This window comes from Nocardioides sp. YR527 (assembly GCF_900101045.1).
In the GTDB taxonomy this organism is placed as follows: Bacteria; Actinomycetota; Actinomycetes; order Propionibacteriales; family Nocardioidaceae; genus Nocardioides.
Genome location: NZ_FNFN01000006.1, coordinates 162,527 through 220,197, shown reverse-complemented (window position 1 = coordinate 220,197; position 57,671 = coordinate 162,527). Strand labels below are relative to the sequence as shown.

The window sequence follows — 57,671 nt, the reverse complement described above, 5'->3', positions numbered from 1 at the left end:
GGCCCAGTCGCTGTCCGGGTCGTCCTCTCCGCCGATCTCGTACGCCACCGGGCCGGCCCCGTCACGCAGCCGGCGAGCGACGTCGGCCCGGGCCTCGTACTCTTCCTTGGTCTCCATCCCGGCGTCGATCTCGCGCCGCCGGGCGGCAGCGGGGCGCTCCTCGTAGAAGCGCTGGTCCTCGCCGCGGCGGCCGAGCATCTCGGCACCCGTCTCGATCGAGGGGCGGAAGTCGAAGACGACCGCGTTGGCCGGGTCGCCGATGATGACGGTGTCGCCCTCCTGGGCCCCGAGCTCGACCAGGCGCATCTCGACGCCGAGCCGGTTGAGGCGGTCGGCGAGGTAGCCCACGGCCTCCTCGTTCTCGAAGTCGGTCTGGCGCACCCAGCGCTCGGGCTGCGGGCCGCGGACGAGGTATTCGCCGTTCCTCGACACCTTGACCGTGAAGCCGTTCTTGCCCTCCGCACCCTCGGGGCGCAGCACGATCCGGGTCGGCGGGGCCACCGGTACGTCCTTGCGGGAGGCCGCCACCAGCTCGGCCATCGCGTAGATCAGCTGCTGGGTGCCCTCACCGGAGGCCGCGGAGATCTCGAAGACCTTCATCCCGCGCTTCTCGAACTCGCCGATCGTCATCTCGGCGATCTCGCGGCCGTCGGGGACGTCGACCTTGTTCAACGCGACCAGCCGGGGCCGGTCCTCGAGACCGCCGTGGCGGGAGAGCTCGTTCTCGATGACGTCGAGGTCGTCGATCGGGTTGCGGCCCGGCTCGATGCTCGCGGTGTCGATGACGTGGACGAGGGCGGCGCAGCGCTCGATGTGGCGCAGGAACTCGTGGCCGAGGCCGCGGCCGTCGGCGGCACCCTCGATCAGGCCCGGTACGTCGGCGACGGTGAAGGTGATCTCGCCGCCCTTCACGACACCGAGGTTGGGCACCAGGGTCGTGAACGGGTAGTCGGCGATCTTCGGCCGCGCGCGCGAGATCGCCGCGATCAGGGACGACTTGCCGGCGCTCGGGAACCCGACCAGCCCGATGTCGGCCACGACCTTGAGCTCGAGCCCGATCTCGCGCGCCTCGCCCGGCTCGCCGAGGAGCGCGAAGCCGGGGGCCTTGCGCTTGGAGGAGGCCAGCGCCGCGTTGCCGAGCCCGCCACGGCCGCCCTCGGCGATCACCAGCTCGGAGCCCGGGCCGACCAGGTCGGCGAGTACGTTGCCGCTCATGTCGGTCACCACGGTGCCGTCGGGGACGGAGAGCACCATGTCCTCGCCGTGGGCGCCGTTCTTGTGGTCACCGGCGCCCTGGCCGCCGTTGGAGGCCTTGCGCTTGGGACTGTGGTGGTAGTCGATCAGCGTAGTCACGTCGGGGTCGACGCGCAGGATGATGCTGCCTCCGGGCCCGCCGTTGCCGCCGTCGGGGCCGCCCAGCGGCTTGAACTTCTCGCGGTGCACCGACGCCACCCCATGTCCGCCGCGACCGGCCTCGACGTGGAGGGTGACGCGGTCGACGAAAGTGGGTACAGCCATGCCCTCAGCCTACCGACGGCGCGCCCCACACCTGTTATCCGCGCGACTCGGCGGGGCACCGGGTGCAGACTGTGCGCATGCGTGTGGGAACTGTGATGTGGCCGATCGAGGACTGGCCGGCGATGGGCGAGCGTTGGGCACAGGCCGAGCAGCTCGGGTTCGAGACGGCGTGGGTCTACGACCACCTGGCCTGGCGCGGGCACAGCCCGTGGGAGGAGGCGTTCACGTCGATGGCGGCCGCGGCCGCCCTGACCTCCACGATCCGGCTCGGAACGCTGGTGACCACCCCCAACTTCCGTACGCCGATCCCGACCGCCGCCGCGATCCGCAGCCTCGACCGGATCTCCGGCGGGCGGATCACGATCGGCATCGGCGCCGGCGGCGACGACCACACCTCCGACGGCGACGTGCTCGGGCGCGAGTTCACGCCTCGCGAGCGCGCCGACCGGTTCGCGGAGTGGACCCGCACCGTCGACATGCTGCTGCGCGACTCACCGGTGACGATCGACGGCGAGCACTGGCAGACCCACGAGGTCACCGTCTCCCCCGGCCAGGTGCAGCAGCCGCGCGTCCCGCTGTGGCTGGCCGGCAACGGCCCGCGCGGGATCCGGCTCGCCGCCGAGGTCGGCGACGGGTGGATCGCCAACCCGAAGGTCGAGAACCCGAAGGCGTACGTCGCCGAGCGGCTCGAGATGCTGCGGGAGGCGTGCGAGAAGCGCGGGCGTGACTACGACGCGATGCCGAAGCTGTTCATGTCCGGCTTCACCGAGGAGCCGTGGACCGAGTCTGCCGACGCCTTCGAGGACCTGGCCGGCGCCTACGCCGAGATCGGGATCACCGACATCGCGATCCACTGGCCGCGGCCGGGAACGCGCTGGGAGGTCTCGCAGCAGGTCTTCGAGGCGATCGCGGCACGCGCGGCATCTATCTGAGCCTTCGTCAAGGTATGCAGGTCAAGGCGCACATCCCCAGCGGAGCTCCGCAGGGGATGTGTTCCTTCGGCTGCATCCCTTGACGAAGGAGCACCCGAAAACGCCGAAAGGCCCTCTCCTGGTGGAGAGGGCCTTTCGAAAGCTTGCTCAGGCGTCGCCCGGAACGATGTTGATCACCCGGCGGCCACGGCGCTTGCCGAACTCGACCGCGCCCGCCTGCAGGGCGAACAGGGTGTCGTCGCCGCCACGGCCGACGTTGGTGCCGGGGTGGAAGTGCGTGCCACGCTGGCGGACGATGATCTCGCCGGCGCCGACGAGCTGGCCGCCGAAGCGCTTCACACCGAGGCGCTGGGCGTTGGAGTCGCGACCGTTCTTGGTGCTTGCCGCACCCTTCTTGTGTGCCATCTTCTCAGTCCTTTAAGTGTCTCTAGAACGCCGGAATCAGGCGTTGATCGCGGTGACCTTGACCTGGGTGTACTTCTGACGGTGACCCTGGCGCTTCTTGTAGCCGGTCTTGTTCTTGTACTTCTGGATGATGATCTTCGGGCCCTTGGAGGCACCGACGATCTCGGCCGCAACCGAAGCCTTGTCGAGGCCGGTCGAGGTCACGTTCTCGCCGTCGACCAGGAGGACCACGGGGAGCGAGACGGACGAGCCGTTCTCACCGTCGAGGCGGTCGATCTCGATGACGTCGCCGACAACGACCTTCTGCTGCTTGCTGCCAGCCTTCACGATCGCGTACACCGCGGTCTCCTTCATTGCTCCGAACTCAAAGTCTTGTGTCGACCCGCGGCAAGGCAGACCGGACCCCGAAGCGATAGGTGCCAGCAGATGCCTGCAGGAACGGCGCACTGCGCACGCCGAGATTCAATCTTACGTACGCGGCGAGGTAGCCGCAAAACGCCGCGACACCGTCCACCCGCACACTGCCCGCGACATGGTGCCCCAGAAGGCCCCGATCACGCCAACCGGGCGCCCGGTTCGCCCACAACCCCTACGAACCGGGCACGATTCCGGGCATGATGGCGCCCGTGACGTCGACCGAACCGCCGCTCGCGCAGAGCACGGAGACCCGGCAGGAGGAGATCCTGGCGCGCGCACGCACGACCGGCCGGGTCTCGGTGACCGACCTCGCGCCCGACCTCGGGGTGAGCGTCGAGACGATCCGGCGCGACCTCAAGGTGCTCGCCGACCGCGGCGTCGTGGAGCGGGTCTACGGGGGCGCGGTCGCCCTGGAGAGCGGCAGCTTCGAGACCTCCCTCGAGTTCCGCGCGGGCCGCGACGTCGACGAGAAGCACCGGATAGCCCGGGCCGCCCTCCAGCACCGGCAGGGCGCGGAGACGATCTACATCGACGAGGGCACGATGCCGCAGTTCCTGGCCGAGGAGCTCTTCGGCCACGGGCCGGCGACGATCATCACTCCCTCCCTTCCGGTGGCCACCCGTCTCTCCGCGGACCCGGAGCTCACCGTGATCATCCTGGGCGGGCGGGTCCGCACCATCACCCGGGGCGTCGTGGACCAGTGGGCGACCCGGATGCTCGCCGACCTGGTGATCGACCTGGCCTACATCGGCGCCAACGGGATCTCCCGCGAGCAGGGCCTGACCACCCAGGACCCCTCGGTGGCTGCCGTGAAGCGCACCGCGATCGAGCGCTCCAGGCGGCGGATCTTCTTCGGCGCCCACACCAAGTTCGGGGCCTCCAGCCTGTGCCGCTTCGCGGGCGTACGCGACTTCGAGCTGCTCATCACCGGCACCGAGCTCCCGGCCAGCGAGGCCCGCCGGTTCTCGGCGCTGGGCCCCCGGGTCATCCGGGCCTGAGAACGGGCCTGAGGACGCGCCGGAGAACGGGCAGCAACCGGGCGCCTCGCGCGCACCGACCGGGCTAGGGGGTCTAGCCCGAATTACGCCATCGTGGTCCGTGACGACAGTCACACTGCGAGGAGGCAGATCGATGCGGGTACGGAGACGAACCTCCGCAGCGCTGACAGCGCTCTCATTGGCCACCGTGTTGTTGACCGCATGCGGGACCGGCGGGCTGGGCGCCGGCGGGACGAGCGCGGGTGAGCACAGCATCACGGTGCTGATGGTCAACAACCCCCAGATGCTCGAGCTCCAGGAGCTCACCGCGGAGCACTTCACCGAGGAGACCGGGATCGAGGTGAACTTCGTGGTCAAGGTCGAGCAGGACATGCGCGACACCGCCAGCACCGAGTTCGCCAACCAGTCCGGGATCTACGACGTGGCGACGCTGTCCAACTTCGAGATCCCCTACTACGCCGAGGCCGGCTGGATCTCGGACATGGAGAGCATCGCGAACGACCCGGAGTTCGACCAGGACGACATCCTGCCGCCGATGACCGAGGCACTCTCCGCCAACGGCAAGGTCTATGGCCAGCCGTTCTACGGCGAGTCCTCGTTCCTGATGTACCGCAAGGATCTCTTCGAGAAGCACGGCCTCGAGATGCCGGCGAACCCGACCTGGGAACAGGTCGCCGGGTTCGCCGCCCAGATCGACGAGGCCGAGGCCGACATGCGCGGCATCTGCCTGCGTGGCCTGGCCGGCTGGGGCGACAACCTCGCCTCGATCACGACCGTGGTCAACACCATGGGCGGCACCTGGTTCGACGAGGACTGGAACGCCCAGGTCGACAAGGGCGGCTTCAAGAAGGCGGCCAACTTCTACGTCGACCTGGTCCGCGAGCACGGCGAGGCCGGCGCCGCGACCTTCAGCTTCCCGCAGTGCCTCAACGCCATGCAGCAGGGCAAGGTCGCGATGTGGTACGACGCCACCTCCGGTGCCGGGTCGCTGGAAGCCGAGGAGTCGCCGGTCAAGGGCAAGGTCGGCTACGTCGCCGCGCCGCACGACCAGACCGAGAACGCCGGCTGGCTCTACACCTGGGCCTGGGCGATCCAGAAGGCCTCCCGGCACCAGGAGGACGCCAAGAAGTTCGTCGCCTGGGCCTCCAGCAAGGAGTACGAGCAGCTGGTGATGGCCGACACCGAGAACGACACCGGCGGGCCGACCAACGTTCCAGCGGGCAAGCGCGCCTCGACCTATGCGGACCCCGAGTACCTCGAGGTGGCCGGCTCCTTCGCGACCCCGACCATGAACGCGATCAAGAACGCCCAGGCGGACAACCCCGGGGTCCAGAAGCGGCCCTACAACGGCATCCAGTTCGTCGGCGTTCCCAGCTTCACCGACTTCGGCACCGAGTGCGCCAAACAGCTCAGCAGCGCCATCTCGGGCTCGAAGACCACCGACGCGGCACTCGACCGCTGTCAGTCGCTCGCCCAGGCGTACGGCGACGTCCAGAAGGAGAAGCAGTGATGGCCACCGTGACCGCACCACTCCGCGAAACGACCGAGCCGGCGGCGAGCCGGCCGCCCGAGGCGTACAAGAAATGGGGCCGGGAGTCGTGGAAGCTGCGCGCGCCGCTGCTGCCCGCGCTGGTCTTCCTGATCGTGGTGACGCAGCTGCCGTTCGTGGCGACGCTGGTGATGTCGTTCATGAACTGGAGCGCCCAGCCCGACGCCCCGGAGCGCAGCTTCGCCGGCTTGGACAACTTCAAGACCGTGTTCACGACGCCGGCCTACCGTACGGCCGTCCTGAACACGATCGAGATGACCGTGGTCGTCGTCGGGGTCAGCGCCCTGCTCGCCCTCGGGATCGCGCTGCTGCTCAACCATGCGTTCATCGGCCGCGGTGTGGTGCGCACGATGATGATCGCGCCGTTCCTGATCGTCCCGATCGCGGCCGCGGTCTTCTGGGGCAACGGCATCCTGATGACCGGGTTCGGTCTGGTCGACGGCGTGCTCGGTCAGCTCGGCGTGCCGGGCGCCCAGGACATCGCCTTCCTCACCGACCATCCCAAGCTCGCCATCGAGATCCAGCTGATCTGGCAGTGGACGCCGTTCATGATGCTGATCCTGCTCGCCGGCCTGCAGTCGCAGGATCCTGAGGTCCTGGAGGCGGCGAGCATCGACGGCTGCAACGGGTGGCAGACGTTCGTGCACATGACGCTCCCCCACGTACGCCGCTATCTCGAGCTCTCGATCGTCCTCGGCACGATCTTCATCGTCCAGAACTTCGACTCGGTCCTGGGCATGACCGGTGGGCTGAACTCCACCAACATCCCCTACGCCGTCTACGAGACGTTCTACTCGGCCAAGGACTACGGGGTCGCCTCCGCACTGGGCGTCGTCGTGGTCATCGGCTCACTGATCATCGCGACCTTCGCGCTCCGCGTCGTGTCGTCCCTGCTCGAGGAGGAGAGCCGATGAACACATGGAACCGGCAGCGGGTGGCGAAGATCGTCATCCCGATCGCAGCGTGGCTGGTCGGCATCATCTTCGTGATCCCGATCCTCTACATGGTCCTGACCTCGCTGCACGCCCCGCAGGACGCCCAGACCTACCCGCCCAGCTGGGGTGCCCCGCTGACGCTGGAGAACTACAGCGGCCTGTTCACCTCCGCGAACCCGATCACCCCGGCACTGATCAACTCGGTGATCACCAGCGTGATCTCGACGCTGCTCGTGCTCGCCCTGGCCATCCCCGCGGCGTACGCCCTGGCGATCAAGCCGGTGAAGAAGTGGTCGGACGCGATGTTCTTCTTCCTGTCGACGAAGATGCTGCCGATGGTCGCGGGCATCCTGCCGATCTACCTGTTCACGACCCAGGTCATCAAGATGCCCGACAACGTGATCATCCTGATCCTGCTCTACACCGCGATGAACCTGCCGATCGCGGTCTGGATGATGCGCTCGTTCCTGGCCGAGGTGCCGCCCGCGATCATCGAGGCGGCATCGATCGACGGCGCCAGCACGCTCCGGATCCTGACCCGCATCGTGGCACCGATCTCGATGCCCGGGGTCGCGGCCACGTCGCTGATCTGCTTCATCTTCGCGTGGAACGAGCAGCTCTACGCCAAGGTGCTCACCAGCGTCGCCGCGCAGACCGGACCGGTCTTCGTGAACACCCTGATCCAGACCGAGCACGCCTACCTCGCCGAGCTGGCCGCCGGGGCGACGCTGATCTCGTTGCCCGTGCTCATCGCCGGCTTCGCCGCTCAGGACAAGCTGGTGCAGGGACTCTCCCTCGGGGCCGTCAAATGACCCAGGCTCGACTCACGACGGCTCGGCTCGGCGAGCTGTCCGCGGCTGTCGCCGTCCCCACCTACGACCGCTCTGCCGTCACCCCCGGGATCGTGCATCTCGGGGTCGGTGGCTTCCACCGCGCCCACCAGGCGCGCTACGTCGACGACCTGCTGGCCGCGGGCGTGACCGACTGGGGCATCGTCGGGGTGGGGCTGATGCCCCAGGACGTACGCATGCGGGATGCTCTCGCCGCGCAGGACCATCTCTACACGCTCGTCGAGCGGGCGCCGGACGGGGGCGTGCGAGGACGGGTGATCGGGTCGATCATCGACTACCTCTTCGCCCCCGACTCCCCCGCGGACGTGCTGAGGCTGCTCACCGACCCGCGGATCCGGATCGTGTCGCTGACCATCACCGAGGGCGGCTATCACGTCAACCAGGCGACCGGTGGCTTCGACGCGTCCGACCCCGCCATCCAGGAGGACCTGCGGCCGGGTGCGGCGCCCTCGACGGCGTTCGGCTACGTCGTGGAGGCGCTGGCTCGCCGTCGTGCCGCCGGGGTGGCGCCGTTCACGGTCATGTCGTGCGACAACATCGCCGGCAACGGCGAGGTCGCCCGGGCGATGCTGTCGGCGTTCGCGTCGCTGCGCGACCCGGACCTGGGTGACTGGATCGCCTCCGAGGTCGCCTTCCCGAGCTCGATGGTGGACCGGATCACCCCGGCCACCACCGACGCCGACGTCGAGGAGGTCGGCTGGCGGTTCGGGATCGGCGACGCCTGGCCGGTGGTCAGCGAGCCGTTCTCCCAGTGGGTGCTCGAGGACCGCTTCCCCCAGGGTCGGCCACCGTTCGAGCAGGCCGGGGTCGAGATGGTGCCCGACGTCGAGCCGTACGAGCTGATGAAGCTGCGGCTCCTCAATGCCAGCCACCAGGCGCTGTGCTATCTCGGCTACCTCTCCGGCTACCGCTACGCCCACGAAGTCTGCACGGACCCGCTGTTCGTCGACTTCCTGCTCGGCTACATGTCCCAGGAGGGCGCCCCGACCCTGCCGCGGGTGCCAGGGGTGGATCTGCCGGGCTACCAGCGGGAGCTGATCGCCCGCTTCGCCAACCCCTACATCCGCGACACCCTGGCGCGGCTGTGCGCGGAGAGTTCCGACCGGATCCCGAAATGGCTTGTCCCGGTCATCACCGCTCAGCTGGGTCGTGGGGGCTCGGTGCGCCGGTCGGCGCTCGTCGTCGCCTCCTGGGCCCGCTATGCCGAGGGGGTCGACGAGCAGGGTTCACCGATCGACATCGTCGACCGGCGCCGCGCCGACGTGACGGCCCGCGCGATCGCGCAGCGCGAGGACCCGCTCGCCTTCCTCCGCGACCCCGACCTCTTCGGCGACCTCGTCGACTCTCCCCAGTTCACCGAGCCGTACGCCGAGGCGCTGGCGTCTCTGCACTCCGTCGGGGCACGCAAGACTCTCGAGACCTGGGAGGACTGAGCGCTCGGAGACAGCACGACGCCCCGGTGACCGCGAGGGGGGGTCACCGGGGCGTCGTGGTTTCCAGCTGTCGTCCGTCGTTCGGGCGGTTACTCCGACGGCGTGGTGTCGCGGCTCACGCCACCACGGGTGCGGGTCACGACCTTGGGCGCCGGGGTCGAGGCGGTGCCGTTGCTGACGGTCGGCGCCTCGGACTTGGTCGCGGTCATCACCGCGCCCTCGCCCGTGCTCACCACCTCGCGGCGGGCACCGCGGCGCTGCCGGGTGACCACCTTGGGCTTGGAGTCGACCGGCTCGGCCGCAACCGGCTCGGCAACGATCGGCTCGGTTGCCTCGGACTCGGTCACCTCGGGCTCAGTCACCTCGGGCTCGACGGCCGGGGCCACGGGAGCAGGCTCCTCCTCGGCGACCGGCTCGGCTGCAACCGGCTCGGTCGCGGCCGGTGCCGGCTTCGACTCGGTCGAGCTGCCGACGACGGCGGCCAGGACCGGACGACCAGTCGTGGCGGCACGGCGGGTGCGCGTACGCGTGGTGACCTTCGGAGCCTCGGGCTCGGCCGGGGCCTTCGGCTCGGCCGGAGTCTCGGCGGCCGGGGCCTCGGCGGGCGTCTCGACCGGCGTGGTAGCCGGGGTCGACGCCTTGGACCGGCGCGAACGCGTACGGGTCGTGACCTTGGGAGCCTCGACCGTCGTCGGCTCGGCCGCCGCTTCGACGGGCTCGGCCACCGGGGATTCGGCGGGGATCTCGACCGGCTCGGCCACCGGGGCCGACGCCTTGGAGCGACGCGAACGCGTACGGGTCGTGACCTTGGGGGCCTCGGCGGGCTCGGCGGGGGTCTCGACGGGCTCGACGACCTGGGCAGCCGGCTCGTCGGTCTTCTCCGCGCCGTCGCTCTGTCCGGCCATGGCGGCGAACTCGGCGGGCGAGGGCGTCTTCGCGGACTCCTCGGCGGGCTCGGCGCGGTGCTCGGTGCCGACCTCGTCCTTGCCCTTGCCACGGCCGCCGCGGCCACCACGACGGCGCGAACGCGGCTCGTCGGGGGCGACACCGGAGGACTTGCCGGCCTCGACCGGGTGCTCGTGGATCACCAGGCCACGACCGCCACAGGCGTCGCAGTTCTCGGAGAAGGCCTCGAGCAGACCGGTGCCGATCCGCTTACGGGTCATCTGCACCAGGCCCAGCGAGGTAACCTCGGCGACCTGGTGACGGGTCCGGTCGCGGCCCAGGCACTCGACCAGGCGACGAAGCACCAGGTCACGGTTGGACTCGAGAACCATGTCGATGAAGTCGACGACGATGATGCCGCCGATGTCGCGCAGCCGGAGCTGGCGCACGATCTCCTCGGCCGCCTCGAGGTTGTTCTTGGTGACCGTCTCCTCCAGGTTGCCCCCGGAGCCGGTGAACTTGCCGGTGTTGACGTCGACGACGGTCATCGCCTCGGTGCGGTCGATGATCAGCGAGCCACCCGAGGGCAGCCAGACCTTGCGGTCCAGGCCCTTCGCGATCTGCTCGTCGATGCGGTACGCGGCGAAGGCGTCGGCCTCACCGTCGTACTTCTCCACCCGCTCCTCGAGGTCGGGAGCCACCGACTGGACGTAGTCCTTGACGGTCTCCCACGACGAGTCGCCGGAGATGACCAGCTTGGCGAAGTCCTCGGTGAACAGGTCGCGGACGACCTTGAGGGTCAGGTCGGGCTCGCCGTAGAGCAGCTGCGGGGCGTTGCCGCCGGCCTTCTTCTCGATGTCCTCCCAGCGTGCCTTGAGCCGCTCGACGTCGCGGGTGAGCTCCTCCTCGGCGGCGCCCTCCGCGGCGGTGCGTACGATCACGCCGGCCGTGTCGGGGACGATCTCCTTCAGGAGGGTCTTGAGCCGGTTGCGCTCGGTGTCGGGCAGCTTGCGGGAGATGCCGGAGGTGGTGCCGTCGGGCACGTAGACCAGGAAGCGGCCGGCCAGCGAGATCTGCGAGGTCAGGCGGGCGCCCTTGTGGCCGATCGGGTCCTTCGTCACCTGGACGAGCACCTTCTGGCCGGAGGTCAGCACCGACTCGATCTTGCGGGGCTGGCCCTCCTTCCAGCCGAGCGAAGCCCAGTTGACCTCACCGGCGTAGAGCACCGCGTTGCGGCCCTTGCCGATGTCGATGAACGCGGCCTCCATGCTCGGCAGCACGTTCTGGACACGGCCCAGGTAGACGTTGCCGATCAGGCTGGTCTGGCTCTCGCGGGCGACGTAGTGCTCGACGAGCACCTTGTCCTCGAGCACTGCGATCTGGGTGAGATCCTCGCGCTCACGGATCACCATGACCCGCTCGACCGACTCGCGGCGGGCCAGGAACTCGGCCTCGCTCACGATCGGGGCGCGACGGCGACCGGCCTCGCGGCCCTCGCGACGGCGCTGCTTCTTGGCCTCCAGGCGGGTCGAGCCCGACAGCGCGGTGATCTGGTCCTCGCCGGTGCGGCTCTGGCGGACCTTGGTGACGGTGTTCTCCGGGTCGTCCCCGGCGTCGCCGGAGGCCTCGCCGGCCCGGCGGCGACGACGGCGACGGCGCGAGGACGTGCCGCCCTCGCCCTGGTCGGCGTCGGCGTCCTTGCCTGCCTCGTCGCTCTCGGACTCCTCGGACCTGTCCTCGGCGTCGGCCGCGTCGGAGCCGTCGGCGTCGCCGTTGGCACCCTTGCGACGGCGGCGGCCGCCACGGCGGCGACGACGACGGCCGTTGCCACCGCCCTCACCGTCGTCGGCCGAGCTCTCGTCGGACTCGTTGCCGGACTCGGCCTCGGTGTCAGTCTCGGACTCGGTGGCCTCGGGCTGCTCCTCGTCGGCGGCCTTCTCCTCGACCGGGGCGGCGCTGCGTACGTTCCGCTTGCGCGTCCGGGTCGGGGCCTCCTCCTTCGCTTCGGCGGCGGGCTCGGCGACCGGCTCGGTGGCCTGCGGCTCGTCCTCGGCGGGAGCCTCGACGACGGCCTCGACCGGCTCGGCGACGGGCTTCGGCTCGGCCGTCTTGCGCGTACGCCGGCGGGTGGTCGTCTTGGTCGGCGCCTGGAACAGCACCGCGGGGGCCGGCGGACCGGCCTGCTCGGCCTCGGTCTCCTCGAGGGTCTCCTCGGCGACCTCCTCAGCGGGGGTCTCGACGGCCTCGACGACGGGCTCGAGGACAGGCACGGCGGCCTTCTTGGCGGCCGTCTTCTTCGTGGTGGTCCGCTTGGCGGTGGTCTTCTTCGCCGCCGTCTTCTTGGCCGGAGCCTCGACGGTCTCGGCGGGAGCCTCGGAGGTATCGTCCTCCGGCGCGGTGGTGGCCTCGGGGGTCTCGACCTCAGCCGGCGCAGGGGCGGCGACCTTCTTGGTCGTACGCTTCCGGGTCGTCTTCTTCGCCGCCGTCTTCTTGGCGGGGGCCTCGGCGCTCTCGGCAGCCTCGGCGGTCACTTCGGCGGGGGCCTCCACAGCCTCGGCCGGGGCCGCGGCAGCGGCCTTCTTCGTGGTGCGCTTGCGCGTGGTCTTCTTCGCCGCGGTCTTCTTCGCGGGAGTGGTCTCGCCGGTCGCTTCCGCGTCGGTCGTGGGGGTGTCGGTCACCGGAGCCTGCGCTGTTTCAGCGCCGTTCTCGGTGTTCTCGACAGTGGTCTCGTCGGCCATGCCGTTCTCCTCATCCAGGACCTTCACAGGTGCCGGATAGTCAGGTGCCGGGAAACGGGCGCTGCGCAGTATCTAACTTTTCCACGTAGCAGCCGCGTCGCGGCGCAAAGCTTGTCAGGGCGGCGGCATCCTCCGCAGCGGTGCGTCACAGGCAGCGGTTCGTCACCTGCCGCGGTCGCTCGGCCGTCCGGGACCTTCCCGGGCGAGTCGCTCTCACTGACCTGCTAGGCCTGCGTCGCGGTCTGGTGACGCCCTACCCCTGTGTGCCGGAGTGCGGCCCCGGAGGGCTCACGCCGGCGAGGCGTCGTCGGACTGTCCATTCCTCGGGGCGGGCCCGATTGTTTGAGCAGTCGTCTCGGAGTATCGCATACACCCTGTCAACAGACCGATATCTGGACGCCAACGAAACTCAGGGGAGCGTGGCTTCTTTCATCTGGCGCGACTTGTAGACGTTCACGATCACGACGCCATCGAGCCATTCGGTGAGCCGCTCGGCCTCGGCCGCCAAGGCCTTGCGCCCGTCCTCGCCGATGTCGTGGCGCACGATCGGCTGCACCCGGCCGTCCTCGTCCTGCGCCCAGGCCCCCACGATCCGGCCGTCCCACCAGGCGGTGTTGCCGGCGTTGCCGTTGGAGTCGAAGAGGTACGCCACATCCTCGGCGTCCAGATAGAACCCGCGTTCCTTCCAGCCCATGACGGTGGGGTCGAGAGTGGGCAGCAGCGCGGCCCAGGGCTCGATCTCGGGCTCCGGCGAGGTGGCGATCGGGTCGTCCGGAAGCACCCATCCGGTGCCACCGCCCTCGAGCCCGACCTCCACGGCACCGACCGCGGCGAGCGCGGCCCGCACGGCCGTCTTCGTGGACCCGAGCCACCAGACCAGGTCGGCCTCGGTGCCCGGACCGAAAGTCCCCAGCCAGCGGCGGACGAGCTCGGCGTAGCCGTCGGCGGGCGCGAGCGGGGACGGCACCTCACCGAGCCAGGACTCGGTGAGCGTCCAGGCCGGCTTGTTGAGCCGCCAGTGGCCGACGTTGGTCGCCCGCACGAGCCGACCCTGCGCGGCGAGGGTGCCGATCACCCAGCGGCCGATCGGGAACTCACCACCCCACTTCTTGCCGGGCGTGCCCATCCGGAAGCGGGCGTCGAGCTCCGGCACCAGCTCACGCAGCTGTGTCGTGGTGCGGGGCTCGCCGGCGGCCAGTGCCGCCAGCGTCGCCGCGTACGCCTTCTCGATCCAGCCGTCCTGGTCCTCCTCGATGCCACCCGCGGTCAGCCACTTGTGGAGGTTCTTCTCCTCCTGCGCCGCCACCCGGGACGAGGCGCTCCCCAGCGCAGCCGGCAGCAGATCACGTGGGAAGGCGAAGAGCGTGCGCCGCATCGCCAGCTGCTTGACCAGGCTTCTGTCCTCGTAGAGCGCGCGCTCGACGTCCTCGACCAGGAGATCCCGCACCCGCGCGTGCAGGGCGAGGTGGACGGTCGCGGCCTCGGTCGCATGCCAGGCGGTCATCGCCTGCGTCGCGGCCGCCACGTCGGCGTATCTGTGGGCTGGGGCGAGCCCGTGCCTGCGGGCCAGTCTCGCCCGGCGTTCACGGTCGGTGACCATTCTCATCGGCAGAGCCTCATCGAAGACAGGCTAGTGGAGCGGGTCGCCGATCGTGCCGGAGTCCTCGTCGAAGACTCCCTGGCTGAGCCGGGTCAGGAGCGGCAGTCCGCCGTGCTCGGGGCCCACCTTCAGGCCACCGATGCGCTCCAGGCCGGTGACGACGTCGTCGGGACGTACGGTCGGGGTGCCGTGCCTGAGCAGGAGCTCCAGCCGGGAGCCGCCCTCGCGGGGCGCCGATGCGAGGCGTACGACAGCTCCTCGGGCATCGAACTCGCGCAGACCCTTCTTGGTCATCCGGGACACGATGACCTCCTCGGCGCCGAGGAACGCCTCGACCGCCGCCGCGGCCTCCTCCGGTGCCGTCGGGAGGTCGATGATCCACTCGCTGCCGGTGAGCAGGTCGGCCAGCGCACCCTTGGGCGAGGTGGCGGTGTCCACGACATCGAGCAGGTCGAGACCGTCGGGCATGACCTCGTCCAGGGCAGCCTTGGTCGCGGCCGGGTCGACCGTCTCGCGCAGTCCCAGCTCGACGTACTCGGCCTCGCTGGCCGCTCCCGTCGGGGCCGCGCCGGCGTAGGAGATCCGCGGGTGCGGGTTGAAGCCCGAGGAGTAGGCCACCGGGATCCGGGCCCGCGCGACCGCGCGCTCGAAGGCGCGGCTGAAGTCGCGGTGGCTGGTGAACCGGAGCCGGCCGCGCTTCGCGTAGCGGATGCGGAGACGCTGGACCGGCGGGGCCTGCTGTTCGGGCTGTTGACGCACGAGGTCGATTATGGCGGTCCCCGGGCACGATGACCCATCCGGCGAATGCAAAGCCAACGGAATGTAACGACTTGCATACGAAAAATGGGAGACTCGCGCGGTGAGCCACCACAGAAGCAGGAAGTTCTCGGTACGCCTCAAGGAGCTGTTGCCGATCCTCGCGGTGGTCCTCACGGTCGGCGCCATCGCCGCGCTGACCGTCCTCGCGCCCCGGCTGAGCGACTCCAGGCAGGCCTCGGCCGAGGCCTCCTCCACGCCGACGGCCGAGCCTCTCGAGGCCAGCCCGTCGGCATCGGAGTCGGCGAAGGAGACGTTGCCGAAGTTCAAGACGCTCGACGCGCCGCCGGCGATCGACAAGGTACCGAAGAAGCCGAAGATCGACCCGTGCGCGGTCCCGCGCGAACTGACCGTGATGACCTTCAACATCAAGGGTGGCCGGGTCTCCCCCGGCGAGCTCGGCGGGATCGCCAGCGTGATCCGGGCCTCCGGCGCCGACGTCGTACTCCTCCAGGAGGTCGACCAGAACCGCCGCCGCTCCGGCAACGTCGACCAGCCGGCGATCATCGCCTCGCAGCTGGGGATGCAGTCGGTCTTCGGCGCCAACGACTACATCACCGACCGCGGTGGCTACGGCACCGCGATCCTGTCGCGCTTCCCCATCGCGGAGTCCGGCAACACCCACCTGCCCAACCGCGACGGCAAGGAGCAGCGCGGCGTGCTGCGGGCGAACATCATCGTCGAGGGCCAGCGCCTGGTCGTCTTCAACACCCACCTCGATCACACCTCCGACTCGCTGCGGCAGGCCCAGATCGGCGCGGTCATGTCCAAGGTCAACGCCTACGACGGCGCCAAGCTCCTCGGCGGCGACCTCAACGCCGGCGACGGCTCCGGCGTCCTGGGCACCGCCCTGGCCACGCTGTCCGACGCCGGCGCCTCTCTCGGCGCCAGCCACGACGGCGGGGGCCGGGTCGACTACCTGCTCCCCAACTCCTGGCTCTCGGCCGGCGACGGCAACGTCACCCCCACCGGCCTCTCCGACCACCACGCCGTCAGCATCGACTTCTCCATGCGCGGCGCCGCGGACTGCTGAGTCAGTAGCGCTCGACCGGCACAGCGCGCTCCGGCGGTTCGCACGCCTCCGGCCAGAAGTCGGTCACCCGGGTGATCCGCCCGTCCGTGATCTCGAGGAACGTCTGCGACTCCCCCGACTCCTCGCCCATGCGCCAGTCGAACCAGACCACGGCGCGCGCATCGTCGGCGATCACCACCTTCGCGGTGAGGTGCCACTCCCCGGGGTAGGTCTGGTTGAACTCGAGGAACGAGGTACGCCCGATGACCAGCTCACGCGTCTGCGGCATGTCGTAGACGACATCCTCGTCCAGCAGCCTCACCCAGGCGTCCCAGTCCCTGGCCTCGAGGAGCTCGAGATACCTGCGACCCAGCGCACTGTTGTCCGTCATGGCCGCAACCTATCGGGGGCCGGGCGCCCGCGTGGGACACTTCCCGCCGTGATCGAGTTGCGACCTGCCGTTCTTGCTGACGTCCCTGCGCTGATGGAGCTGTGGGAGGTGGCCGCGGAGAACGACTCGCGGCCGACCGACTCGGCGGCGAAGGTCGAGGCAGTGATCTTGCGTGACCCCGAGGCCTGCACCGTCGCGGTCACCGCCGAGGGCCGGGTCGTCGGCTCCCTGATCTCCGGCTGGGACGGCTGGCGCGCCCACCTCTACCGGCTGGCGGTCCACCCGGACGTACGCCGCCAGGGGCTCGCCCGCCGCCTGCTGTCCCACGCCGAGGACCGCCTCGTGTGCCTCGGCGCGAGCCGGATCGATGCGATGGTGCTCGAGGGCAACGACCTGGGCCAGTCGCTGTGGAAGAGCTCGGGCTACGAGTCTCAGGCCGATTGGCGGCGCTGGGTCCGTCCAGTCGGCTGAGCAGTCGGTAACTGGTCGCCAAAGAGACCGAGTCGGGTCTACCTTCGGCGGATGGATTTCCTGACCCCCGAAGACCTTCCCGCACCCGCCGGCTACAGCCACGTCGTGATCACCGATCCCGGCGCCCGGCTGATCGTGACCTCGGGCCAGATCGGCATCACCGCCGACGGCACCGTCGAGGCGGGTTGGGAGGCGCAGACCCGGCAGACCTTCATCAACCTCGGCGTAGCCCTGGCCGCAGCCGGCGCGACCTGGTCGGACGTCGTGAAGCTGACCTACTTCGTCGTCTCCACCACCGAGCTGCCGCTGATCCGGTCGGTGCGCGACGAGTTCGTCGACGTCGCCCACCCGCCCGCCAGCTCGTTGGTGCAGGTCGCCGGCCTCTTCCGCCCCGACGTACTCATCGAGGTGGAGGCGACCGCCGCCATCTACTGACGGCCGGCGAGGACGTCTGATCGTCCCGTCACAAGTCCGCATGTGAGGGGTTGTGACACCTGAAGCCGCGCTGACGGCCGGCACTTCCACACACGTGCGGGAAAGTGACAGCTACCCGGCGAGGGATGGTAGGTCACGGCACTCCGAACATGCCCTGACCGGTATGCCATCATCCGCCCATGTCGAACGACGCGCACCCCACGGCGCCTGGCCAGGACCCAGCACTTTCACCATCGTCGAACCTCGGGCGCCCTTCTCAGGCGATGGCGATCGCCGCCCTCATCTTGTGCTGCTTCATCTTCTTCCCGCTCGCACCGATCGTCGGTATCGGGCTTGCGATCGCGGTGCTCGTCAGGTCCCGCCGGGGCCGCAACCACGGCACCAAGAAGGCGATCACCGGAATCGCGATCGGAACCTCCGGCCTTGCCCTCGTCGTCGGGCTCGTGACCAGCGCCTGGTGGTTCACGACCGGCGCCAACATCGAACGCGACAGCATCGGAGCGGTGACGTCGAACGGGACGGGTTTGGTAGCGGATCTACAGGTCGGGGACTGCTACAACGACCCCAAGCCAGGCAGCGTCAAGCACACGATCGGCATCGTCGACGTCGTCCCGTGCGCCCAGGAACACCGTTGGGAGATCTACCAGCTCGCCCCGATACCGGGCACGAGCTGGCCCGGGTACGGCGAGGTCGAAGACCGCACCTATGAGTCATGTCGCGCGGCTTTCATCCGGCTCACTGCCGACAGCAACGATGGACTCTCGCTGTCCACCTACAGCTTCGCGCCCACGGAGTACGAGTGGAACGCCGGCGACCACTACGCGACCTGCATAGCGGGCAACGTCTTTCCCTCCACCGGTTCGATCAGCGACTGATCCGACAGGAACCCGCTACACGACCGACAGCGGCAGCAGCTTCTGACCCGTGGGGCCGATCTGGATCTCGGTGTTCATCTCCGGGCAGACACCGCAGTCGTAGCACGGGGTCCAGCGGCAGTCCTCGACCTCGATGTCCTCGCCGTCGGCGACGGCGAGGGCGTCCTCCCAGTCGGCCCAGAGCCAGTCCTTGTCGAGGCCGGAGTCGAGGTGGTCCCAGGGGAGGATCTCGTCGTACTCACGCTCGCGGGTGGTGAACCAGTCGAGGTCGACGCCGGTGCCGGCGAGGCCGATCTCGGCGGCGGTCATCCAGCGGTCGTAGGAGAAGTGCTCCGACCAGCCGTCGAAACGGCCGCCGTCGCGCCAGACCTGCTCGATGATCGCGCCGACGCGACGGTCGCCGCGAGAGAGCAGGCCCTCGACGATGCCGGGCTTGCCGTCGTGGTAGCGGAAGCCGATCGCGCGGCCGAACTTCTTGTCTGAGCGGACCACGTCACGCAGCTTCTGCAGCCGCTCGTCGGTGGTCTCGTGGTCGAGCTGGGAGGCCCACTGGAAGGGGGTGTGGGGCTTGGGCACGAAGCCACCGATGGAGACGGTGCAGCGGATGTCGTTGCGGCCCGACACCTCGCGGCCCTTGGCGATGACCTTCTTGGCGAGCTCGGCGATCTGGAGCACGTCCTCGTCGGTCTCGGTCGGCAGGCCGCACATGAAGTAGAGCTTCACCTGGCGCCAGCCGTGGGAGTAGGCGGCGCCGACGGTGCGGATCAGGTCCTCTTCGGTGACCATCTTGTTGATCACCTTGCGCATCCGCTCCGAGCCTCCCTCGGGGGCGAAGGTCAGACCGGAGCGCCGCCCGTTGCGGGAGAACTCGTTGGCCAGGGTGATGTTGAAGGCGTCGACGCGGGTCGAGGGCAGCGACAGGGACACGTTGGTGCCCTCGTAGCGGTCGGCCAGGCCGGTCGCGACGTCACCGATCTCGGTGTGGTCGGCGGAGGACAGGGACAGGAGCCCGACCTCCTCGAAACCGGACTTCCGGATCCCGTTCTCGACCATGTCCCCGATGGTGGTGATCGAGCGCTCGCGCACCGGACGGGTGATCATCCCGGCCTGGCAGAAGCGGCAGCCGCGGGTGCAGCCGCGGAAGATCTCCACCGAGAACCGCTCGTGGACGGTCTCGGCCAGCGGCACCAGCGGGTTGCGCGGGTAGGGCCAGGCGTCGAGGTCCATCAGGGTGTGCTTGCGCACCCGCCACGGGATACCGGGCACGTTGGGTACGACGGCCTCGATCGCCCCGTCGGCGGCGTAGGTCACGTCGTAGAACTTCGGGACGTAGACGGCGCCGGAGACGGCCAGCCGCCGCAGCAGCTCGTCGCGGCCGCCGGGGCGACCGTCCTGCTTCCACTCGCGCACGACCTCGGAGATCTTGAGCACGACCTCCTCGCCGTCACCGAGCACGGCGGCGTCGAGGAAGTCGGCGATCGGCTCGGGGTTGAACGCCGCGTGGCCGCCGGCGAGCACGACCGGGTCGTCGTCGCCACGGTCCACCGCGTGCAGCGGGATCTGGGCGAGCGAGAGCGCGTTGAGCATGTTGGTGTAGCCGAGCTCGGTCGAGAACGAGAGCCCGAACACGTCGAACGCCTTCACCGGACGGTGAGCGTCGACGGTGAACTGCGGGATCGGCCCCTGCTCGTCGCCCTCGCGCATGATCTTCTCGAGGTCGGGCCACACGGCGTAGGTGCGCTCGGCCGCGATCCAGTCACGCTCGTTGAGCACCTCGTAGAGAATCTGGACGCCCTGGTTGGGCAGGCCGACCTCGTAGGCGTCGGGGTACATCAGCGCCCACCGCACCTCGACCTCGTCCCACTCCTTGACGGTCGAGTTGAGCTCCCCACCGACGTACTGGATCGGCTTGGACACCAGCGCCAGGCGCGGCTCCAGCCGAGGGAAGACAGAATCAGGAACGAGGTCGCTCTGGGCGACGGTCACGATGGGCACCTCAAAGCTCGGGAACGATCAACCCCAAGCGTACGCCGCTCCGCCCCTCCCCCGCGAAACCCGTGGCCTCAGGCTTCCCGGAGGACCCAACGGTTGGCTCCAGACACTGGCCCACGTGGTCGTCGGCATGCGGGTGAGGATCAGCACTCGACCCGCAGTACATGGCGCCAGCGCATCCCATCCACCTCGACCGGGATCACCCAGACCGTCGTCCGGATGCGGTCACCAGGCTTGAGGCAAGCCGGGCGGCCCTCCCCATCGACTCCCGAGGATCCGTTCCGAAGCACGTCAGGAGAAAGCCCCACCGTCCAACCGTCGTCAAGTTGGCACGAGATGATCGGGTCCCCGGCGACACAGACTGCTGGCTCCGGCTTGGCCTGGGCGTTCCGCTGCCCGACCTGGTAGGTGACGAGCGGAGCGACGACGGCCGCGAAGACCGCCAGCCACACGAACCACAAGCGACGGGACCGCAGCCCGCTCATCGATTCAGACACGACGTGGGAGTCTCGCACAGCATCTAGACGAGCAGGACGGAAAGCCGTTGGGGCCGCCCCTCCCGGACGGCCCCAACGGATTCAGCTCGGGTTCAACTCAGAACCGCACCTCAGAACAGCGTGGTGAGCAGCAGGTTCGGGGAACCGGTGCCCGGGTTGGTAACCACGTCGGGGGTGGCGGCACCGGTCAGGCCCTCGGCGACGTCGGCCGGGGTGGCCGAGGGGTTCGCCTCGAGGAAGAGCGCGGCGGCGCCGGCGACATGGGGGGTCGCCATCGACGTACCGGAGATGGTGTTGGTCGAGCCGTCGTTCCAGGCCGAGGTGATGTCGACGCCGGGGGCGAAGATGTCGAGGCACTCACCGGTGTTGGAGAAGTCCGCGGCGGCGTCGGTGTCGTCGGTGGCACCGACGGTGATCGCCTCCGGAACGGCCGCCGGCGACGAGCCGCAGGCGTCCGAGCTCTCGTTGCCGGCCGCGACGGCGTAGGTCACGCCGTCGGCGATCGAGGCCTGGACGGCCGCGTCGAGAGCGGCGTCGTTGCCGCCACCGAGCGACATGTTGGCGACGGCCGGGCCGTCGGTGTGGTTCTCGGTGACCCACTCGATGCCCGCGACGACACCCTCGGTGGTGCCGGAGCCGTTGTCGTCGAGGACGCGGACCGGGACGATCGTGGCCTCCTTGGCCAGACCGTAGGTGGTGCCGGCGACGGTGCCCGCGACGTGGGTGCCGTGGCCGTTGCCGTCGGTCGGGTCGGTGTCGCCGTCGACGGCGTCGAAGCCCTCACCGATACGACCGCTGAACTCGGAGTGGTCGGTCGCGACGCCGGTGTCGATGATGTAGGCGGTCACACCCGCACCGGTCTGCTCGTAGTGGTAGTTCGAGTCGAGCGGCAGCGCGGCCTGGTCGACCCGGTCCAGACCCCAGGTCGGGTCAGCCTGGTCGCCCTGGGTGGTGTAGCGGTGGTTGGCCTGCACGTAGGCGACATCAGGGTTGGAGCGGACCTCGGCGAGCGCGTCCTTGTCGAGCGAGGCCGAGAAGCCGTTGAACGCCGTGTTGAAGACCTCCCGTACGTCTCCACCCGCGTCGCGGGCGTCGCTGCGCACCGACTTGGCCTCGGACTTGGCCACGTCGCTGCGGCCCTGCTTCTCCATCACGACGATGTACTGGCCCTCGATCGCGGTCGAGGCGTCCGCGCCGCGCAGCGGCGCCGGACTGTCGGCGGCACCGGCCGGGACGGCGAAGGCGATCGCCGAGGCTGCTGCTCCGACGGCTACGGCGGAGATGACCGCCGGCGCCTTGATGGCACGGTTCTTCATGGTTCGGTTCACGAACTGACTCCCGTCATCATGCGGCCCTGTGGGGCCACGGTGAACGCCCTGCGCCCTCCCTGCGGCCGCAGCCCGAAGCGTTCGGCCAACCACGTAATCACGTTACGTGGTGCTCGTAACGACCCAACTCTTCGCATTGCAGCAACGTGCAGATACCGATGATGAACACCTGTAAACAGCCCATAAACAGGGCATGAAAAAAGTCCTGACAACGGCAGACCGGGCCGCCCGCGTTACACGGGCGACCCGGCTGAGGTGTTGCCGGTGGTGAGATCAGGCGATGGAGGTGTCGTCGATCAGGAAGCTGGTCCCGAGGGAGGAGTCCTCGGTGCCGGTGAACGTCAGCGTGACGGTGCTGCCCGCGAAGGACCCGAGCGAGAACGACTTCAACGCGTAGGACGAGCTCGCGTTCAGGTTCGAGTACGTCGCCAGCGTCGTCGACCCGACCTTGACGGTGAGCTTGTCATAGGCCGTCGAGGTGGTCGTCTCGTTGGTGATCACCCGCAGGTAGAACGACAGGGTCTTGCCCGTCGTGGGCAGGGTGACCGACTGCGACAGCGTGTCGGTGTGAGCGGAGCCGTAGCCGTTCAGCCACGCCTTGTAGGAGCCCGTACGGGCCGGGGCGCTGCTCGAGCTGTCGATCACGCCCGAGGAGGCGCTCCAGCCGGTCGCGCCCGACTCGAAGCCCGGGTTGGTCAGCAGGTTGCCGGTGGTCGGCGGGTCCGTCGGGTCGGTGCCACCGCTCCACAGCGAGTAGAGGAGGCGGTTGGGTGAACCGGTCCCGGGCGAGGTGACCACGCCGGTGGTGGCGTTGGCGTTGATCGCCGAGGCGACGGCGGAGGCCGATGCCGTCGGGTTCGCCTGCAGGTAGAGCGCGGCCACTCCGGCGACGTGCGGGGTCGCCATCGACGTACCGGAGATCGTGTTGGTCGCCGTGTTCGAGGTGTGCCAGGCCGAGGTGATCGAGGAGCCCGGGGCGAACAGGTCGACGCACGAGCCGATGTTGGAGAAGCTCGACCGGGCGTCGGTGTTGGTCGTCGAGCCGACGGTCAGGGCCCCGGCCACCCGGGCGGGCGAGCCGTTGCACGCGTTCGCACCGGAGTCGTTGCCCGCGGCCACGGCGTAGGTGACGCCGTCCGCCATCGAGCTGGTGACCGCGGAGTCGAGGGTCGAGGAGACCCCGCCACCGAGCGACATGTTGGCGACCGCCGGGCCGGAGGTGTGGTTGGAGGTCACCCAGTTCACACCCGCGATCACACCGGCGGTCGTGCCGGACCCGGAGGCGTCGAGCACGCGGACGGGCACCAGGGTGACGTTCTTGGCGACGCCGTAGGTCGTCCCGCCGACGGTGCCGGCGACGTGGGTGCCGTGGCCGTTCTCGTCCTCGGTGCTGGACCCGATCGCGGTGTAGCCGGAGGTCACCCTGCCACCGAAGTCCGCGTGCGTGGAGCGGATCCCGGTGTCGATGATGTACGCCTTCACACCCGAGCCGGTGTAGTCGTAGTGGTAGTTCGAGTTCAGCGGCAGGTTGCGCTGGTCGATCCGGTTGAGCCCCCAGGTGGGGTTGGCCTGGTCGCCGCTGGCCTTCACGACCTGGTTGGCCTCGACGTAGTCCACGTCGGGGTTGCTGCGGAGCGCGTCGAGCGCGTCGGCGTCGAGCGTGGCTGAGAACCCGGTGATCGCCTTGTCGTAGGCGTACTTCACCGAGCCACCCTTCTCCTTGGCGAGCGCCCGGGCGTCGGCGGCGTTGGCCTTGGCGGCCGCACCGTTGCCCTTCATCACCACGATGTAGGAGTTGTCGATGGCCGTCGACTTCTCGGCACCGATCAGCGGTGCCGGACTGTCGGCTGCGCCGGCGGGACCGGACATGGCCAGGATGGTGGTGGCGACGCCGACGGCGGTGACCGTCGCTGCTGCCAGTGCGCCGAGGCGCTGGGTTCTGTGGGGTCGGTTCACGATTACTGCTCCCGTCGTCAAGCAGCCTCGGGTTGAGGGCTGCAAGGGGTAACAGATGCCCTGTAGGGCAACCGGGACGGAACGTAATCGAGTTTACTGACGATGAAACGCGACATCTTTTCGCACTGCAGCAACCTGCAGGCGATCGCGCGAACGGAGGTCTTGAAGTGGTCCGGACCGGTCCAGACCGGTGCGCCGCGAACGGGCCGAGATGCCGAGCAGCAGACCGACCGCCAGCAGCGCCGCGATCATCGAGGATCCGCCGTAGGAGATCAGCGGTAGCGGCACCCCGGTCACCGGCATGATGCCCAGGCACATCCCGATGTTCTGGAAGCTCTGGATGCCGAGCCAGCACACGATCCCGGCTGCCGCCACCCGCCCGAAGAGGTCGTCGGTGCGCGCCGCGATCCGCAGGCCGCGCCACAGCACGACACCGATCAGCCCGATCACCAGCAGCGAGCCGACCAGCCCGAGCTCCTCCCCCACGACCGTGAAGATGAAGTCGGTGTGCTGCTCGGGGACGAAGCCCGCGCGGGCCTGCGATCCCTGGAACAGGCCCTGCCCGAAGATGCCGCCGTCGCCGATCGCGATCCGCGCCTGCTGGACGTTGTAACCGGCCCCGCGAGGATCCAGCGACGGATCGGTGAACGCCATGAACCGGTTGATCTGGTACTGCTTCAGCACCCCGGTCGCGACCACCGTCGTGGCACCCGCCACACCGGTCAAGGCCAGCAGCGCCAGCCACCGCCGCGGTGTCCCCGCGGCCGCCAGCACGCAGAAGACCGTCACCCCGAGCACCAGCGTGGTGCCGAGGTCGGGTTGGAGAAGGACCAGGACGATCGGCACCGCCGCGACCAGGATCATCGCGACCACGTCGCCCAGCGACACCCGTGCCCGCCAGCGGCCCTCGCTGCGCTCGGCCAGGACCAGCGCCATCGCGATGACCACGGCCAGCTTGGCCAGCTCCGAGGGCTGGACCTGCACCGGCCCGAGATTCACCCACGACTTCGACCCGTTGACCGTCGAGCCCATCACGAGCACCAGCACCAGCCCGACCACCGCGGCCAGGTAGACCACGGGCGTCAGGAGCCGGACCCAGCGGTGGTTGGTCGCGACCACGCCCACCATCAGCACCAGCCCGGCGGCCACGTTGATCGCCTGTTTGCGCAGGTAGGCGGTGGTGTCGCCGCCGGTGATCGCGTCCCGGTGGATGGTCGCGGACCAGACCAGCAGCACCGAGAGCGACACCAGGACCAGCACCGCGCCCAGGAGGACCAGGTCGATGCGGCGTACGAAGGCCATCACGTCGTTCTTCATCAGCGCCTTCCTCAGTCCTTGGGTGCGACGATCGAGCCGTCCGCGCCGAAGGCCGGCAGGTTCCTCGGCGGGTCGACGCCCCTGATCGCGGCCTTGTCGGGCCGGACCTCGGCGCCGCCCTCCTCGATCCCGTAGAGCGACTCCCACAGCTTGCGTACGGCATCGCCCACCGAGCCCGAGCCGGTGCCACCCTGGGAGATGGTCATGATGACCACGTACTTCTTGTTGTACGTCGCGACCCAGCCGGTCGTCTGCTTGCCGGTGACCTCGGCGGTGCCGGTCTTGCCGCGCACCTTCACCTCGTCGAGCGGGAACCCGCCGAACTTCCAGGCCAGGGAGCCCGACTGAGGAGTGCCGAGCAGCGCCTCGTTGACGTAGTCGATGCTCTTGGCCGACATCTTCACCTTGCCGGCGACCTTGGGATCGATCTTCTCGACCACCGTCCCGTCGCCGCTGACGACCGCCTTCCCGATCCTGGGCTCGTAGAGGGTGCCGCCGTTGGCCAGGGACGCGTAGGCCCGAGCGAGCTGGATCGGGGTGACCATGGTGTCGCCCTGGCCGATGGAGAAGTTCACCGCGTCGCCGGTGCGGTAGTAGTTGCCCTCGATGCAGAACTCGTGGGCGAAGAGCTGCAGGAAGTCGGTGGGGGCGTTCTTCTTCTCGTCCATCCGGCAGTAGTAGCCCTTCATGGCCTCGTAGTACTCGGCCTTCCACTTCCGGTCCGCGATCCGGCCCGCCGACTCCCCCGGCAGGTCGATGCCGGTGCGCTTGCCGAAGCCAAAGGCCTTGGCGGTCTCCACGAGCGGGTCCTTGGCGTTGACGTCGGCGGGGTTGGCGCCGTACTTCTGCCAGTAGTGGACCCCGACCTGGTAGAAGAACGTGTTGCAGGAGACCTGGAGCGCCTTGGCGAAGTCGATGAACCCGTAGGCGCCCGACTCGTAGTTCTTGAACACCCGGTTGCCCACCTGGAGCCCGCTGGAACAGTTGAGCAGGGTGTCGCGGCTGTAGCCGTTGTTGAGCGCGCCGACCGTCATGAACGGCTTCCACGTCGAACCGGGCGCGAACTGGCCCTGCGTCGCCCGTGGCAACAGCGGGTAGCCCGCCTTCTCTGAGTAGAGCCTGTCGAGCTGCTTCTGGGTGATCCCGCCGACCCATTCCTCGGGGTCGTACGTCGGCTGGTTGGCCATCGCGACCAGTCGGCCGGTCTGCGCCTCCATGACCACGACCGAGCCGGAGTCGGCCTCGAAGTTGCGGCCGGAGATCTTGTCGAAGGTGTTGCGCGCGGTCTCGATCGACTCGGCGAGCAGCTTCTCGGCACGGCCCTGCACCTTGGCGTCGATGCTGGTCACCAGCGTGTCGCCCGGCTGGGAGGCGACCGAGTCGCCGCGCCCGATCTCACGGCCGACCGAGTCGACGGTGACGGTGTCGTAGCCGGGCATCCCGCGCAGCCACTGGTCGTACTCCTTCTCGACGCCGGAGCGACCCACCATCGAGGTGATGTTGAGCGACTCGTCGCCGCGCTCCTTGGCGTTGTCGTTCTCGTCCTCGGTGATCGGGGAGAGATAGCCCAGCACACCGGCGGCGTTGATACCGAAGGGGCTGGGGTAGGAGCGCAGCGTCTGCTTCTCCGCGACCACCCCGGGGAAGTCCTCCGGCTGCTCGAGGATGCGCAGCGCGGTCGACTCGGAGACGTCGGTGGCGATCGGGACCGGCTGGTAGCGGGTGCCGGACCAGTTGGCGATCGCCTCGTCCTGCTTCTTCGGGGACACGTCGACGGCCTTGGCGACGCGAGCCATCAGCGTCTTCCTGTCATCGTCGTCGAGGCCGTCGAGCACACCCTGATCGAGGCTGACCACCCAGGCGGAACGGTTGGTCACGATCGGCCGGCCCTGGGCGTCGACGATGATGCCGCGCACCGGCTGGCGCACGATCTCGCGCTTGGACTGCGAGGCCGCCGCTGCTTGGTAGGCGTCGCCGTGGCGTACCTGCAGGTAGAAGAGCCTGACCCCGAGCGTGGCCAGCAGCGAGAAGACGAGCGCCTGGATCACGATCAGCCGCAGCCGGCTGACCTGCGCGGTGGAGAGTCTGCTCGCCGGCATCTCAGGAGTCCCCCTTGCCGATCAGCCACAGCAGCGCCGGGATCAGCAACGGCGCCAGCAGCAGGTCGTAGCCCACGCTGATCGCCACGGTCGGCAGCAGCGTCAATGGTGCCTCGCCGAGGATCAGGCCGCTGACCGCGAAGATACTGACCCCGATGAACGCGCAGGTTGACACCGTCGCCATCACGGTCGTCGCGTTGGGACGGCCCTGGCCACCGTGGCTGCGGCTCTCGCCGACGCTGCCTTCGCGGACGCGCCCGGCGACGTAGCCGACGATCAGCAGCGCGAGGGCCCACCGGCCCGCGGTGTGGTCGGCGGGCGGTGCCAGATCGAGCAGTACGCCGGCGGCGAACCCGGTCACCAGACCGGCCTGCCCGCCGCGGGAGAGCGCGACCGCGAGGACGACCAGGAGCGCGAGGTCGGGGGTGATCCCGCGGATGGCGAAGGCGGGCGCCACGCTCAACTGGAGGACGACGGCGATGACGACCAGCATGCCGACCAGGACGTTGCGCAGCACCGGTGCGGCGCTCGAGGCGCGGCCTTCCATCTGGCTCATCGCAGCTCTCCTTCCGGCGTGATCACGGCGCGGTCGCTCATGGTGCCGCCCGGCACCACCACGCCGACGACGTCGAGCGAGCCGAAGTCGACGTACGGCTTGATCCGGGCCGTCTGCGAGGAGTCGCGCACGCTCTCGAAGCTGTCGGTCACCTCGCCGATCGGCAGCCCGGAGACGTACGGAGCGGCCCGGCCGTCACCCCAGGTGATGACCGTGTCGCCCTTGAGCGGGGCGGTGGACCGGTCGACGAGGTCGAGGGTCAGCAGACCGGAGCCGGCGACCACGCCGGAGCCCCGGACCATGCCGACCTGGCCCGACTTCTTGCCGCTGCGGTCCTCACCGCCGACACGACCGCCGACGACCGAGGCGGCGTCGACGATCAGCAGGACCGTCGCCGAGGTCTTGGTGACCCGCAGCACCCGGCCGACCAGGCCGTCGCCGGTCACCACCGACATGTCGGACCTGATCCCGGCGGCGCTGCCGGCATCGATGGTGACGGTGCGGCGGAAGGTCTGGGCTGGGCCGTAGGCGGTGACGCGCGCCGGCACCATGGAGTAGCCGAGGTCCTCGGCGGCGCGGGTGATCGACTCGTACTCGGCGAGCTTGGCCCGGCCGTAGTCGGTGACCTCGACCTGGCGGCGCAGGGTGGAGTTCTCGGCCTCGAGCTTCGCGACCCGGTCGCGCAGGTCGTCGCGGGTGTCGAACCACTCCGGGATGTCGGTGAACGGACGGGCGACCAGGGCAGCGCCGGTCTCGAGCGGGGAGATCACCTCGCCGACCGCGGCCCGGGCCGGCTCCAGGACGGGGGTCTGGTCGAGCGTGGCCAGCGTCGCGCAGCACAGGATGAGCGCGATCAGCCAGGTGCGCTTCGGCCCCCCGCCGCCGGGCTTGGTCTCGAGGCTGCCGCGGCGGTTGAGCCTCTCCCGCGGCGTACGGACCTTGGGTTTGGGGCCTTTGCGTTGTTCCAGCCCTTTGCGCAGACGTTCGCTGGGGCGGGGGCTCAGCAACGACACGTCACCATCTCCTGTTCTCGTTCACCAGGACGGGGCGGAGCACGTCGTAGTCCTCCACGCAGCGGCCGGCGCCCATCGCGACCGAGGTCAGTGGGGACTCGGCGACGTGGACGGGCATGCCGGTCTCGTGGCGCAGGCGCTCGTCGAGCCCGCGCAGGAGGGCACCGCCGCCGGTCAGCACGATGCCGCGGTCCATGATGTCGCCGGCCAGCTCGGGTGGCGTCTGGTCGAGGGTGGACCGGACCGCGTCGAAGATGTCGTGCAGCGGCTCCTCGATCGCCTTGCGCACCTCGGCGCTCGAGACGGTCACGGTGCGCGGCAGGCCGCTGACCAGATCGCGCCCCCTGATCTCGGCCTCAGGCTCGTTGGGCAGCGGCCAGACCGAGCCGAGCGTCATCTTGACCTCCTCGGCGGTGCGCTCGCCCAGGAGCAGCGCGTGCTCCTTCTTCAGCCAGGTCATGATCGCGTTGTCGAGCTGGTGGCCGGCGGTCCTGATCGACTGCGAGGTGACGATGCCGCCGAGGCTGATCACCGCGACCTCGGTGGTGCCGCCGCCGATGTCGACGACCATGTTGCCGGTCGGCATGTGCACCGGGAGCCCGGCGCCGATCGCGGCCGCCATCGGCTCCTCGATGATGTTCACCATCCGAGCGCCGGACTGGTAGCCAGCCTCCTTCACCGCGCGGATCTCGACCGCGGTGATCCCGGACGGGACGCAGATGACCATCCGCGGCTTGGCGAAGTAGCGGCGCCGGTGAACCTGCTGGATGAAGTAGCGAAGCATCTGCTCGGTCGCCTCGAAGTCGGCGATCACGCCGTCCTTCAGCGGCCGCAGCGCGACGATGTCGTCAGGCGTACGTCCCAGCATCTTCTTGGCCTCATGGCCGACGGCGACCATCTCGCCGGTGTTCTTGTTGAGCGCGACCACACTCGGCTCATCGACAAGGACACCCTTGCCGCGAACGTAGACGAGTGTGTTTGCGGTGCCGAGGTCCACCGCCATGTCACGTCCAATGATGCTCGCCATACGTCCTCGCGTTCCCGGGGCGCCGCGTCGGGGATCTGTGCTGCAGGATACGGGCCTCCCGACGAGGCTACGAAGGTCCGAGCCTCAATCCGGAGAGGCTCGCCGAAACCGCAACGATACGGGGTACGTCCGCGGCGTCGAAGCCGGGGATACCTGGTTTCGGACACCGTCGAAAGACCGTGAAAACGAGAGATCGCGCCGGTGGATCACCGGCGCGATCGGTCAGCGGATCCGCGCTTCGTGCGGTCGCTTCCTGCGGCGTCTCAGGCGCCGAACCAGAGCTTGATCTCGCGATCGGCCGACTCAGGCGAGTCGGAGCCGTGCACGAGGTTCTCGCGGTTGGAGAGGGACAGGTCACCGCGGATGGTGCCCGGGGCGGCCTTGCGGCCGTCGGTGGCTCCGTTGAGCGCACGGACGACCTCGATCGCCTCGTCGCCCTCGAGGACGGCGGCGACGAGCGGGCCGGAGGTGACGAAGTCACGCAGCGGCGGGTACCACGGCTGCTCGACGTGCTCGGCGTAGTGCTCGTCGGCCGTGCCCGCGTCGATCGTGCGGTGCTCCAGCTTCACGATCGAGAGGCCCTTGGCCTCGTAGCGGGACAGGATCTCCCCCACCAGGCCCCGGCGGACGGCGTCGGGCTTCAGGATCACGAACGTGCGCTGCGTCATGGGCTGAGCGTATCGGGGCGGGCCGGCCCGGGCACGTTCGGGCCGGTCGCGGCCGTGCCTCGTCAGCCTTGTTGAAACCATGTCGGTGGGATGCGGCAGGATGGCGTTCCGTGACGACAACCCCATCAGCTCCGACGCTCGCAGACTCGATGGCCGCCATCCCGGCCCGCATCGCCGAAGATCTCGGGGTGCGCCCGGCGCAGGTGACCGCCGCTGTCGCCCTGCTCGACGAGGGCTCGACGGTGCCGTTCATCGCGCGCTACCGCAAGGAGGTGACCGGCGGCCTCGACGACGCCCAGCTGCGTACGTTGGAGGAGCGTCTCGGCTACCTGCGCGACCTGGAGGAGCGGCGTGCGGCCGTACTCGCCGAGATCGCGAAGCAGGACAAGCTCACCCCCGAACTGCAGGCCTCGATCCTCGCCGCCGACACCAAGGCGCGGCTGGAGGACATCTACCTGCCGTTCAAGCCGAAGCGGCGCACCAAGGCGATGATCGCCCGCGAGAACGGGCTCGAGCCGCTGGCCGACGGGCTGATGGCCGACCCGTCCCAGGACCCGGTCGCTCTCGCCGAGGGTTTCCTCGGGGAGAACGTGGCCGACACGAAGGCCGCGCTCGACGGCGCCCGGGCGATCCTGGTCGAGCGGTTCGGCGAGGACGCCGACCTGATCGGCACGCTGCGCGAGCGGATGTGGAAGCAGGGTCGCCTGGTGACCCGCGTCCGCGAGGGCCGCGAGAACGACCCGGCGGCGGCGAAGTTCTCCGACTACTTCGAGTTCTCCGAGGCGTACGCATCGCTGCCGTCGCACCGCACCCTGGCCGTCCTGCGCGCGGAGAAGGAGGAGGTGCTCGACCTCACCCTGTCCCCCTACGCCGAGGAGCCGGAGCCCGGGGTCGCCACCGACTACGAGCGCTCGATCGCTGCCCGTTTCGAGATCACGGACTCCGGCCGTCCGGCGGACAAGTGGCTGGCCGAGACGGTGCGGTGGGCGTGGCGTACGCGGATCCTCTTCCGCCTCGAGCTCGACATGCGCACCCGGATCCGCACCGCTGCCGAGGAGGCCGCGATCGCGGTCTTCGCCGACAACCTGCGCGACCTGCTGCTGGCCGCGCCGGCCGGTACGCGGGCGACGATGGGCCTGGACCCCGGCATCCGCACGGGCGTGAAGGTGGCCGTCGTGGACGCGACCGGGAAGGTGGTCGACACCTCGACGGTCTACCCGCACGAGCCGCGGCGTGACTGGGACGGATCGCTGGCGACCCTGGCGAAGCTGGCCAAGAAGCACTCCGTCGACCTGATCGCGATCGGCAACGGCACCGCCTCGCGCGAGACCGACAAGCTCGCCGCCGACCTGCTGAAGCTGCTGCCGGACCTGAAGATGACCAAGGTGATGGTCTCCGAGGCGGGCGCCTCGGTCTACTCCGCCTCGGCGTACGCCTCCTCCGAGCTTCCCGAGCTCGACGTGTCGCTGCGTGGGGCGGTGTCGATCGCGCGCCGCCTTCAGGACCCGCTGGCCGAGCTGGTCAAGATCGAGCCGAAGTCGATCGGCGTCGGGCAGTATCAGCACGACCTGCCCGAGTACGGCCTCTCCAAGTCCTTGGACGCGGTCGTCGAGGACTGCGTGAACGGCGTCGGCGTCGACCTCAACACCGCCTCGGCTCCGCTGCTGCGTCGGGTCTCGGGGATCACCGAGTCGCTCGCCTCGGCGATCGTCGCGCACCGGGACGCCAACGGCCCGTTCCGGACCCGACGCGAGCTCACCAAGGTGGCGCGGCTCGGCCCGAAGGCGTTCGAGCAGGCGGCCGGGTTCCTCCGGATCCGTGGCGGCGACGACCCGCTCGACATGTCCGGCGTCCACCCGGAGGCCTATCCGGTGGTCAACCGCATCCTGGACAAGGCCTCCGCGGACATCGGGTCACTGATCGGCAACACCTCGACGCTGAAGTCGCTGAAACCGTCGGAGTTCGTCGACGAGCAGTTCGGTCTGCCGACGGTCACCGACATCCTCTCCGAGCTCGAGAAGCCCGGCCGCGACCCGCGCCCGGAGTTCCGCACGGCCACCTTCTCCGAGTCGGTGCACGTGATCGCCGACCTGCGTCCCGGCATGGTCCTGGAGGGCACCGTCACCAACGTGGCCGCCTTCGGCGCCTTCATCGACATCGGGGTCCACCAGGACGGCCTGGTCCACATCTCCGCGATGTCGGACAAGTTCGTCGAGGACCCACGCGACGTGGTCCGCTCCGGTGACGTGGTGCGCGTCAAGGTCCAGGAGGTCGACGAGGCCCGCAAGCGGATCTCGCTCACGCTTCGGCTCAACGACGACGCTCCCGCGGGTGCGGGCGCCAAGAGCGAGTCCGGCGGTCGCCCCAGCGGTGGCCAGCGCGGCAGCCAGCGTGGTGGCCAGCGTGGCGGCCAGGGCAAGGGCGGGCCCAAGGGTGGCGCCAAGAGCGGCGGCAACCGTGGCGGGCAGAGCAACCGCCCCGCCCCCGCCAACAGCGCCATGGCCGACGCGCTGCGGCGCGCCGGGCTCAGCTGAGCGCTGGATGTTCACCGAGGTAACTCGGTGAGCGGTCGGGGGGCACGCCGAGTTATCTCGGTGACGTTTCACTTCCTTCGCGGAGTTCCACGAAGGAAGTGTGCGCTCACCGAGTTACCTCGGTGAGCATCCCTCCGCCCCGAGCCCGGCGGCGCGGCGTACGACATCCTCCGGGGCCGGCCCGGAGGCGTCCTCGGCGGTGACCGGGGCGCCGGCGACGCGGTGGATCGGGATCACTCCGGCCCAGGTCCCGGAGTCGATGTCGTCGGGGTCGTCGACCGGGCCCTCGGCGCGCGCCTTCATCGACGCCTCGGCGAGCGGGAGGGCGAGTACGGCGGTCGCGGCGAGCTCCTTGCGGGTCGCCGGACGCAGGGTCTCCCAGCGGCCGGGGATCATCTGGTCGACGACCAGCGCGAGGGCGCGCTCGCGCTCCTCCGGGCCCTCGACCAGGCGGGCGCGGCCGATGACCACCGCCGAGCGGTAGTTCATCGAGTGATGGAACCCGCTGCGCGCCGCGACCAGGCCGTCGAGCTCGGTGATCGTGACGCACACGTCGCGCTCCAGCGCCCGGGCGAGCCAGCCGGCGGCCACCGAGCCGTGCAGGTAGAGCGACCCGCCCGCGTCCGGGCCGTCGAGATCGAAGCCGTACGCGGTGGGAAGGACGACCGGGTGGGCGTCCTCGCCCGATCCGACGGTGACGCCCAGATGGGCGATGAGCGCCTCACCGAGGAAGGTGTGGAGGCGCTCGCGGTCGGGGACGGCGCGGTTCTTCCCGCGGCTGACCCGGGTGCGTGGGGTGGGTGACAACGTCGTGCTCATGGCACCATCCTGGTAGCGAAGTGGCCTGCACGCACGGGCCAATTCGGACCTACTCCGACAGGCCATTCGACCGATGCTCCCCGTGACCCTCGACCGCACCTGCGGCGAGCCGCTCCCCGCCCAGCTCGCCGGCCAGGTCCGCACCCTGGTCCTCTCCGGCACCCTCGGGACCGGCGACCGGCTGCCGTCCAGCCGCGCGCTCGCCGCCGATCTGGGCGTCTCGCGCGCGGTGACCGAGCAGGCCTACGACCAGCTCACCGCCGAAGGGTGGCTGGAGGCGCGCCGCGGATCCGGGACGTACGTCGCCACGACCCACCCGAGAGGAGTGACGTCTCGGCTGACGCGCGTGACCTCTGGGCCGACCGGGGTGACGTCTCGGCCGACGGGAGCGACGCCTCGGCCGACGGGAGCGACGTCTCGGCTGGATACCGGCACCCCGTTCTTCGATCCGCGGCTGGAGTCGGGGTGGCGGCGGGCGTGGCGGGAGGTCTCGGTGGCCGCTCCCCCGCGGGGGTACGACGATCCGCGGGGGCTGCGAGAGCTGCGCGAGGCGCTGGCGGCGAGGCTCGGGCGCACCCGCGGCCTCGACCTCCACCCGGACGAGATCATCGTGACCGCGGGCACCACCGACGGGCTCCGTGCGCTCCTCCCCGAGCTGCGCCACGGGCCGGTGGCGGTGGAGGACCCGGGATACCGGGCGGCGGCCGAGACGGTGCTCACCTACAGTCGCGAGGTCATCGATCTACCGGCCGTGGAGAGGGTCACCGACCTGGGGCCTGCCGTCGCGGCGTACGTCACTCCGGCGCATCAGCACCCCCTCGGGCGCGTGATGCCGGCGGCCGACCGGCTGGCGCTGCTCGAGGCGGCCAGACGGGCGGACGCGGTCGTGATCGAGGACGACTACGACTCGGAGTTCCGCTACGACGTCGCGCCGGTGCCGGCGATGGCCAGGCTGGATCGCGGCCGGGTGGTCTATCTCGGCACCGCGGCGAAGTCGGTGGTCCCGACGCTGCGCCTGGGCTGGTTGGTCGCACCGCCCGACCTGCACGAGCTGATCCTGCGCCGCCGCACGATCACCCACGCCGGCGCCGCCTGGCCCTCGCAGCGCGCACTCCTGACGTTGCTCCGCGACGGCTGGCTCGACAGGGCCGTACGCTCCGCCCGCCGCGTCTACGCCGAGCGTGCCCCGAGGGTGGCCGAGGCGATGAGCCCCTACGCCACGCTCGCCGGACCGCTCGCCGGGATGTACTCGACCTGGCTGCTGCCAGAGACGGACGCCCTCCGAGCCCGCGACGCCGCGCGAGCCGCCGGCTTCGAGATCAACCTGCTCTCCACCTACGCCCGCACCAGCGGCCTGACCGGGCTGGTGATCGGGTTCGGCGGCGTGAGCGACGCGGAGCTCGATCAGGCGCTCGCCGCGATCACCGGCGCACTCAGCGACCGCTAGCGTCGTCCTCGATCAGGTCGAAGAGGTTCTCGAGGCTGTCCGGGTCGTCCTCGCCCCCACCGACGGCCCACCCGGAGCTGGTTCGCTTCAGCTGCGCGCCGACGAGCCGGCACGACTCCCCTGCCTTGTGCGCGTAGTGGGCCGTACGCGTCCGCGGCCGCCGCAGCACCAGCGCGTTGCCGCACGCGGGGCACAGTGCCCAGTCGGTGGCCGTCTCGTCGTCCGTCGCCATCTGCAGCTCGTCGCGCTCCTCCACGGCAGCCAACCTACCTGGGCTCGGCCTCTTCCCCGGCCACTTCCTCGGCCTCTTCTTCTGCGGTGATCCGGTCGAACGCCTCGAAAGCCGCGGCACGCTCGCTCTCGATCTTGCGACCGAGGATGTCGGCCATGCCCCACAGCACCGCGAAGATCACGCCGACGACGAACATGATCGGGATCAGGAAGCCCATCCCGATCGCGACGACCTGCAGCACCCAGCCGACCCAGTAGGCCCACGGGCGGCGCAGCATGCCGGCGACCACGATGCAGGCCACGAAGAACCCGAGGCCCAGCGGCAGCGCCAGCCCGGCGGAGACCCCGCCGATCGAGATCATCACGGGTGCGGCCAGCGCGACCGCGAGTCCCTCCATCGAGATGATCGCGGCGCACATCCCACGCCGCGGCGACTTCTCCCGCTCACTCGCCATCTGCGTCCGCCTCCAGGTAGGCCTCGAGCTCGGGGTCGGCGGTAGGCACGACGCGGGCGGTCGCAGCCGACCCGGCGGCCGGGCCACGAGACCCCAGCAGCGTACGCGCCTCCCCGGCGGTCACCACGGAGCCCGTCACCAGCACCGCGCCCTCGGAGATCGAGCCGCCGCCGGAGGACTCCGACAGGCCGATCGCGGCGTCGATCGCGTCGGCGAGACGCGGGACCACGGAGACGCGCTCCTCGCCGTAGAGGTCGACGGCGATCTTCGCGAGCTCGATGGCCGGAAGGGCACGCTCGGTCGAGTTCTGGGTGACGACGAGATGCTCCAGCACGGGCTCGAAGGCGGCGAGCAGACCCTCCACGTCCTTGTCGCCCATCACCCCGATGACCCCGACGACGCCGGAGAACGAGAAGGAGTCCTCCAGTGCGGCGACCGTCGCCTCGGCGCCGGCAGGGTTGTGGGCGGCGTCGAGCAGGACCGTTGGGGACGACCGCATGATCTCCAGCCGGCCCGGCGAGTCGACCTTGGCGAACGCGTCGCGCACCAACTCGTCGGCCAGCACGGTGTCGCCGAGGAACGCCTCGACCGCGGCCAGCGCCGCCGCCGCGTTCTGCGCCTGGTGGGCGCCGTAGAGCGGCAGGAAGAGGTCCTCGTACGTCCCCCGCAGCCCGCGCAGCGTGAGGATCTGTCCGCCCACCGCCGGAGTGCGGGAGACGACCGCGAAGTCGGTGCCCTCCCACAGCAGCCGGGCGCCGACCTCGGCGGCGCGCTGGTCCAGCACCGCGGCGACGTCGACGGACTGCTCGGCGATCACGGCGATCGCACCGGGCTTGATGATCCCGGCCTTCTCGCGGGCGATCGCGACCGGCGTGTCACCGAGGTACTTGGCGTGGTCGACCGCGATCGGGGTCACCACGGCGACGTCGGCGTCGGCGACGTTGGTCGCGTCCCAGCCGCCGCCCAGGCCCACCTCGACCACGGCCACGTCGACCGGCGCCTCGGCGAACTTGGCGTACGCCATGCCGACCATCGTCTCGAAGAACGACAGCGGGTGCGGCTGGTCCTCGTCGACCATGCCCAGATAGTGGGCGACGTCGTTGAACGCAGCCACGAACTCGTCGTCGTCCAACGGCGAACCGTCGACCGAGATCCGCTCGTTGATCCGCTCGACGTGCGGCGAGGTGAACCGCCCGACTCGCAGATCGAGCGACCGCAGCAGCGTGTCGATCATCCGGGAGGTGGAGGTCTTGCCGTTGGTGCCGGTCAGCTGGATGATCCGGAACGCGTCCTGCGGGTCGCCGAGAATCTCGAGCAGGGCACGGATCCGGTCCAGCGACGGCTCCAGGCGGGTCTCGGGCCAGCGCGACTGCAGCGCTTCCCAGACCTCTTCGATCGTGGCCGCCAGGCGCGGCGCGGGAGTCTCACTCATCAGCCCGAGTCTAAGGCGTGGTCCCTTCCCAGCGAATCGCCGGACCGACTACCCTCCCCCTCATCTCGGACTGACACCCCATCCCCCACCAAGGTCCCCCATTCATGCGTACGCTCCGGGCTGCTCTCGCGGTCTCGCTCCTGGCCGTCGCCTACGTCCTGGCTGCCTTCGCGCTGGTCGGTCGGCAGGTGGCGCCGCGACGCCACGCCCGGACCCCCAAGGATCCCGGTGGGCTCGTCCTCACCGAGCAGGACCAGCCGGGACTGTGGGCGGAGGTACGCCAGCTGGCCGCCGCCGCGGGGACCCGCGCTCCCGACGAGATCCGCCTGGTGCCGGACGCCAACGCCGCGGTCAGCGAGGAGACCAGCCTCCTCGGCCTCCGGACCGGGACCCGGCGGATGTTCCTCGGCGTACCTCTCCTCCAGGGGCTCTCCCGCAACCAGCTCCACGCGGTGCTCGCCCACGAGCTCGGTCATCACAGCACCACCCACACCCGGCTCGGCGCCCTCATCCACCGCAGCCGGCTGGCGATCGCCGAGGTCGCCGCGAGCCTGTCCAACCCGCTGGTGAAGCGGCCGTTCCGGACGTACGCCCGTCTCTTCTTCTCCCTCACCGGTCCCATCGCGCGGGCCCACGAGATCGACGCCGACCGGCTCAGCGCCCAGGTCGCCGGGCCGCGGACCGCCGCGATCGCGCTGCGCACCCTCCCCGCGCTCGACGCCGCCTGGCGCATCTACCTGGAGCAGTACGTCGAGGCCGGCACCCACTACGGCCTGCGGCCCACCCGCTTCTTCGACAACTTCACGAACCTGATGAGCGACCCCGAGCGACTCGAGGAGCTCGCCAGGATCAGCGCGGCGCCGCCGGAGGCGAAGACGTCCGCGTACGACTCGCACCCGCCGCTCTCCGAGCGGATCCAGCGGCTGGAGGCGATGCCCGAAGACCCCGATGCCCCCGATGGCAGGGCCGCGGAGGACAAGTCCGGCAACGCCACCAGCATCCTGCGCTACCCCTCACAGAACTTCCTCGCCCTCGAGGACAAGACGTTCGCCGGCTCCGGTCTGACCCCGGCGCCGATGGCCGAGATCGTCACCGTCGCCGGCGCCCGCGCCGCGGCCATCAACGCCGAGGCCCTGCTGAACGCGATGCAGGAGAACCAGGTCCTGCCGGCCACGGTCCGCGGCGCCCTCGACCTGATCGCCGCCGGCAACCTCGACGCACTCCTGGACCTGGTCGAGGTCGACGACGCGGAGGCGAAGCGGAAGGTCATCGCCCGGCTCCTCGGCGCCGCCATCGCCCATGAGCTGGTCGGCGAGGACAAGGCCCGCTACGAGCTCAGCTGGGCCGGCCCGTGGCGGCTGGTCGACATCGCCGGCCAAGAGGTCGACCCCGAGGACCTCGCCTACGAGGCCCTCGGCTCCCCCGGCTACGCCGCCGCCCTGCGCGCCTGGGTGCACCAGCTCGACGCGAAGGTCGACCCGAAGCCCGACAGCGAGGCCGGCCCGGCACCGACCCAGCCCGACGGCTACATCGGCGCCCTCGCCCCGATCTCCGGCGACGGCTTCCGTACGCTGCTGGTCACCGACGCCGGCCTCATGCTGCTCAAGCCCTCCGGCTCCGACCGCCTCGCCACCGGCCTGGCCTCGGTGACCGCCGGCTCCCCCGGCCGCAAGCTGATCCAGCGCGCCCTGGACAGGTCACCGGCCGAGCTGGCCGCCACCGCCAACGCCGCCTACGTCCCCTGGGACCAGATCCGCGCCCTCCACCTCAAGCAGAGCAGCAGCGGCCGCCGCTCCGCCGACATCACCACCGCCGCCGGCCAGGGCTGGTCCCTGCGCTGGACCGACGCCGCCGAGGCCGAGGGCCACATCTGGCCCGCCGTCGACCACTACCTGGGTCGCCGCTTCACCGTCGACTGACCTCATGCCGAGTCGGCTCGTTCTAACGCGCCGACTCGGCAGGTCAGGGGACGATCGTGTGGTTGGCCATGTCGACGACGGGGCGGTAGCCGATCTTGGCGTAGACGTGGTTGGAGACGGGGTTGTCGGCGTCGGTGAACAGGCACAGCCGCGTGCCGTCGGCGCCGAGGAGGCGTGAGGCCTCGGCGGTCACCGCGGTGCCGTAGCCGTGACCCCGCTGCTCCTTCGGCGTGTAGACCGGCGCGATCCGGACGACACCGTGAGCCGGCGGGGTCGCACCGACCAGGGACACGACCTCACCGTCGACCTCCCACAGCAGCAGGAACTCCTCGATCCGGCGCCGCACCTCGTCTTCGCCGACGGCAGCGTGCTCGTGGGCGTAGGCCTTGTTCGAGGACTGCTCCCGGGCGGCGTGCCCGAAGTCGGCCAGCCACTCCCGGCACAGCTCGAGGTCGTCGTACGTCGCCGGGCGGGCGTGCCCGGGCACACCGGACGGGACCACCAGCGTGCCGAGCTCGTGCAGACGCGACGCCATCGCGACGCTCACCCGCCCGCCCGCGAGCCGCGCGGTCTCCTCGGCCACCGTCCGGGCCGCCGGGAGCGCGCCGTTGGCCCCACCGGCGTACTCGCCCCTCGCGTGCAGCGCCCGCGCCAGCTCGAGCGCCGCCGGCTCGGGCATCGGGCAGACGTAGAGCGGGTAGGGCTCGAAGTTGGCCGTCCGCATCGCCGCCCCCACGACACGGGCACCGACACGGTCACCGTCGCGGGCGACCGCGAACCAGCGATACGGCCCCTCCTGCTCCACCCGGGTCGCCTTCTCCGCGTTGGTGGCGACCACGTTGGCGGTCACCGGCTCCGCGGCGAGATAGTCCTTCGCGACGGCGAGGAACTCGGCTGGGTCGGTGAAGAAGTCGATGGTGCCCATGACCGAAGCATGGCGAGGGCATGACACCGGTCTCAACCGGGTTTCGCGCCAGCAACCGCGCGCCCATAGGATTTGGTCCCATGACTGAGACCACGCCCACGCAGACCGCACCGGAGACGACTACGCCCGCTGAGCAGCGCGTAGTCGCCGTACCGGACAAGCCGGTCCTCGAGGGCCTGGAGGCCAAGTGGGCCGAGCAGTGGAAGAACGAGAAGACGTACGCCTTCGACCGCACCCAGCCGCGGGAGAACGTCTACTCGATCGACACCCCGCCGCCGACCGTCTCCGGCAGCCTGCACGTCGGCCACGTCTTCTCCTACACCCACCCCGACCTGGTCGCCCGCTTCCAGCGGATGAACGGCAAGTCGGTCTTCTACCCGATCGGCTGGGACGACAACGGTCTTCCCACCGAGCGACGGGTCCAGAACTACTTCGGCGTCCGTTGCGACCCGAGCCTGCCGTACGACCCCGACTTCACCCCGCCGGAGAAGCCCGACCCGAAGCGCCAGATCTCGATCAGCCGGCCCAACTTCGTCGAGCTGTGCAACCAGCTGGTCGTCGAGGACGAGAAGGTCTTCGAGGACCTGTGGCGCACGCTGGGTCTCTCCTTCGACTGGGACCAGCAGTACACGACGATCGGCAAGGTCTCCCAGACCGCCTCGCAGCGGGCGTTCCTGCGCAACCTCGCCCGCGGAGAGGCATACCTGCAGGAGGCGCCGACCCTGTGGGACGTCACCTTCCAGACCGCCGTCGCCCAGGCCGAGCTCGAGGCCAAGGACTACCCCGGCTTCTTCCACCGCGTCGCCTTCCATGCCCCTGACGGCGCGAAGATCCACATCGAGACCACCCGCCCCGAGCTGATCCCGAGCGTCGTCGCACTGATCGCCCACCCCGACGACGACCGCTACAAGCACCTGTTCGGGAGCACCGTCTCCAGCCCGATCTTCGGCGTCGAGATCCCCGTCCTGGCCCACGAGGCCGCGGAGATGGACAAGGGCGCCGGCATCGCGATGTGCTGCACCTGGGGCGACCTCACCGACGTCCAGTGGTGGCGTGAGCTCAACCTCCCCGCCCGTGCCCTGATCGGCCGTGACGGCCGCTTCTCCCGCGAGACCCCGGAGTGGATCACCACGCCGGCCGGCACCGAGGCGTACGAGGAGCTCAAGGGCAAGACCGTCCACTCGGCCCGCGAGGCCGTGGTCGCGATGATCCGCGACTCCGGTGACCTCGAGGGCGAGCCGAAGAAGACCCAGCGGATGGCCAACTTCTACGAGCGTGGCGACAAGCCGCTCGAGATCGTCGCCAGCCGGCAGTGGTACATCACCAACGGTGGCCGCAACCCCGAGCTGCGTGAGCAGCTGCTGGCCCGCGGCGGCGACCTGACCTGGCTGCCCGAGCACATGCGTCACCGCTACGACAACTGGGTCGGCGGCCTCAACGGCGACTGGCTGATCTCCCGCCAGCGCTTCTTCGGCATCCCGTTCCCGGTCTGGTACGCACTCGACGCCGAGGGCAACCCCGACTACGACAAGCCGCTGCTGCCCAGCGAGGACCAGCTCCCGATCGACCCGTCGACCGACGTCCCGGCCGGCTACGAGGAGGCGCAGCGCGGCAAGCCCGGCGGCTTCCAGGGCGACCCGGACGTCATGGACACCTGGGCAACCTCGTCGCTGACCCCACAGATCGCGGGCGGCTGGGAGTCCGACCCCGACCTGTTCAGCCGGGTCTACCCGATGGACCTGTGCACCCAGAGCCACGAGATCATCCGCACCTGGCTCTTCGGCCGCATCGTCCGCGCCCACCTCGAGGACGGCACCGTCCCGTGGAGCCACGCGATGATCGCCGGCTGGATCCTCGACCCCGACCGCAAGAAGATGTCGAAGTCGAAGGGCAACGTCGTCGTCCCGACCGAGATCCTCGAGAAGTTCGGTGCCGACGCGGTTCGCTGGCGCGCCGCGCTGACCCGGCCGGGCATGGACTCGCCGTTCGACGAGACCCAGATGAAGGTCGGTCGCCGCCTGGCGATGAAGATCCTCAACGCCTCCAAGTTCGTCCTCGGCAACGTCGGCGCGTCCACGCTGAACCCGGTCGCGATCACCCAGCCGGTCGACTGCGCCCTGATGGCCCGCCTCAAGGAGACGATCACCAAGGCGACCGACGCCTTCACCGCCTACGACTACTCCACGGCGCTGGAGACCTCGGAGAAGTTCTTCTGGGAGTTCTGCGACGACTACCTCGAGCTGGTCAAGGAACGTGCCTATGACGAGGACGGCGGTCTGGCCACCGAGTCCGCGCGCGCAACGCTGGCCACGGCTCTCCACGTCCAGCTGCGCCTGCTGGCCCCCTTCCTCCCGTACGTCACCGAGGAGGTCTGGTCGTGGTGGCAGACCGGTTCCATCCACACCTCCTCGTGGCCGCGTGAGCTCGAGCTCGGCACCGCTGCCGCCGCCGACCCGGCGGCGCTCGACGCCGTCGCGGCGACCCTGACCGGGATCCGCGGCGCGAAGTCGACCGCGAAGGTGAAGATGCGTCACCCGCTGGCCAAGGCCGAGGTCACCGGCCCGGCCAAGCTGGTCAAGGACGCCGAGGCCGCCGCGCCGGACCTCAAGCGGGTCGGCAACATCGTCGGTGACCTCTTCTTCACCGTCGACGAGAACGCCACCGAGATCACCGTCACCGCCGAGCTGGCCGAGGTCTCCCAGGAGGCCTGAGCCTCAGGCCGACGGAGCCCGAAACGACGGAGCAGGCCCCGGACCGCGATGCGGTCCGGGGCCTGCTTCGTCCCTCACTCCAGCCAAGCGCCCGGGGGGACTCGCTCGGCCGGTCACTCTGGCGTGGTGCGGTCGCCATCGGAGTGATCCCTACTGCACCGACTTCTCGGCACAAGTCTGGTCGTCCTTGCTGCCTTCCTTCGGCTCCTGCTCCGGCTCCGATGTATCCGACGTCCCAGTGGTGGACGGCTCGGTGTCGGACGGCTCAGCGGATTCGGTGGTGGCCTCGGGTTCGGCTGCGGGCGACGACCCTACCGGTGTCTTCGGCTCAGCGCACGCCTCGTCGCACTCCGGCGTGGCATCCGGTTCGCGATCCTTGTTCGATCCCGGCAGCGTCTTCACATCCTCGGCGATCGCGGCGGTGAGCTCGCAGGCGTCCTGGATGACCTGTTCGGCCTCGGACTCGTGCTTGGTCGACTCCGCGTCGGGGTCCTTCGTCTCTGCCGGCTCTTCGTCGGATTCCCGGTCGGCCTTGGGCTCTTCCAACGGAAGGTCCTCGACCGGGATGCCGGCGTCGGCGGCGATCAGCTGCCGCAGGAACATCGGCACGGCCTCGTCGACGGGGCGGGCGTCCTCCTCGGCCACGAACGGCCACAGCAGCGGCGCCATGATGCCCGGGATCGGTCCCACGGACGGGACCAGCGTGGGTGGCTTGCCGTGGCCCTCGTCCTCGCCGGGGTCGGCAGGCGTCGTCGGATCCGCGGAGGGCGGTGCGTCGGGCTGCTCGGCGGGCGCGGACGGCGCCTTGTCCGGCTTCTCGTCCTCGCGGCTCTTCGGCGGGGCCGGGTCCTCCCGGTCGCTCCCCCGGTCCGGATCGGGCGTGGTGCTGGGAATCGTCGACACCCCGGAGACGTCGGGAGACGGCGCCGGAGGGATCACGGTGAAGTCGGCCTGGCCCGAGAGCGTACGCGGCACCCGGTGCAGCGCGGAGACGTCCGGGCTGAGGGTCTGGATGACCACGAGCAGGCCGATGAGCACTACGGCGGCGTAGGCCATCACCGGGCCCCTCTGGAACCTCACGTGCCCACTTCCCTACCGAGTGACGGAGCTGGAAAGGTACAGATGCTCATCAGTGCGTATTCTGTCCGACCGCCCGGGCCAATACCGACCCGGGCAGCGAAAATGACCCAAACGGGCTACGCGGACTTCTTCTTGGTTTCCTTCTCGCGCGGCACCAGGGTCGGCATCTCGCCGTCATCGACCACCTCGCGGGTCACGATCACCTTGCCGACGTCGCCACGGGAGGGCACGTCGTACATCACGTAGAGGAGGACCTCCTCGATGATCGCCCGCAGGCCTCGGGCACCGGTGCCGCGCTCGAGGGCCTTGTCGGCGATGGCGGTGACCGCCTCCTCGGTGAACTCGAGGTCGACGCCGTCGAGGTCGAAGAGCTTCTGGTACTGCTTCACCAGCGCGTTGCGCGGCTCGGTCAGGATCTGGACCAGCGCGGCCTGGTCGAGCTTCTCGACGCTCGCGATCAGCGGCAGCCGACCGATGAACTCCGGGATCAGCCCGAACTTGGTGAGGTCCTCGGGACGCACCAGCTTCAGGAGGTCCTCGGACTCCTTCTCGGCCTTGCCGCGCACCTCGGCGGTGAAGCCGAGGGTCTTCTTGCCGACCCGCTGCTCGATGATGTGCTCCAGACCGGCGAACGCGCCACCCACCACGAAGAGGATGTTGGTGGTGTCGATCTGGATGAACTCCTGGTGCGGGTGCTTGCGGCCACCCTGCGGCGGCACCGAGGCGGTGGTGCCCTCGATGATCTTCAGCAGCGCCTGCTGCACGCCCTCACCGGAGACGTCGCGCGTGATCGAGGGGTTCTCCGCCTTGCGGGCCACCTTGTCGATCTCGTCGATGTAGATGATGCCGGTCTCGGCCTTCTTGACGTCGTAGTCGGCGGCCTGGATCAGCTTGAGGAGGATGTTCTCGACGTCCTCGCCGACGTAGCCCGCCTCGGTCAGAGCGGTGGCGTCCGCGATCGCGAACGGGACGTTGAGCATCCGGGCCAGGGTCTGCGCCAGGTAGGTCTTGCCGCAGCCGGTCGGGCCGATCACCAAGATGTTGGACTTGGCGACCTCGACCTGCTCCTCCTTGGCGTGCTTGCCGGGACCCTGCGGGCCGCCGGGCTGCAGGCCGGCCTGGACGCGCTTGTAGTGGTTGTAGACCGCCACCGCGAGCGACTTCTTCGCCTGCTCCTGGCCGATGACGTAGGAGTTGAGGAAGTCGAAGATCTCCTTCGGCTTGGGGAGGTCGGCGATCTCGACCTCGGAGCCCTCGTTGAGCTCCTCCTCGATGATCTCGTTGCAGAGATCGATGCACTCGTCGCAGATGTAGACGCCGGGACCCGCGATGAGCTTCTTGACCTGCTTCTGGCTCTTCCCGCAGAAGGAGCACTTCAGCAGGTCACCTCCGTCGCCGATGCGTGCCACGAGTGGCCTTCCTTCCCCGACTTGTGCTGCTAGGTCCGAATAGTTACTGACGGTACCCCGCACCGCGCCCTCAGTGTGGGAGCGGCGCGGGGCCCGAAGGTCAAACGAGCGCCGGCGTCTTGAGCGACTCGAGCACCGAGTCGATCAGGCCGTACTCGACCGCCTGGGCGGCGGTGAGGATCTTGTCGCGCTCGATGTCGTGGCTGACCTCGTCCATCGACTTGCCGCTGTGGTCGGCGATCATCTTCTCGAGCAGCTCACGCATCCGCAGGATCTCGTTGGCCTGGATCTCGATGTCGGAGGTCTGGCCGAAGGTGCCCTCGGTGTAGGGCTGGTGGATCAGGATGCGGCTGTTGGGCAGCGCCATCCGCTTGCCGTGAGCACCCGCGCCGAGCAGGATCGCGGCAGCCGAGGCGGCCTGACCGATGCAGACGGTCTGCACGTCCGGCTTGATGAACTGCATCGTGTCGTAGATCGCGGTGCAGGCCGTGAACGAGCCACCGGGGCTGTTGATGTAGATCGAGATGTCCTGGTCCGGGTTCATCGACTGCAGGCAGAGCAGCTGGGCGATGACCGCGTTGGCGACATCGTCGCTGATCGGGGTGCCCAGGTAGATGATCCGGTCCTCGAAGAGCTTGGCGTAGGGGTCGATCCGGCGGACGCCGTAGGACGTACGCTCCTCCCACTGCGGGATGTAGTAGTTCATGTCCTCAGTCCTTCTTGTGAGCGGGGCGGCCCTCGTCGGAGGCTTCCTTGGCACTCCGGATGACCTGGTCGACCAAGCCGTAGTCGAGAGCTTCGGCGGCGGTGAACCAGCGGTCGCGGTCTGCGTCCGTGGTGACCTGCTCGACGCTCTGGCCGGTGTGCTCGCTGATCAGATCGAGCAGCACCTTCTTGATGTGCAGCGACTGCTGGGCCTGGATCTTGATGTCGGAGGCCGAGCCACCCATGCCCGAGGAGGGCTGGTGCATCATGATCCGCGCGTGCGGCAGCGCGTAGCGCTTGCCCTTCGCGCCGGCGCACAGCAGGAACTGGCCCATCGAGGCGGCCAGGCCCATGCCGACGGTCGCGACGTCGTTGGGGATGTAGTTCATCGTGTCGTAGATGGCCATACCGGCATCCACCGAGCCACCGGGCGAGTTGATGTGAAGGAAGATGTCGGCCTCGGGGTCCTCCGCGGAGAGCAGCAGGAGCTGCGCGCAGATCGCGTTGGCGTTCTGGTCGCGGACCTCGGAGCCGAGGAAGACGATGCGCTCCCGCAGCAGTCGGTTGTAGATGTTGTCGTCGAGAAGGCTCAGACCGCCGCCGTTGCCGCCCAGGCTCGGGGAGAGCCCTGGGGCACCGGCATGAGCGTCAGCCGCGCTGGAGTCGATGTTCACAGGATCGACACTAGCCGCCACATCCCGTTGTTCCACGGCTGGTGTGCCATTGTTCGCCGACGGCAGAACTATTGGCGATCGCGTGGCAATCCGGGCGGCGCCGCGATTCCGACGGCTACGCCAGCCAGCGCAGCAGGGCGTCGTGGACCGCGGGATGGTTCGACAGCGGCGTGTCGGCGGTCGAGAGAGCGAAGCGCTCCGCCGTGGGGAACAGGTCGCGCACCCGGCGCGTCCGCAGCGGCGTCTTGTGCCGCCACCACAGCATCTCCCCGAAGAGTCGACCCACCCGGTTGGGGCGCGAGGTCGCCTTGTCGGTGACCAGCAGATAGTCGACATCCGGTCGCGGCGGGAGCATCGCCTCGTCGGCCCCGACGACCGCGATCCCGGCGAGGTGCTCGTCGATCTGCTTGCCGACCCCACCCGAGATCGGGGCGGAGGTGACCGCATAGGGGGTCGTGCCGAGGGCGATCAGCTCGGAGACGTACGTCGTCCAGGGCCGCGCGCCGGAGGTGGCCACCCCGAGCGCGTTGCGGGCGATCAGACCACCACCGGCGTAGGCGACCAGGACGATGCGTGGCGAGCCGGCAGAATCGATGTGCGGCTCCGCGGCAAGAGCGTCGAGGCACTCCTGGATCCGGCTGCTGAGCGCCACCGCGGCGGGCACCGACCTGCTGCCGGCCGACACGTGCATGTGCAGCGGCATCCAGCCGAGCAGTTCGGCGAGCCGGTCGGCGTACGTCGCCCCGGTCGCCTGCGAGCCCTCGTCCCAGACGGTCTCGCTCTTGCCCGCCGGCGGGATCAGGACCAGGATCCGAGGGCTCGTCCCGACCTGTCGCTGGGCGGCGGCCCACTCCTTCGGGCTGACCGCGCGGCCCTGGTGCCGGACGGTGACGGCGGGTCCGGAGTCGGCGTTGACGACGCCGCGGACGATCGGCGTCGCGAGTGCGAACGGGGCCGCGAACGGACGTCGCGCGAAGGCCGTGATGCGCCAGGCGAGCTTCGCCAGACCGACGAGGCCGGCAACCTTGCCCTGACCGCGGTCGAGCAGCTCCTCGGCGTCGGGGTCCACCGGGGCGTCCTCGACGTTGAGGACCACGGCGCGGACGGTCTCAGGGCTGGGGGTCACGCTGGCAGCGTAGGGCCTCCGCCCCGCCGACAGGATCACCTGTGGCCACTGTTCGGCCCGCCTGTGTCTCAGATCACACCGCGACGACCATATTCAGTCCGTTTGCGTTCACTCGCACGTATGGTGTCTGTGATGCTGTTGTTACTGGTGTTGCGTGACGACAGCGGTCTTCACGGGTTACCGTCGGATGGGGAAGGGGGTGTCCGGGGTGAGCGAGGAAAAGGAATCGCACTGCCTGTCGTGCGGCGATGCGCTGCTGCCGGGGGCCGTCTACTGCATCGGCTGCGGCACCCCGCTCCTGGCTCCCCCGGAGCGGCACCGTCCACTCTTCGTCGACGAGCTCGGCGAGGGGGCGACCACGGGCCGCAGCACGCGCGGGTACTTCTTCGACGAGGCTGCCTCGCCACCGCCGGCGCGACGGAAGGGTCGCACCGCCCCGATCCTGGTGATGATCGTGGTGCTGGTGCTCATCGCCGGCGTGCTCGGGTTCATCTTCGGCAAGGACGGGATCGGCCCCGTGCAGTCCGAGGCGGAGCCGGAGCCTTCGGCCAGCCCCACGAGCGAGCCGTCCAGCGAGCCCTCCGTGGACCCGAACGCCCCGCCCGAGCGCCAGCTGCTCCGCATCTCCCGCCTCGACACCGAGGCAGCCACCAAGCTCATCGGCACCTGGATCCCGCAGCTCGCGGCGGTCGGTGCCGGGGACGGCGGCGACACCGACTGGGACCAGGCGCTCACCCGCTACCAGAGGATCAAGACCGCCCACCCCGAGGCGCTGCTCCTCGACACCGGCGAGTGGCCGAGCTCCTACGTCAAGCCGGGGATGTACGCCGTCGTGGTGCCCCATCCCAGCGACACCTCCAGCCCCGCGCTGGAGTGGTGCGTCGAGCAGGGACTGTCGAAAACCGACTGTGCGGCCAAGCACCTGGAGGTCTCGGGCGACCCGACGGACAACTTCGACGCCCAGTAGCGCCGACTCACCCCAAAACGACAGCGCCCCCGCCGTGAGGCAGGGGCGCTGTGACGTACGTCAGAGGGTGATCAGGCGTCGGCCTTCTCGGTCTCCTCCGGAGCCTCGGCCTCAGCCTCGGGCTCGTCCTCACCGATGGTGCCGTCGGGGCGGAGGTTCTTCAGCTCGACGTGGTTGCCGGACTCGTCGGTGACCTTGGCGGCCTCGACGAGCTGGGCCAGCGCCTTGCCGCGCAGGATCTCCTGGACCAGCTCGGGCACGTGGTTGTGCTCGAGCATGTGGTTGACGAACTCCTGCGGGTCCTGACCGGACTGCTGCGCACGGCGCATCATGTGCTCGGTCAGCTCCTGCTGCTCGACCCCGATCTCCTTCTCCTTGGCGATCTGGTCGAGGATCAGCTGAGCGGCGACGGCGTCACGAACGCGGCGCTCGAGGTCGGCCTCGAACTCCTCGATCGTCTGCTCCTCGTCCTCGAGGTACTTCTCGAAGGTGAGGCCGGCGAAGCCGAGCTGCTGCTCGATGCCCTCGCGGCGCGCGTTGAGCTCGTCGGTGACGATGCTCTCCGGCAGCGGGATCTCGATCTGCTCCAGGAGCGCCTCGAGGACGGCGTCACGGGCGGCAGCGGCCTGCTCGAGGCGCTTGCCGTTGCCGAGGCGGCCGCGGACGTCCTCCTCGAGCTCCTTGACGGTGTCGAACTCGCTGGCGAGCTGGGCGAAGTCGTCGTCGTAGGCCGGGAGCTCCTGCTCCTGGACCTGGTTGACGGTGACGTTGACGTCGACCTCCTGGCCGATCAGCTCACCGCCGACGAGGGTGCTCTTGAAGTCCGTGGACTCACTGGCGGAGAGACCGACGATGGCCTCGTCGAGGCCGTCGAGCATGCCGCCCTTGCCGACCTGGTAGCTCATCCCGACGGCCTCGGCGCCCTCGACGTCCTCGCCGTCCTTGGTCGCCTTCAGGTCGATGACCACGAAGTCGCCGTCGGCGGCGGCGCGCTCGACGTCCTTGAGAGTGCCGAAGCGCTCGCGCATCGCCTGGATCTGCTCCTCGACGTCGGCGTCGGTGAGCTCGATGTCGTCGACCTTCGCCTCGATGCCCTCGTAGTCGGGCAGCGTGATCTCGGGCTTGATGTCGACCTCGGCGGTGAACTCCAGGGTCTCGTTGTCCTCGAGTTTGGTGACCTCGATCTCGGGCTGCGCGAGCGGCTCGAGCGAGTTCTCCTGGAGGGCTTCGAAGTACATCTGCGGGAGGACGTTGTTGACCGCCTCGGAGAGCACCGCACCGCGGCCGACCTGCTTGTCGATCACCTGGGGCGGGACCTTGCCCCGGCGGAAGCCGGGGACGTTGATCTGCTTGGCGATCTGCTTGTACGCCGCGTCGAGGCTCGGCTTGAGCTCCTCGAAGGGCACCTCGACGGTCAGCTTGGCCCGGGTCGGGCTCAACGTCTCGACGGCGCTCTTCACAGGGTGTCTCCTGTCGTTTGTTTCTGAGAATGATGTCGCGTGCAGGGCTATGAAATGTCGGGGCGACAGGACTCGAACCTGCGGTCTCCTGCTCCCAAAGCAGGCGCGCTAGCCACTACGCTACGCCCCGTCAAGGGCCCCTCCCCAATCAGCGGGAATGACACTTGGAGCGGATGACGGGAATCGAACCCGCGTAATCAGTTTGGAAGACTGAGGCTCTACCATTGAGCTACATCCGCGCACGCGAGAGCCAGCGCCCTCGTGCGACCTGGGAAATCCTGCCATAGATCTGGCTCACACCTGTAACCGGCTCCCCTACCGGCCGGTTCGCGGGGTCGGCCGGGTCACCTTCGCCCGACCGCGACGAGCGCGCGATCGTCGGAGCTGGCGCTCAGTCCCTCGAGCAGACGGCGCGCTCCCCCACCACGGCCGGTGACCGCGAGGTGGTCGGCGGTGGCGACCAGGTTGCCGATGCCGTGCTCGAGATCGACTCCTCGCGCCTCCACGACGCCGTCGGTGTAGAGCATCACCATGTCGCCCACCCCGAGCACTCCCTCGCAGGCGTCGAACTCGACGTCGTCGATGAGCCCCAGCACCGGGCCGTTGCTCTCGGCCTCCTCCCAGCGACCGGTGGCGGCACGGCGCAGGAGGGCGGGCGGGTGGCCGGCCGAGCGGATCTCGTACGCACCGTCGGTCAGGTCGATCGAGAGGTAGACCGCGGTCGCGAAGCCCTCCTGCCAGTCCTGGCGGATCAGGTAGCGGTTGGCGGCGGGGAGGAACTCGCTCGGCGGGAGTGCGCCGAGGAGGCCCCCGAACGCGCCGGAGAGCTGGAGCGCCCGGGTGCCGGCGCGCACCCCTTTTCCGGAGACGTCGACGACGACGACCTCGAGCCGGTCCTCGACCCGCACCGCCACCACGAGGTCGCCGGCGAACTGGGTGCCACCGGCCGGCAGGACCGCGGAGTCGGCGAGCCATCCGGGAGGCATCGGCGGGATCGCACCCTGATCGAGCTTGCGGGTCAGGTCGCGGAGCATCACCTCGTTGCTCAGACCGCCCACCCCGAGGTCGGTGCGGCGCTCCCCCACGAACAGCAGGATGAAGCCGAGCATGAAGTGGACGCCGATGGCGACGGCGTCCCGGTCGGAGAGGGTCAGGCGGCTGGCGGCGACCACGATCATGACCATCACGAAGACGACGAACCAGCTCAACGTACGCGGCCCGAGCAGCACCCCGCCGAGCAGCAGCGGGACGGTGAGGACCGCCACCGGGACCACCTGCAGCCAGCCCGTCTGAGCGGCCGCGAGGACCGTCAGGACGATCGTGAGCGGGCCGAGCCACAGCACCGCTCGCAGCTCCGGGTCACGGAGTCTGCGGCGAAGGGAGTTGCTTCGCAGGCGGTCCGCGAAGGCATGGCTCGACATGGCCTCACTCTAGGTCTCGGGGTGGGGGCTGCGTGGTCGTTCTCGCAGGCCGGAGAGTAGTGCGGGCTACTTCTTTACGGTCGTCCGGGGCCGGTAGGTGCGCTGGCACTTCGGGCACCAGAACAGGTTGCGCTGCTGCAGCTCGGTGGTGCGTACGCTCGTGCCGCACACCAGGCACGGCTGGCCGTGGCGGCGGTAGACGTAGACCTCGCCGCCGTGGTCGTCCTTGCGTGGCGGACGGCCCATCGCCTCGGGGGTGTGCTCGTCGCGGACGGTGTCGATGCGGTTCCTCTGCACGCCGAGCTTCATGAGCTCGACCAGGTCGTCCCAGATGGCGTCCCACTGCTGCCTGCGCAGGGTGTTGCCCGGGCGCATCGGGTCGATCCGGTGCCGGAAGAGCACCTCGGCCCGGTAGACGTTGCCCACCCCGGCCAGGACGGACTGGTCCATCAGCAGCGCGCCGATGGTCGTGCGGCTCCGGCTGATCCGCAGCCACGCCCGACCCGGGTCGGCGTCGTCGCGCAGCGGGTCCGGGCCGAGCTTCGCGACCACCGCGTCCCGCTGGGCCGCGGTGACCAGGTTGCACGTGTTGGCGCCGCGCAGGTCTGCGTACGTCTCGCTGCCGGCCAGGCGGAGCCTGACCTGGCCGACGGGCAGCGGCGGTTCATCGACGTACGGCTTGAGGTCGAGCTTGCCGTAGAGGCCGAGGTGGATGTGGACGAACTGCTCCCCCGGGAACTCCAGGAACAGCTGCTTGCCCCATGCCTCGGCACCGGTGAGAACCTGGGCGTCGAGGAGCGCGGCGGAGTCGGCGAACCGGCCCTGCGGGCTGCTGACCCGGACCTGCTGGCCGGCGAACGCGTCGCTCAGATCGAGTGCGAGACGATGGAGGGTGTGCCCCTCGGGCATCCCCGGATCAGTCCTGGTCCTCGGCGGGCCCCAGGCCCTTGGCCGAGTCGGGAAGCGGCGGCCGTACGCCGTCCGCGTCGTAGGCGTGGAGCTGGTCGATGCGGCGGACGTGCCGCTCGTCCTGGCTGAACGGCTCGGCCAGGAAGATCTCGACGAACTTCGTCATGTCCTCGAGGCTGTGCATCCGGCCGCCGACGGCGACCACCTGGGCGTTGTTGTGGTCGCGGGCGAGCTTGGCGGTCTCCTCGCTCCACGCGAGCGCGCAGCGGATGCCGGTCACCTTGTTGGCCGCCATCTGCTCGCCGTTGCCCGATCCGCCGATCACGACACCGAGGCTGTCGAGCCCCTGCTCACGCTCACGAGCCACGCCCTCGGCCGCCCGGATGCAGAAGACCGGGTAGTCGTCGAGTGCGTCGTAGACGAACGGGCCGTGGTCGACAGGCTCGTAGCCGAGCTCGGTCAGACGGTTGATCAGGTGGGACTTCAGTTCGAGACCGGCGTGGTCACAGCCGATGTGGACGCGCATGCCTCCATCCTCTCCCACGGCTGCTGGTTCTTCGGATTCGGTGGCCGTAAAACCACCCCCACGAGCACCCCGTCCACCGATAGATTGCCCGACCGTGGACCAGTGGAAGACGATGGACGACATCCTCGCGGCGCGAACCAGGTTCGAGACGGCCATCGACGGCTGGGCTCCCCCGGCCGCCCACGGCGTGGGCCTGCGGCCATCGGCCGCCCCCGACCACCAGCCGGAGCACTTCCCCCTGGTCAACGCCTACGGCCACCGCCTCCCGGCAGTGGTGATCGCGACGGTCGTCGGCCACACCGCCGGGACGGCGGCGTACCGGCTGACGCGGGAGGAGCTCGAGCGGGCGATCGAGCTGATCTCCCCGGCGGAGGCGTACCTCGACTACGACCATCCCAACCTGGGGAGCTGGCGCGACCGGATCCTGCCGGCGCTGACCGAGGATCCGGAGGCCGAGGTGGTGGCGGTGTTCATCGGCGAGGAGCCTGAGGAGTCCCCCGACCCCGCGATCGACGCCTTCCGGGCGGCGTTCCCCGACCATGCCGTCGCGATCGCGGCCGCCACGGCAGGTGCGGAGGTCGTCAGAAAGATGTACGGCACCGACCTGAGCCACTTCGACAAGTCGCCGACAGACTTCGCGACCGAGGCGGACCTCGCCTCGGAGAAGGCGATCCGGGAGACGATCGCGACGTACCGGCCCGAGGACGCCTTCGAGGGCGAGGAGACCGGGCGCAGCGGCGACAGCGAGCGGAGATGGCTGGTCGACCCGCTCTGCGGGACTCTCAACTACGCCGCCCAGACACCGCTCGCCGCGGTGAACGTCGCGCTCGTGACACCCAACGGCGTCGAGACGGCAGTCTCGGCGGATCCGATCAGCGAGGAGATCTTCTGGACCGATAGCGCCTCGGCCTGGTTGCGCCAGGGCGGCGGCGACACCGTCCTGACCCCGAGCCCGCGCACCCGGCTCGTCGACATCCAGTGCGACGGCATGCTCGACCGGCCGTTCGTCGGCGGGCAGCTCGTCGCCGACCCGCGCCTACGAGCCCAGTTCGGCCCGCGCGTGATGTCCTCCGCCCTCGCGGTCGCCTGGGTCTCGGCCGGCCGGCGGGCGGCGTACGTCACCGACGGCCACCTGGACGGGAGCGTCCACTTCACCGCAGGCATCGCGCTGTGCCAGGCCGCCGGCTGCGTCGTCACCGACCTCAACGGCGACCCGATCCACACCGGTCGCGGGATGATCGCCGCGGCCGACGCGGCCACCCACCAGCTGCTGCTGGATCTGGTCCGCCCGCACCTGGCGGCGGCGGACGGACCCTGAGCTCGGCTCAGCGCTGCATCAGCGCGTCCATCGCGACCGCGAGGGCAGCGGCGACCCGGAAGTCGACGCGCGGGTCGTGGACGGTGACCGTGTACTTGTCACGGAAGGCGAAGCGGCGCTCGATCGAGATCAGCGGCTGGCCCTGCGAGGACACGTAGTCGAAGTGGATCGGAAGGAAGTCGAGCTCGGTGAAGCGACGCAGGATGGCGACCACCTGGTTGCGCTCCTGACCGGTGCCGGCGTAGCCGGGGCCCTCGACCTGGAACGTCGAGCGCAGCAGGCTCTTGCCGAAGTCCTTGCGGAAGAAGCCGAGCGCGGCACCGCTCGGGTCGGTGACGTCGTAGCCGGCGTTGAGGTCCATCACCGCCCGCGCCTTGAACGCGAAGACGGCCTGCGACTTCGACTCGTCGGCGTAGAACGTCACCTGCTCCTTGAATGCCAGCCGCTTCTGCTGCGCGAAGGCGAGCACCTGCCCCTCCGAGCCGTCGGCGTTGGCGGCCTGGGCGACGTACTTGTTGGCGAAGGGCGTCACCTTCTGGCGGAGGAAGAAGCGGGGGACGTGGTACGGCTGCTGCGTCATGCGCGCAACCTATCGGCCTCACCGCCGGCGCGCGACGAGATAGGCCTGCGGCGTGCGCTCCCAGTTCTCGGCGGAACGCACCACGGTCGCGGTGACCTCGAAACCCGCCTCCTCCAGCAGGGCGCTGGTCGCCTCGACCGGGAGCCGGTAGCCGTCGAAGGTGACGTCGTGGCCGTAGGCGCCGATGTGGCGTACGTGCTCGTCCCCGACCTGGAACGCGGTCACGAACCGGCCGCCGCGGCGGGTGACCCGGGCGAGCTCGGCGATGACGTCGGGCCGGCGCGCGGGCGGGGTGTGGATGAGGGAGTACCACGCCAGCACCCCGGCGAGCTCACCGTCGCGAAGCGGGAGGCGGGCCATGTCGCCGACCTCGAACCGGAGCGTCGGATGCCGCTCCTTGGCCTGCGCGATCATGCCGGTCGACAGATCGACCCCGAAGACGTCGAGCCCCCGCTCGGCCAGATAGGCCGTCACCCGGCCGGGCCCGCAGCCGATGTCGCCGACGAGCCCGCCACCGTCCTTGCGTACGTAGCCGACGAACGTGTCGAGGACACCGGCGTCGAACGAGGTCTCGGTGACCGTCGGGTCGACGATCTCGGCGTACGCCTTGGAGACCGTGTCGTAGGCAGCCCGGACCTCGGTGACGTCGTAGGGCTCCGTCACGGGCGACTCCTCAAGCTGTGCTGGTTCAAGAAGGCAGCGGTCATCGCCATCACCGACTCCGCGGCCGGGAAGGTCTGGCCATGGCGCCAGAAACCGTGGATCTGGCCGACGGCGCGGAAGGCGACCACCTCGACGCCGAGATCGGCCAGCCGGAGCGCGAAGTCCTCGTTCTCGTCGGTGAGGATGTCGCCCTCGGCGCTGACGATCAGCGTCGGCGGCAGGCTGCGAAGCTCCTCGTCGGAGGCGAGGTAGGGGCCGAGGTCGGGGTTGCGGAGATCGGCCTCGGTGGCGGCGTACTGCTTCCAGTACCAGGCCGCCTCCTCGTTCCAGCCGTCCTCCATCGTGTAGCCCGGGGTGCTCATCGACGGGTCGAGGAACGGGTAGACCAGCACCATCGCGCCGAAGACCCCCGGGTTGCGCAGCGCCGCGACGAGGGCGAGGTTGCCGCCGGCGCTGTCGCCGTGGACGTACGCCGGCAGGGTGCTCAGCAGCGGGTCGTTGCCCAGCCACTTGAGGACCGTGTCGACGTCGTCGGGAGCCGCGGGAAAAGGGTGCTCCGGAGGCCTGCGGTAGTCGACCGACAGCACCCTCAGCCCGCTCCGGTTGGCCAGCCGCCGGCACGCGGCGTCGTGGACCTCGACGTCGTTGAAGACGAAGCCACCGCCGTGGAGGTGGACGATCACCCCCTCGCGTACGTCCTCGGGGGTGTAGAGCCGGCACGGAACGCCGTCGGCGTCGATCCCGGCGACCTCCGCGACCTCCTCCTTCGCCTCGGCCGCGGCCAGCTTGCGGGCCTGGTCGCGCTGAGCGGCGACGTCGACCTCCCACACCGGCGGCGAGGCCTCCTCGGCAGCGATGGCACGGCGGGCGGCAGGGAAGAGTCGAACCATGCCAGAAGATTCCCACACGAGTGGCCGTGGTGCATGCTGATGCGCATGACAGTGGCGGGGGTCATGGGGACCTCGATCTACATCATCGACCTGCTGATCAAGATCATCGCGCTCGGGGTTGTGCCGAAGAACCGGCGTCCGGGGACCGCGATGGCCTGGCTGCTGGCGATCTTCATCGTCCCGGGGCTCGGCCTGATCGGCTACCTGCTGCTCGGACAGACGCGGCTCGACCGGCGGCGTCACGAGCGGCAGCGGGCGCTCAACGACGAGGTGACCAGGTACGTCGACGGCCTACCGAGGCCGCCGTACCCGGACTCGATCACACAGGTCGACGCGACCACGATCGAGCTCAACGAACGGCTCGGCTCGCTGCCTGCGACGACCGGGAACAAGATCGAGCTCATCGCCGACTACGGCGCCTCGATCGAGGCGATGACCGCGGCGGTGGACCGGGCCGAGAGCTTCGTGCACGTGCAGTTCTACATCACCGCCTGCGACCACGTCACCGAGCCGTTCTTCGACGCCCTCGACCGAGCGGCCGCGCGTGGGGTGCGCGTGCGCCTCCTCCTCGACCACCTGGGTTCGCGTGGCATCCCGCTCTGGCGTCAGCTGGTCAAACGCCTCAACGCCTCCGACATCGACTGGCACCCGCTGCTGCCGATCAACCCGCTGCGCGGCCAGATCCGCAGGCCGGACCTGCGCAACCATCGCAAGCTCCTGGTCGTCGACGGTCGGGTCGCCGTCACCGGGTCGCAG

At 69.7% G+C, this 57,671-nt stretch carries 51 protein-coding genes and 2 tRNA genes (2 of these 53 running past the window's edge); 17 read left to right on the top strand and 36 right to left on the bottom strand.

Translation table 11 applies throughout. The features are described from left to right. A protein-coding gene (gene obgE / locus BLT25_RS19415) for a GTPase ObgE (protein ID WP_091049342.1) crosses the window boundary here: on the bottom strand, positions 1-1,518 show its 5' portion. The gene continues 33 nt to the left of window position 1, outside the view; the window shows 1,518 of its 1,551 coding nt (coding positions 1-1,518); the start codon lies at positions 1,516-1,518; the stop codon falls past the left edge of the window. Between the two features lie 77 nt (positions 1,519-1,595). Here obgE and BLT25_RS19410 point away from each other — a divergent pair, with 77 nt between their 5' ends. After that, on the top strand, positions 1,596-2,450 hold the full coding sequence (locus tag BLT25_RS19410; protein WP_091049340.1) for an LLM class flavin-dependent oxidoreductase: 855 nt from the start codon (positions 1,596-1,598) through the stop codon (positions 2,448-2,450). Positions 2,451-2,597: 147 nt separating this feature from the next. Here the strand turns inward: BLT25_RS19410 and rpmA are convergent, their stop codons facing one another. Then, on the bottom strand, positions 2,598-2,855 hold the full coding sequence (gene rpmA / locus BLT25_RS19405; RefSeq protein ID WP_091049338.1) for a 50S ribosomal protein L27: 258 nt from the start codon (positions 2,853-2,855) through the stop codon (positions 2,598-2,600). Positions 2,856-2,891: 36 nt separating this feature from the next. Beyond that, positions 2,892-3,194, bottom strand: coding sequence for a 50S ribosomal protein L21 (gene rplU, locus BLT25_RS19400; RefSeq protein ID WP_091050071.1), 303 nt, complete (start codon positions 3,192-3,194; stop codon positions 2,892-2,894). 287 nt (positions 3,195-3,481) lie between these two features. On the opposite strand from rplU, the gene BLT25_RS19395 reads away from it, so the two are divergent. The 5 genes from BLT25_RS19395 to BLT25_RS19375 all read left to right on the top strand — a co-directional run bounded on the left by BLT25_RS19395 (position 3,482) and on the right by BLT25_RS19375 (position 9,038). Then, positions 3,482-4,270, top strand: coding sequence for a DeoR/GlpR family DNA-binding transcription regulator (locus BLT25_RS19395; RefSeq protein ID WP_091050069.1), 789 nt, complete (start codon positions 3,482-3,484; stop codon positions 4,268-4,270). 187 nt (positions 4,271-4,457) lie between these two features. Further along, complete coding sequence (locus BLT25_RS19390) at positions 4,458-5,780, top strand: ABC transporter substrate-binding protein (RefSeq protein WP_256328688.1); 1,323 nt, start codon at positions 4,458-4,460, stop codon at positions 5,778-5,780. Beyond that, positions 5,780-6,733 carry a carbohydrate ABC transporter permease gene (locus tag BLT25_RS19385; RefSeq protein WP_091049334.1) on the top strand — a complete coding sequence of 318 codons (954 nt, stop codon included), beginning with the start codon at positions 5,780-5,782 and terminating at the stop codon, positions 6,731-6,733. The genes BLT25_RS19390 and BLT25_RS19385 overlap by 1 nt, the downstream gene beginning before the upstream one ends. Then, positions 6,730-7,566, top strand: a complete 837-nt coding sequence (locus tag BLT25_RS19380) for a carbohydrate ABC transporter permease (protein WP_091049331.1) — start codon at positions 6,730-6,732, stop codon at positions 7,564-7,566. The genes BLT25_RS19385 and BLT25_RS19380 overlap by 4 nt, the downstream gene beginning before the upstream one ends. Next, the gene (locus BLT25_RS19375) at positions 7,563-9,038 is read left to right on the top strand and encodes a mannitol dehydrogenase family protein (RefSeq protein WP_091049329.1); all 1,476 of its coding nucleotides are present in this window, start codon (positions 7,563-7,565) and stop codon (positions 9,036-9,038) included. Before BLT25_RS19380 ends, BLT25_RS19375 begins: the two co-directional genes overlap by 4 nt. 89 nt (positions 9,039-9,127) lie before the next feature. On the opposite strand, the gene BLT25_RS19370 is transcribed toward BLT25_RS19375, so the two are convergent. From BLT25_RS19370 to BLT25_RS19360, 3 genes are all read right to left on the bottom strand, one after another. Next, positions 9,128-12,661, bottom strand: coding sequence for an Rne/Rng family ribonuclease (locus BLT25_RS19370; RefSeq protein WP_091050068.1), 3,534 nt, complete (start codon positions 12,659-12,661; stop codon positions 9,128-9,130). 409 nt (positions 12,662-13,070) lie between these two features. After that, complete coding sequence (locus BLT25_RS19365; protein WP_091049327.1) at positions 13,071-14,267, bottom strand: winged helix DNA-binding domain-containing protein; 1,197 nt, start codon at positions 14,265-14,267, stop codon at positions 13,071-13,073. A 24-nt stretch (positions 14,268-14,291) separates the two neighbouring features. Beyond that, positions 14,292-15,020, bottom strand: coding sequence for a TIGR03936 family radical SAM-associated protein (locus tag BLT25_RS19360; protein WP_091049324.1), 729 nt, complete (start codon positions 15,018-15,020; stop codon positions 14,292-14,294). 100 nt (positions 15,021-15,120) lie between these two features. Between BLT25_RS19360 and BLT25_RS19355 the strand changes: the two genes are divergently transcribed. After that, positions 15,121-16,110 (top strand): endonuclease/exonuclease/phosphatase family protein, encoded by a 990-nt coding sequence (locus tag BLT25_RS19355; RefSeq protein WP_091049322.1) that lies wholly within the window; start codon positions 15,121-15,123, stop codon positions 16,108-16,110. Between the two features lies 1 nt (position 16,111). Here BLT25_RS19355 and BLT25_RS19350 read toward each other — a convergent pair whose 3' ends face one another. Further along, positions 16,112-16,480: a nuclear transport factor 2 family protein gene (locus BLT25_RS19350; RefSeq protein WP_091049319.1), complete on the bottom strand. Its 369-nt coding sequence runs from the start codon at positions 16,478-16,480 to the stop codon at positions 16,112-16,114. Between the two features lie 48 nt (positions 16,481-16,528). On the opposite strand from BLT25_RS19350, the gene BLT25_RS19345 reads away from it, so the two are divergent. From BLT25_RS19345 to BLT25_RS19335, 3 genes are all read left to right on the top strand, one after another. Continuing rightward, positions 16,529-16,951, top strand: coding sequence for a GNAT family N-acetyltransferase (locus BLT25_RS19345; protein ID WP_091049317.1), 423 nt, complete (start codon positions 16,529-16,531; stop codon positions 16,949-16,951). A gap of 51 nt (positions 16,952-17,002) precedes the next feature. Next, positions 17,003-17,386: a RidA family protein gene (locus tag BLT25_RS19340; protein ID WP_091049314.1), complete on the top strand. Its 384-nt coding sequence runs from the start codon at positions 17,003-17,005 to the stop codon at positions 17,384-17,386. 263 nt (positions 17,387-17,649) lie between these two features. Continuing rightward, the gene (locus BLT25_RS19335; RefSeq protein ID WP_091049312.1) at positions 17,650-18,261 is read left to right on the top strand and encodes a DUF4190 domain-containing protein; all 612 of its coding nucleotides are present in this window, start codon (positions 17,650-17,652) and stop codon (positions 18,259-18,261) included. Positions 18,262-18,276: 15 nt separating this feature from the next. On the opposite strand, the gene BLT25_RS19330 is transcribed toward BLT25_RS19335, so the two are convergent. The 10 genes from BLT25_RS19330 to ndk all read right to left on the bottom strand — a co-directional run bounded on the left by BLT25_RS19330 (position 18,277) and on the right by ndk (position 30,714). Further along, entirely contained in the window at positions 18,277-20,247 is a 1,971-nt protein-coding gene (locus BLT25_RS19330) for a TIGR03960 family B12-binding radical SAM protein (RefSeq protein ID WP_091050065.1), read from the bottom strand. A 149-nt stretch (positions 20,248-20,396) separates the two neighbouring features. Beyond that, complete coding sequence (locus BLT25_RS19325) at positions 20,397-20,750, bottom strand: hypothetical protein (protein ID WP_143033795.1); 354 nt, start codon at positions 20,748-20,750, stop codon at positions 20,397-20,399. A gap of 110 nt (positions 20,751-20,860) precedes the next feature. Further along, on the bottom strand, positions 20,861-22,066 hold the full coding sequence (locus BLT25_RS19320) for a S8 family peptidase (RefSeq protein WP_091049308.1): 1,206 nt from the start codon (positions 22,064-22,066) through the stop codon (positions 20,861-20,863). A 285-nt stretch (positions 22,067-22,351) separates the two neighbouring features. Continuing rightward, positions 22,352-24,034 carry a S8 family peptidase gene (locus tag BLT25_RS19315; protein ID WP_256328687.1) on the bottom strand — a complete coding sequence of 561 codons (1,683 nt, stop codon included), beginning with the start codon at positions 24,032-24,034 and terminating at the stop codon, positions 22,352-22,354. 93 nt (positions 24,035-24,127) lie between these two features. Continuing rightward, positions 24,128-25,351: a rod shape-determining protein RodA gene (gene rodA / locus BLT25_RS19310; protein ID WP_091049305.1), complete on the bottom strand. Its 1,224-nt coding sequence runs from the start codon at positions 25,349-25,351 to the stop codon at positions 24,128-24,130. Positions 25,352-25,362: 11 nt separating this feature from the next. Next, positions 25,363-27,450, bottom strand: a complete 2,088-nt coding sequence (gene mrdA / locus BLT25_RS19305) for a penicillin-binding protein 2 (protein WP_091049304.1) — start codon at positions 27,448-27,450, stop codon at positions 25,363-25,365. 1 nt (position 27,451) lies between these two features. Further along, complete coding sequence (gene mreD, locus BLT25_RS19300) at positions 27,452-28,006, bottom strand: rod shape-determining protein MreD (RefSeq protein WP_091049301.1); 555 nt, start codon at positions 28,004-28,006, stop codon at positions 27,452-27,454. Then, on the bottom strand, positions 28,003-29,019 hold the full coding sequence (gene mreC / locus BLT25_RS19295; RefSeq protein WP_091049298.1) for a rod shape-determining protein MreC: 1,017 nt from the start codon (positions 29,017-29,019) through the stop codon (positions 28,003-28,005). The genes mreD and mreC overlap by 4 nt, the downstream gene beginning before the upstream one ends. Position 29,020: 1 nt before the next feature. Continuing rightward, positions 29,021-30,046 (bottom strand): rod shape-determining protein, encoded by a 1,026-nt coding sequence (locus tag BLT25_RS19290; RefSeq protein WP_008358540.1) that lies wholly within the window; start codon positions 30,044-30,046, stop codon positions 29,021-29,023. 263 nt (positions 30,047-30,309) lie between these two features. Beyond that, complete coding sequence (gene ndk / locus BLT25_RS19285) at positions 30,310-30,714, bottom strand: nucleoside-diphosphate kinase (RefSeq protein ID WP_091049296.1); 405 nt, start codon at positions 30,712-30,714, stop codon at positions 30,310-30,312. A 110-nt stretch (positions 30,715-30,824) separates the two neighbouring features. On the opposite strand from ndk, the gene BLT25_RS19280 reads away from it, so the two are divergent. After that, positions 30,825-33,248: a Tex family protein gene (locus tag BLT25_RS19280; RefSeq protein ID WP_305367625.1), complete on the top strand. Its 2,424-nt coding sequence runs from the start codon at positions 30,825-30,827 to the stop codon at positions 33,246-33,248. Between the two features lie 114 nt (positions 33,249-33,362). Here BLT25_RS19280 and BLT25_RS19275 read toward each other — a convergent pair whose 3' ends face one another. Then, on the bottom strand, positions 33,363-34,067 hold the full coding sequence (locus BLT25_RS19275; RefSeq protein WP_091049291.1) for a pyridoxamine 5'-phosphate oxidase family protein: 705 nt from the start codon (positions 34,065-34,067) through the stop codon (positions 33,363-33,365). 73 nt (positions 34,068-34,140) lie between these two features. Between BLT25_RS19275 and BLT25_RS19270 the strand changes: the two genes are divergently transcribed. Then, entirely contained in the window at positions 34,141-35,514 is a 1,374-nt protein-coding gene (locus tag BLT25_RS19270) for a MocR-like pyridoxine biosynthesis transcription factor PdxR (protein WP_091049287.1), read from the top strand. Here the strand turns inward: BLT25_RS19270 and BLT25_RS19265 are convergent. From BLT25_RS19265 to BLT25_RS19255, 3 genes are read right to left on the bottom strand one after another with little or no spacing between them, the layout of a single operon-like run. Continuing rightward, positions 35,501-35,770 carry a competence protein CoiA family protein gene (locus BLT25_RS19265; protein WP_091049285.1) on the bottom strand — a complete coding sequence of 90 codons (270 nt, stop codon included), beginning with the start codon at positions 35,768-35,770 and terminating at the stop codon, positions 35,501-35,503. The two genes, BLT25_RS19270 and BLT25_RS19265, sit on opposite strands and share 14 nt — an antisense overlap. 10 nt (positions 35,771-35,780) lie before the next feature. Next, on the bottom strand, positions 35,781-36,200 hold the full coding sequence (locus BLT25_RS19260; protein WP_256328686.1) for a DUF4233 domain-containing protein: 420 nt from the start codon (positions 36,198-36,200) through the stop codon (positions 35,781-35,783). Then, on the bottom strand, positions 36,190-37,632 hold the full coding sequence (locus BLT25_RS19255; protein WP_091049281.1) for a bifunctional folylpolyglutamate synthase/dihydrofolate synthase: 1,443 nt from the start codon (positions 37,630-37,632) through the stop codon (positions 36,190-36,192). The genes BLT25_RS19260 and BLT25_RS19255 overlap by 11 nt, the downstream gene beginning before the upstream one ends. 104 nt (positions 37,633-37,736) lie before the next feature. Here BLT25_RS19255 and BLT25_RS19250 point away from each other — a divergent pair, with 104 nt between their 5' ends. Next, complete coding sequence (locus tag BLT25_RS19250; protein ID WP_091049279.1) at positions 37,737-39,551, top strand: M48 family metallopeptidase; 1,815 nt, start codon at positions 37,737-37,739, stop codon at positions 39,549-39,551. Between the two features lie 43 nt (positions 39,552-39,594). On the opposite strand, the gene BLT25_RS19245 is transcribed toward BLT25_RS19250, so the two are convergent. Further along, on the bottom strand, positions 39,595-40,476 hold the full coding sequence (locus BLT25_RS19245) for a GNAT family N-acetyltransferase (protein ID WP_091049277.1): 882 nt from the start codon (positions 40,474-40,476) through the stop codon (positions 39,595-39,597). 80 nt (positions 40,477-40,556) lie between these two features. Here BLT25_RS19245 and valS point away from each other — a divergent pair, with 80 nt between their 5' ends. Further along, positions 40,557-43,187, top strand: a complete 2,631-nt coding sequence (valS, locus tag BLT25_RS19240) for a valine--tRNA ligase (RefSeq protein ID WP_091049276.1) — start codon at positions 40,557-40,559, stop codon at positions 43,185-43,187. Positions 43,188-43,337: 150 nt separating this feature from the next. On the opposite strand, the gene BLT25_RS19235 is transcribed toward valS, so the two are convergent. The 5 genes from BLT25_RS19235 to BLT25_RS19215 form a co-directional block, all read right to left on the bottom strand. Further along, a complete protein-coding gene (locus BLT25_RS19235) occupies positions 43,338-44,267 on the bottom strand; it encodes a hypothetical protein (protein WP_143033794.1) in 930 nt (309 codons plus the stop codon). A 116-nt stretch (positions 44,268-44,383) separates the two neighbouring features. Beyond that, a complete protein-coding gene (gene clpX / locus BLT25_RS19230) occupies positions 44,384-45,676 on the bottom strand; it encodes an ATP-dependent Clp protease ATP-binding subunit ClpX (RefSeq protein WP_091049272.1) in 1,293 nt (430 codons plus the stop codon). 100 nt (positions 45,677-45,776) lie between these two features. Beyond that, complete coding sequence (locus BLT25_RS19225) at positions 45,777-46,382, bottom strand: ATP-dependent Clp protease proteolytic subunit (protein ID WP_091049270.1); 606 nt, start codon at positions 46,380-46,382, stop codon at positions 45,777-45,779. Between the two features lie 4 nt (positions 46,383-46,386). Continuing rightward, entirely contained in the window at positions 46,387-47,049 is a 663-nt protein-coding gene (locus BLT25_RS19220) for an ATP-dependent Clp protease proteolytic subunit (protein WP_371113349.1), read from the bottom strand. Between the two features lie 121 nt (positions 47,050-47,170). Beyond that, on the bottom strand, positions 47,171-48,181 hold the full coding sequence (locus tag BLT25_RS19215; RefSeq protein ID WP_091049263.1) for a lipase family protein: 1,011 nt from the start codon (positions 48,179-48,181) through the stop codon (positions 47,171-47,173). Between the two features lie 208 nt (positions 48,182-48,389). Between BLT25_RS19215 and BLT25_RS19210 the strand changes: the two genes are divergently transcribed. Further along, entirely contained in the window at positions 48,390-49,148 is a 759-nt protein-coding gene (locus BLT25_RS19210) for a zinc ribbon domain-containing protein (protein WP_143033793.1), read from the top strand. 71 nt (positions 49,149-49,219) lie between these two features. On the opposite strand, the gene tig is transcribed toward BLT25_RS19210, so the two are convergent. The 6 genes from tig to BLT25_RS19180 all read right to left on the bottom strand — a co-directional run bounded on the left by tig (position 49,220) and on the right by BLT25_RS19180 (position 53,464). After that, positions 49,220-50,608 (bottom strand): trigger factor, encoded by a 1,389-nt coding sequence (gene tig, locus BLT25_RS19205; RefSeq protein ID WP_091049259.1) that lies wholly within the window; start codon positions 50,606-50,608, stop codon positions 49,220-49,222. A 57-nt stretch (positions 50,609-50,665) separates the two neighbouring features. After that, positions 50,666-50,738 (bottom strand) — tRNA-Pro (locus BLT25_RS19200). A 35-nt stretch (positions 50,739-50,773) separates the two neighbouring features. Next, a tRNA-Gly gene (locus BLT25_RS19195) sits at positions 50,774-50,847 on the bottom strand. A 105-nt stretch (positions 50,848-50,952) separates the two neighbouring features. Further along, positions 50,953-52,029 (bottom strand): PP2C family protein-serine/threonine phosphatase, encoded by a 1,077-nt coding sequence (locus BLT25_RS19190; protein WP_091049256.1) that lies wholly within the window; start codon positions 52,027-52,029, stop codon positions 50,953-50,955. 66 nt (positions 52,030-52,095) lie between these two features. Next, positions 52,096-52,938: an Fpg/Nei family DNA glycosylase gene (locus BLT25_RS19185; protein ID WP_091049254.1), complete on the bottom strand. Its 843-nt coding sequence runs from the start codon at positions 52,936-52,938 to the stop codon at positions 52,096-52,098. Between the two features lie 7 nt (positions 52,939-52,945). Continuing rightward, a complete protein-coding gene (locus tag BLT25_RS19180; RefSeq protein WP_091049251.1) occupies positions 52,946-53,464 on the bottom strand; it encodes a ribose-5-phosphate isomerase in 519 nt (172 codons plus the stop codon). 94 nt (positions 53,465-53,558) lie between these two features. On the opposite strand from BLT25_RS19180, the gene BLT25_RS19175 reads away from it, so the two are divergent. Next, positions 53,559-54,782, top strand: a complete 1,224-nt coding sequence (locus tag BLT25_RS19175) for an inositol monophosphatase family protein (protein ID WP_256328682.1) — start codon at positions 53,559-53,561, stop codon at positions 54,780-54,782. A gap of 7 nt (positions 54,783-54,789) precedes the next feature. On the opposite strand, the gene BLT25_RS19170 is transcribed toward BLT25_RS19175, so the two are convergent. Genes BLT25_RS19170 through BLT25_RS19160 form a run of 3 tightly spaced genes read right to left on the bottom strand, consistent with a single transcriptional unit; the run spans position 54,790 to position 56,915 of the window. Further along, positions 54,790-55,362, bottom strand: a complete 573-nt coding sequence (locus BLT25_RS19170) for an LURP-one-related family protein (RefSeq protein ID WP_091049250.1) — start codon at positions 55,360-55,362, stop codon at positions 54,790-54,792. A gap of 18 nt (positions 55,363-55,380) precedes the next feature. Next, on the bottom strand, positions 55,381-56,025 hold the full coding sequence (locus BLT25_RS19165) for a class I SAM-dependent methyltransferase (protein ID WP_091049247.1): 645 nt from the start codon (positions 56,023-56,025) through the stop codon (positions 55,381-55,383). Further along, on the bottom strand, positions 56,022-56,915 hold the full coding sequence (locus BLT25_RS19160; protein WP_091049245.1) for an alpha/beta hydrolase: 894 nt from the start codon (positions 56,913-56,915) through the stop codon (positions 56,022-56,024). Before BLT25_RS19160 ends, BLT25_RS19165 begins: the two co-directional genes overlap by 4 nt. Before the next feature lie 39 nt (positions 56,916-56,954). Here BLT25_RS19160 and cls point away from each other — a divergent pair, with 39 nt between their 5' ends. Next, a protein-coding gene (cls, locus tag BLT25_RS19155) for a cardiolipin synthase (protein ID WP_256328681.1) crosses the window boundary here: on the top strand, positions 56,955-57,671 show its beginning. Its footprint extends 756 nt past the window's final position; 717 of the gene's 1,473 nt are visible here — the first part of the coding sequence; the start codon lies at positions 56,955-56,957; the stop codon falls past the right edge of the window.

Excerpts from the sequence above, each read along its gene's own strand:
- BLT25_RS19410 (WP_091049340.1), top strand. The coding sequence starts at position 1,596 with ATGCGTGTGGGAACTGTGATGTGGCCGATCGAGGACTGGCCGGCGATG.
- rpmA (WP_091049338.1), bottom strand. The coding sequence starts at position 2,855 with ATGGCACACAAGAAGGGTGCGGCAAGCACCAAGAACGGTCGCGACTCC.
- BLT25_RS19385 (WP_091049334.1), top strand. The coding sequence starts at position 5,780 with ATGGCCACCGTGACCGCACCACTCCGCGAAACGACCGAGCCGGCGGCG.
- BLT25_RS19380 (WP_091049331.1), top strand. The coding sequence starts at position 6,730 with ATGAACACATGGAACCGGCAGCGGGTGGCGAAGATCGTCATCCCGATC.
- BLT25_RS19375 (WP_091049329.1), top strand. The coding sequence starts at position 7,563 with ATGACCCAGGCTCGACTCACGACGGCTCGGCTCGGCGAGCTGTCCGCG.
- BLT25_RS19370 (WP_091050068.1), bottom strand. The coding sequence starts at position 12,661 with ATGGCCGACGAGACCACTGTCGAGAACACCGAGAACGGCGCTGAAACA.
- BLT25_RS19365 (WP_091049327.1), bottom strand. The coding sequence starts at position 14,267 with ATGAGAATGGTCACCGACCGTGAACGCCGGGCGAGACTGGCCCGCAGG.
- BLT25_RS19350 (WP_091049319.1), bottom strand. The coding sequence starts at position 16,480 with ATGACGGACAACAGTGCGCTGGGTCGCAGGTATCTCGAGCTCCTCGAG.
- BLT25_RS19340 (WP_091049314.1), top strand. The coding sequence starts at position 17,003 with ATGGATTTCCTGACCCCCGAAGACCTTCCCGCACCCGCCGGCTACAGC.
- BLT25_RS19335 (WP_091049312.1), top strand. The coding sequence starts at position 17,650 with ATGGCGATCGCCGCCCTCATCTTGTGCTGCTTCATCTTCTTCCCGCTC.
- BLT25_RS19320 (WP_091049308.1), bottom strand. The coding sequence starts at position 22,066 with ATGAAGAACCGTGCCATCAAGGCGCCGGCGGTCATCTCCGCCGTAGCC.
- rodA (WP_091049305.1), bottom strand. The coding sequence starts at position 25,351 with ATGAAGAACGACGTGATGGCCTTCGTACGCCGCATCGACCTGGTCCTC.
- mrdA (WP_091049304.1), bottom strand. The coding sequence starts at position 27,450 with ATGCCGGCGAGCAGACTCTCCACCGCGCAGGTCAGCCGGCTGCGGCTG.
- mreD (WP_091049301.1), bottom strand. The coding sequence starts at position 28,006 with ATGAGCCAGATGGAAGGCCGCGCCTCGAGCGCCGCACCGGTGCTGCGC.
- BLT25_RS19290 (WP_008358540.1), bottom strand. The coding sequence starts at position 30,046 with ATGGCGAGCATCATTGGACGTGACATGGCGGTGGACCTCGGCACCGCA.
- ndk (WP_091049296.1), bottom strand. The coding sequence starts at position 30,714 with ATGACGCAGCGCACGTTCGTGATCCTGAAGCCCGACGCCGTCCGCCGG.
- BLT25_RS19275 (WP_091049291.1), bottom strand. The coding sequence starts at position 34,067 with ATGAGCACGACGTTGTCACCCACCCCACGCACCCGGGTCAGCCGCGGG.
- BLT25_RS19270 (WP_091049287.1), top strand. The coding sequence starts at position 34,141 with ATGCTCCCCGTGACCCTCGACCGCACCTGCGGCGAGCCGCTCCCCGCC.
- BLT25_RS19260 (WP_256328686.1), bottom strand. The coding sequence starts at position 36,200 with ATGGCGAGTGAGCGGGAGAAGTCGCCGCGGCGTGGGATGTGCGCCGCG.
- BLT25_RS19255 (WP_091049281.1), bottom strand. The coding sequence starts at position 37,632 with ATGAGTGAGACTCCCGCGCCGCGCCTGGCGGCCACGATCGAAGAGGTC.
- BLT25_RS19250 (WP_091049279.1), top strand. The coding sequence starts at position 37,737 with ATGCGTACGCTCCGGGCTGCTCTCGCGGTCTCGCTCCTGGCCGTCGCC.
- BLT25_RS19245 (WP_091049277.1), bottom strand. The coding sequence starts at position 40,476 with ATGGGCACCATCGACTTCTTCACCGACCCAGCCGAGTTCCTCGCCGTC.
- valS (WP_091049276.1), top strand. The coding sequence starts at position 40,557 with ATGACTGAGACCACGCCCACGCAGACCGCACCGGAGACGACTACGCCC.
- BLT25_RS19225 (WP_091049270.1), bottom strand. The coding sequence starts at position 46,382 with ATGAACTACTACATCCCGCAGTGGGAGGAGCGTACGTCCTACGGCGTC.
- BLT25_RS19190 (WP_091049256.1), bottom strand. The coding sequence starts at position 52,029 with ATGTCGAGCCATGCCTTCGCGGACCGCCTGCGAAGCAACTCCCTTCGC.
- BLT25_RS19185 (WP_091049254.1), bottom strand. The coding sequence starts at position 52,938 with ATGCCCGAGGGGCACACCCTCCATCGTCTCGCACTCGATCTGAGCGAC.
- BLT25_RS19180 (WP_091049251.1), bottom strand. The coding sequence starts at position 53,464 with ATGCGCGTCCACATCGGCTGTGACCACGCCGGTCTCGAACTGAAGTCC.
- BLT25_RS19170 (WP_091049250.1), bottom strand. The coding sequence starts at position 55,362 with ATGACGCAGCAGCCGTACCACGTCCCCCGCTTCTTCCTCCGCCAGAAG.
- BLT25_RS19160 (WP_091049245.1), bottom strand. The coding sequence starts at position 56,915 with ATGGTTCGACTCTTCCCTGCCGCCCGCCGTGCCATCGCTGCCGAGGAG.